The following is a 56,823-nucleotide window of genomic DNA, read 5'->3' on the forward strand; positions in this document are numbered from 1 at the left end:
CGGCGCCCGGACGGTCAGGTCGCGGTGGGCTCGGGACGGCGCGGCGCCGCGCCGCCCGGCGCGTCCGTCCCGGCCGGGGCGGGCGCGAAGCCCTTCGCGGTCGCGAACACGACCAGCACCAGGAGCGTCGGGACGGCGAACGCGAGCCGCAGGCCGTGGTCCGCGCTCAGCGGCTCCACGGCCCCGACCACGGCGGCGCCCAGGACGAACCCGACGTAGTTGAAGATGTTGACGCGCGCCACGGCGACGCCGAGGCCCGTCGGGTCGACCCGTCCGGCGGCCGTGAACGACACCGGCGCGATCACGCTGAGGCCCAGCCCGGCGACGGCGAACGCCGCGATCGCGACCGGCGCGTTCGGCGCCGCGACCACGCCCGCCATCCCGACGAGGCCCACCACGCCGCCCAGGCGCACCACCGGAACCGCCCCGGAGCGGCGCACCGCCAGGTCGGCGACCGCCCGGCTGACCACCATCGCGACCTGGTAGGCGACGTAGCCGAGCGGCGCCACCCAGTCCGACCCGCCCAGCTCGTCGTCGAGGTACTTCGCGCCGTAGTTGGAGATCGCCGAGTCGGCCAGGTACGCCACCGCCATCGCCGCGCCCACCACCAGGATCGGCCGCCACGGCACCCGCCGTCCGGCGGCCTTCAGCTCCGCGGCGGACGGCCCGTCGCCCTCCTCCGCGCGCCGGTACAGCCCGTGCCCGGTGGCCAGCGACCCCGCGATCCCGACGGCGGCGGCGATGCCGAACCCCGCGGACAGCGGCAGGTCGACGCCGTTGGCCAGCGACGCCCACAGCCCCCCGAGGATCCCCGCGACGCTCCACACCGCGTAGAACCCGGTGATCAGGCTCATCCCGTACCGGCGCTCCACCGCGACGGCCTGCGCGTTCATCGACGCGTCCACCGCGCCGACGAACAGGCCGAACAGCGCGACCGCCGCGTACAGCGCGAGATCGTTGTCGCCGGTCAGGCCGATCAGCACGATCGTCAGGGCCACCGCCGGCTGCGACACCCGCAGCACGGGCCCGCTGCCGACCCGGCGGAACAGCGCGCCGGACGCGACGCTGCCCACGCCCGCGACCAGCGGCACCATCAGCAGCACCAGCGACAGCGTCGCGTCGCTCAGCCGGTGCGCGTCCTGGATCCGCGGGACCTGCGTCACCAGCGACGCGAAGCACAGCCCCTGGACGGCGAACGCGGTGTAGGCCGACGCGCGCGCCCGGCGATCCCTGGTGTCCATGCGGCCCCGCTAACGTGAGGAAGATTCGCGTCAGCGTAGAGAGCGGGGAACCCGTCAGTCAATGAGGCGGCGGCGCATCCCCCGCACCGCGATCGTCCACATCAGCGCCGCGAACGCCGCCAGCACCGCCAGATGCCCGAGGTCCGCCAGCGGCCGGATCCCGAACACCATGTGCCGGACCAACTGCACGCAGTGGTACAGCGGGTTCAGCTTCGACGCCGTCTCCGCCCACGCCGGCAGCGCGTCCACCGGGAAGAACGTCCCCGCGATCAGGAACAGCGGCGTCACCACCCCCGTGATCACGTAGTCGAACGAGTTGATCGACGGCACCACCGACGACGTCCACATCCCGAACAGGCCGAAACCGAGGGCCGTGAAGAACGTCGCGACCGGCACCAGCAGCATCCCGAACGACGGGTCCAGGCCGAAGAACAGCGCCACGATCAGCGGCGTGCACGAGTACACCGCCGACTTCGCCGCGATCCACGACGCCTCCGCGGTGACCAGTTCGTGCACGTCCACCGGCGCCGCCAGCATCGCGTCGTAGGTGTGCTGGAACACCCGCCGGATGTAGCCGTTGAACATCCCCGGGAACACCGACGTGAACAGCGCCGCCGTCCCCACCACGCCCGTCGCCACGAAGTCCAGGTACCGGTAGTCGCCGATCACCGCGACCATCGACCCGAACCCGTAGCCGAAGCACAGCAGGAAGAACGTCGGCTCCACCATCGACGCGAACGACTGCGACGTCCAGTACCGCTTGAACAGCGCCAGCTCGTGCCGCCACACACCCCGGACCGGCGCCATCTCGAACCGGCGCAGCCGCTCCGCCTGCGCGCCGCTCATTCCACGCTCTCCCCGGTCAGCACCACGAACACGTCCTCCAGGTTGGCCGCACGGCGGACGCCGTCCGCGCCCAGCTCGTCCGCCAGCGACGGCGCGATCGTCTCGGCCTTCAGCACCGACACCGACGGCCCCGTCCGCCGCGTCGGCAGCCCCGCGCCCCGCGCGAGCCGCTCCACCTCCGCCAGCCGGTCCGGCGGCCCGTAGTGCTCCACCACCCGCTCGCCCGCGTACTCGCCGACCAGCTCCGCCGGCGTCCCCCGCGCGATCACCCGGCCGTGCGACATCAGCGCGCACTCGTCCGCCAGCCGCTCGGCCTCCTCGATGTAGTGCGTCGACATCAGCACCGTCGTGCCCTGCGCCCGCAACCCGTCGATCAGCCCCCACAGCTCCGCCCGCACCTGCGGGTCGAGCCCCACCGTCGGCTCGTCCAGCAGCACCAGCCGCGGCCGGTGCACCAGCCCCCGCGCGATCAGCAGCCGCCGCCGCATCCCGCCCGACAGATCGTCCACCTTCGTCCCCTGGCGCTCCGTCAGGTGCGCGATCGCCAGCGCGTCGTCGACCGCCCCGCGCCGCTCCTTGCGCGGCACCCGGTACAGGTGCGCGAACACCTCCAGGTTCTCCCGGGCCGTCAGCTCCTCGTCGAGGTTGTCCTGCTGCGGGACGACCCCCATCGCGGCCCGCGCGCGCTTGGACTCCCGCGGCACCGGGAACCCCAGCACCTCGATCGTCCCCTCCGTCGGCACCGCCTGCGCCGTGAGCATCTTCATCGTCGTCGACTTCCCGGCCCCGTTCGGGCCGAGCAGCCCCAGGCAAATGCCGGACGGCACCTCCAGATCGAGCCCGTCCACGGCGGTGAAGCCCCCGAACCGCTTCACGACCCCCCGCAGGCTGATCGCCGCCGCCGACCCGGCGCCGACCTCCTCCGGTGCACGTTGCAAGGTCATAGAGCAACCCTAAGTAGTGACGCGGACAAATCCCCACCCGTTTTCCGCGGCCCCCGCCGCTCCGCCCGTTAACCTCTAGGGGTGGACATCCCCTCCCGCCCGGCCGCCGAACAGGCGACGCGCGTCCGCGACCTGCGCGCGTCCGACGCCGACCGGGAACGCGTCGCCGCCGTCCTCGGCGAGGCCCTCGCGGACGGCCGCCTCACCATGGCCGAGCACTCCGAACGCACCGCCGCCGCCTACGCCGCCCGCACCCTCGGCGAACTCACCGGCCTCACGGGCGACCTCTCCCCCGAGGAGGCCCAGCCGATCCTCGTGGACGACCGCCCCGTCTCCGTCGTGTTCGGCCGCACCCGCCGCGAAGGCCGCTGGGTCGTCCCCGTCAAACTCCCGCTCGTCGCGCTCTTCGGCACCGTCGAACTCGATCTCCGCGAAGCCGTCCTGCAGCGCCGCCACATCGTCCTCGACTCGCTCGTCCTTGCGGGCCGCGTCCGCCTGCTCGTCCCCGACGGCGTCCGCGTCGACGTCACCGGCCGCACGATCCTCAGCCCCCGCGAGGTCCGCACCCGCCCCGCCCCCGACGGCCCCACCATCGAGGTAGCGGGCACGATGCTGTTCGGCTCCGTCCGCGCCCGCGCCCCCAAGCGCACGCTCCGCCAACGCGTCCGAGCCCGCCTAACCCGCGACTGACCCCCCACCCCACCCCGTCCGTCGACCGCCCGGCCCGCCCGCGCGCCGCCCGGCCCCGCGACCGCCCGGCCCCGCCCGCGCGCACCGTGCCGCGCACATCCGGCCCCCGCGCGTTCCCACCGCGAGTGCAGGGCCGTGCCGTGCGTGTGCCGGGCCGTGCGCGTCCGGTCACACGTGTCCCTGCCCGGCCGTGCCGTCCGCGTGTGCCTGGCCCCTCTGGTGTGCCTGGCCCCTGTGTGTCCGGGCTCCCCGTGCGGGCGGTGAAAAAGCGGCCCGGCCTGCGAGCCGTTGGGCGAGCAGGCCGGGCCTTGTGCCTCAGACCGCAGAGTCGAAGTTGATCGCGCTGTAGGCCCGCAGCTTCGACAGCTTGTGCTCGCTCGAGACGGTGCGGATCGTGCCGCTGCGGGAGCGCATCACGAGGGAGTGCGTGATCGCGGTGCCCTTGTCGTAGCGGACGCCGTCGACGAGCTCGCCGTCGGTGATGCCCGTGGCGGCGAAGAAGACGTCGTCGGACGTGACGAGGTCGTCGGTGGTCAGGACGCGGCGGAGGTCGTGGCCCGCGTCGATCGCCTTCTGGCGCTCCTCGTCGTCCTTCGGCCACAGGCGGCCCTGGATCACGCCGCCGAGCGCCTTGATCGCGCAGGCGGCGATGATGCCCTCGGGGGTGCCGCCGATGCCGAGGAGGAGGTCGACGCCGGTGCCGGGGCGGGACGCCATGATCGCACCGGCCACGTCGCCGTCCATGATGAACTTGATGCGCGCGCCCGCCTCGCGGACCTCCTTGACGATGCCCTCGTGCCGCGGACGGTCCAGGATGCAGACGGTCACGTCGTTCGGCGCCGAGCCCTTCGCGCGGGCGATCGCGCGGATGTTGTCGCCGATCGGGCGCTCGATGTCGACGACGTCGGCGGCCTCGGGCCCGGTGACGAGCTTCTCCATGTAGAACACGGCGGACGGGTCGAACATCGACCCGCGCGGCGCGACGGAGAGGACGGCGATCGCGTTGCTCATGCCGAGGGCGGTGAGGCGGGTGCCGTCGACCGGGTCCACCGCGACGTCGCACTCGGCGCCGCCGCCGTCCCCGACCTCCTCGCCGTTGTAGAGCATCGGGGCGTTGTCCTTCTCGCCCTCGCCGATCACGACGACGCCCTTCATGGACACGGTGTTGATCAGCTGGCGCATGGCGTTGACGGCGGCGCCGTCGGCACCGTTCTTGTCCCCGCGCCCCACCCAGCGGGCGGCGGCCATGGCGGCGGCCTCGGTCACCCGGACCAGTTCCATCGCCAGGTTGCGGTCGGGCGCCGCCGGATCGGTCGTCAGCGGGGAGGAGACGGTGGTTTCATCGGACATGTCGCGGCGGCCCTTTCGGTCGATGGTCACTCGGATTCTCCGTTGGCCGACGCCGGGCCACAAATTGGACCAGACCAGCCGGAGTCCGGAGCGAACCGGCACCGGGAATCGGACGGTCCTCCGGGCAAGGGATCGTTTCCCACCGGGAGAGGGCGTAATCTCAGGGCTCATGAGCAGCGACATCGACGTTCCCTCCGGCGAGGTGACACAGAACGGCGCCGCCGGGACGCCCGCGCGGACGTCCGACCGGGGGGCCGCGACGCGCGGGGCCCTGCTGGCCGCGGCGCGGGACGTCTTCTGCGAGTCAGGGTTCGCGCAGGCCGCGGTGACCGACATCGTCGCGAAGGCCGGGGCCAGCGTCGGCAGCCTGTACCACCACTTCAACGGCAAGGCCGACCTGTACCTGACGCTGTTCGAGGAGTTCCAGGTCAGGCAGCAGGAGCGCACCCGCAAGGCGATCAACGCGGTGCGGGAGGCCGGGGAGACCGACCCGATGCGGCAGTTCATCGCCGGCGCGGGCGCCTACCTCGACGGCTGCCTGGAGGAGCGGGACGTCTCGCGGCTGTTCATCTCCGGGGACGGCCCGCCCGGGTTCGACCGCGCGATGCGGCAGCGGCTCGGCAAGTGGGCCCGCCGGAACGCGGCGCTGTTCCACACCGCGGACGGCGGCGTGGACGAGGCGCTGGTGATGGTGCTGACGGGCGCGATGGCGGGCGCGGTGTCCGACATCTCACTGATGGAGGACGAGGACGCCGCGCGGCGGCTCGCCGCCGAGATCATGGGGATCGTCGGCACGATCCGGAACCCGCGTACCGCACCCCCTGTCTAGAGCAGCCGGAACCGTAGGGGATCCTGAAAGGGTGACCGACAAGACCCCTGACACCGTTACCGAGGCGGCTCCTTCCGGACAGGAGCCGATCCCGGTCAGCCCGGGCGTGCACAAGCGGCTGACCACCGGGATCGGCGGTTTCTCGCTGGCGATGGGCGCGTCGCTGATCCTGGCGCTGATGATCTACGTCGTCACGCCCCGGGCGGACGAGCAGATCCTGCCGACCGTCGACTACGGCTCGCAGCTGTGGGTGATGCGCAACGACGCCCCGTTCACCGTGCGGGCCCCCGAGGGACTGCCCGCGGGGTGGCGCCCGACGAGCTCGCGGGTCCACGGCCTGGACGGCGGGGGCGGCGAGCCGGTCGCGTGGCACCTGGGGTTCGTGACGCCGAACGACCATTACGCGGCGCTCGAGCAGAGCAACGAGAAGGCGTCCGAGTACGTCCCGCGGATGACCAACAGCAGCAAGCCGCTGGGGACGATGCAGGTCGCCGGGCACACGTGGCAGAAGTACCACCGGGCGGACAAGGAGGCGAACTCGCTGGCGCGGACGCTGCCGGGCGGGGTGAGCCTCGTGGTGACCGGGACCGCGCCCTACGAGGAGCTGGCGGTGCTGGCCGGGTCGCTGAAGGAGCAGCCGAAGGGCGGCGGGCTGAACGCGTCGAGCCCCGCCTCGCCGAGCGCGTCCGCCGGCACCCCCTGACGTCAGAACGGCGCGCCGGTGTCGCCGTCCTCGGGCTGCGCCATCGCGGCGGCGAGCCGGGCGCGGGCGCCCTCCAGCCACTCCTCGCAGAGCGCGGCGAGCTTCTCGCCGCGCTCCCACAGCGCGAGCGACTCCTCCAGGGTGAGCCCGCCGGCCTCCAGCCGCTTCACCACGTCGGCCAGCTCGTCGCGGGCCTGCTCGTACGAGGGCCTGGGCGCCCTCTCCTCGTGCTCCGACACCCGCCCCACCCTAGTCGTCGAGGGGACCCGCGGCGGTCACCCCGAGCCGTCCGGACGCGACGCGCACCGTGAGGTCCTCGCCGGCCCGCACGGACGCGGCGTCCCGCACGACGGCGCCGTCCTCCCGCTGGACGATCGCGTACCCGCGGTCCAGCGTCGCGGCGGGGGAGAGGGCGAGGAGGCGGGCCCGGGTGTGCGACAGCTCGTCGCCGGACCGGTCGAGCGCGCCGGACAGGCACCGCCGGGCCCGGTCGCGCAGGGCGGTGACCTGCTCGGACTGCCGTTCGATCTCCCGCACCGGGTCGGCCAGCGCGGGCCGCGACCGGACGGACTTCAGCCACGCGAGCTCGCGTTCCACGCCGCCCGCGAGGCACCGGCGCCCCCGGTCGCGGAGCTGCCGGACGAGCTGGAGCTGCTCGCGGACGTCCGGGACGGTCTTCTTCGCCGCGTCGGTCGGGGTGGAGGCGCGGACGTCGGCGACGAGGTCGAGCAGCGGCGTGTCCTGCTCGTGGCCGATGGCGCTGACGACCGGGGTGCGGGCCGCCGAGACCGCGCGGACCAGGGCCTCGTCGGAGAACGGCAGCAGGTCTTCCATGGCGCCCCCGCCGCGCGCGATGATGATCACATCGATCTCGGGATCGGCGTCCAGCGCGCGCAGCGCCGCCATCACCTCGCCGACCGCGTAGGAGCCCTGCACGGCGGTGTTCTCCACGCGGAACGCGACCGCGGGCCAGCGGCGCCGCGCGTTCTGCAGGACGTCGTGCTCGGCGTCGGATTCGCGCCCGCAGATGAGCCCGATCCGGCCGGGCAGGAACGGCAGCGGCCGCTTGCGCTCGGGGCGGAACAGCCCCTCGGCGGCCAGGGTCTTCTTGAGGCGTTCCAGCCGGGCCAGCAGCTCGCCGACGCCGACGGGCCGGATCTCCAGCACGCTGAGCGAGAAGGTGCCCCGGTTGATCCAGAAGTCCGGTTTGGCGTGGACGACGACGCGCGCGCCGTCGGTGACCGCGGGGCCCGCCGCCTCGACGACGCCGCGCTGCCCGACGAGCCGCACCGACATGTTCGCCACCGGGTCGCGCAGCGTCATGTAGACGGTGCCGCCGCGGGCGTTCAGGTCGGTGATCTGCCCTTCGACCCAGATGCGGCCCAGCTTGCCGATCCAGCCGCCGACCGCCTGCAGGACCGTCCGCACCGGAACCGGGGATTCGGCCGTCGTCTCCATCGCCATGCCCGGCAGCCTATTGCGTGTGACGCGGGGGACACGCTCCGTCCCTTCAAAAGTTAGCCCAGCTAACTTAGTCTGGCTAAGTATTATCGAGGAGAGACCGTGACCGTTCCCGAACGCGAGCTCGCCGAGCAGCTGAACCTGCGGCTCCGGCACGTCGTGCTGATGCTGCGCCGCGCGACCGCCGACCAGCCGGTCACCGCCCAGCAGCTGTCCGTGCTCGGCTCCCTGGAGCACGGGCCGCGGCGGATGACCGAGCTGGCCGCCGAGCACGGCGTCCGGCTGCCGACGATGACCGCGCAGATCAACCGGCTGGAACGCGACGGGCTCGTGGAGCGCGGCCGGGACGGCTCGGACGCCCGCGTCGTCACCGCCCGGCTCACCCCGACCGGACGGGACGTCCTCACGGACGGGCGCGAGCGCCGGATCGGCTACCTGGCGGAACGGTTCGCGGACCTGACCGGCGAGGAGCGCGCGGCCGTCGCCGCGGCCCTGCCCGCCCTCGACAAGCTCTTCTCGGCCGGTTGACCTTCGCCCCCGCCTAAGGGCGGGGGATTCCACGGGTCGCCCCGTGGGTTTCCTGCTTCGTCGCCGACCGCCCCGTCCGGGAGGACTCCCGTTGAGGTCTTACACCAGCTCCACAGGCCGACACCGCCAGCCCGGCGGCCACAATGTTGCGCGCGGCGTTGACGTCCCGATCGTGCCGGGCACCACACCCACCGCACTTCCACTCCCTCACATCGAGGGGCATGTCCTTCTGGAGGGTCCCACATGCCGAGCATGTCTTGGACGAGGGGAACCACCGGTCGATCACCACGAGTTCACGGCCGTACCAGTCGGCCTTGTACTCCAGCATCGCCCGCAGCTCCCGCCAGCCCGCGTCCGAGATCGCACGCGCCAGCGAGTGGTTCTTGACCATGTTGCGGACGTTCAGGTCCTCGATCACGACCACTTGGTTCTCGTGGACGAGCCGGGACGACAGCTTGTGCAGGAAATCGTGCCGGCGGTCGGCGATCCGCGCGTGGACGCGGGCGACCTTCCGCTTGGCCTTCTCCCGGTTGGCCGACCCCTTCTGCTTGCGCGCCAGATTCTTCTGCGCGCTGGCGAGGCGTTCACGGTCGTGGCGCTCGTGCCGGGGGTTGGCGACCTTCTCCCCGGTCGACAGCGTGACCAGCGAGGTCACCCCGGCGTCCACACCGACGGCCGTGTCGACGGGATCGAGGCGGGTGATCGTGTCTTCGCACAGGATGGAGACGAACCATCGCCCGGCCGCGTCTCTGGATACCGTCACCGTGGACGGCTCGGCGCCCTCCGGTAGCGGACGCGACCACACGATCGTCAGGGGGCCGCTCATCTTCGCGAGCGTGAGTTCGCCGTCGCGCCACTTGAACGCCGACCGGGTGTACTCCGCCGACGCCCTGGACTTCTTCTTGGCCTTGAAACGCGGGTACTTCGCGCGCTTGTCGAAGAACGCTGCGAACGCGGCCTGCAGGTGTCGCAGTGCCTGCTGCAGCGGGACCGACGACACCTCGTTCAGGAACGCCAGCTCGTCGGTCTTCTTCCACGCCGTGAGCGCCGCCGAGGTGTCGACGTAGGTCATGCGGCGCTGCTGCGTGTACCAGGCGCGGGTGCGTTCCTCCAGTGCCCGGTTGTAGACCAGCCGCGCGCAACCGAACGTGCGGGCGAGCTCGGCCGCTTGCCCGTCGATGGGGTAGAAGCGGTACTTGAACGCCCGCTTCACCGTGCACGCCATGCCTTGCAATTTAACGATGCCGATGTGGGGGCGCAGGCGGTTTGGCGGAATCGGCAGGAGGAGAACGGCCCGGGAGGCTCGCCTCCCGGGCCGTTCTCGCTACGGCGTCAGCCTTGGCCGTTCAGCTTGGCGATGCGGCGCTCGTACATCTTGATGACGTCCTCACGGCCCGCGTGGTTCCGCTCGTACTCGCGCAGGAGCTTCACCTGCTCCACCGACAGCCCGCGTAGGCGCGCGCGCAGCTGCGGCAGGGTCGCCTCGTCGTAGTTCGGCACCGGCAGGCTCTCGGCGACGTGCTCGGCCTCGCTCTGCGCGGCCGGGCGCGACTCGGGACGCGGCGCGAACTCGTCCGCGGGCTTCGCCTTCGGCTCGGCGGCCTTGGGCTCGGCGGCCTTGGGCTCGGTGGCCTTGGGCTCGGCGGGCTCGGGCGCCGGAGCGTCGGGCGCCGCGGTCTCGGCGAGCTTCGGCGCCGGCCCGTCCGCGGGGACGGGCGGGGCCGCGGGCTCGGCCTGCGGCGCGGGCTCCGGGCGCGGCTCCGACGGCCGCGGCGACGGCGCCGGCTTCGCCACCGGCCCGTCCGACGCGCCCGGCTTGCCGACCGAGATCTCCTTGTCCGGCCCGCGCCGCGCGGCGGCGCCGTCCTCGCGCGCCGCCGACGGGCGCGACGGCCGCGCCGGACGGGTGCGCCGGGGCCGGACGGGCTCCGGCTCGGGCTCGGGCTCGGCCTGCTCGCCGCCGCGGACGCGCTCCACCACGGTGCCGACGACCTTCTCCGCGGTGTGCTGGACGTCGTGGCGGAGCCGCCCGATCACCGGCTTCACGCCGCCGCCCTCGGTGATCTCCTTGTAGTCGCGGGTCACGCGGTCGCCGAGCAGCAGCGCCCGGCCGACACCGAACATGGCCAGCCGGACGGCGTGCAGCGGGAGGTCGCGGACCTGCTCGCCCACCGTGTCCTGAACCTGCTGCTTGAGGCGGCGCGGCGATCTCGTCATGGTCTTTTCCTCTTCCTGCCGTCCTTATCAGGGAACTCGGGAGCACACGTACGGTCGTCGAATCTCACTCTGCCCCATGGGTGCGATCACGGTCACCCCGGGTTAATGTCTTTCTGTCCAAAAACGGCGTGCCGTCGGTCACAACCTGACCGGAACCCTTGCGCCCCGGGGCCTCCGCCGTCCTCGCGGGGCCTCTCCCCGCCGGGCGCGGGGCCCGGGCGGCGACTCGTACGATGGGGGCATGACCGCCAACACCCAGCCCGCGGGAACCCGGGGCCGCGTCCTGCTCGCCAAGCCGCGTGGATACTGCGCCGGCGTCGACCGGGCCGTGCAGACGGTCGAGATCGCCCTCGAGCAGTACGGGGCCCCGATCTACGTCCGCAAGCAGATCGTCCACAACGTCCACGTGGTGAAGACGCTGGAGGAACGCGGCGCGATCTTCGTGGACGAGACCGAGGAGGTCCCCGAGGGGTCGATCGTGGTCTTCTCCGCGCACGGCGTCGCGCCGGTCGTCCACGAGGAGGCCCGCAAGCTGGACCTGCGTACCATCGACGCCACGTGCCCGCTGGTCACGAAGGTGCACAAGGAGGCCGTCCGGTTCGCCGCGCAGGACTACGACATCCTCCTCATCGGCCACGAGGGGCACGAGGAGGTCATCGGCACCTCCGGCGAGGCGCCCGACCACATCCACCTGGTCGACGGGCCCGAGGACGTCGCGAACGTGCGGGTCCGCGACCCCGAGCGGGTCGCGTGGCTGTCGCAGACCACCCTCTCGGTCGACGAGACCGTCGCCACCGTCGAGAAGCTCCGCGAGCGGTTCCCCAAGCTGATGGACCCGCCGTCCGACGACATCTGCTACGCCACCCAGAACCGGCAGACCGCCGTGAAGGAGATGGCCGCGCAGTCTCAGCTCGTCATCGTGGTCGGCTCCACCAACTCCTCGAACTCCGTGCGGCTCGTCGAGGTCGCCAAGGAGCACGGCGCGGACGACGCCCACCTCGTCGACTACGCCGAGCAGATCGACCCCGCGTGGCTCGACGGCGTCACCACCGTCGGCGTGACGAGCGGCGCGTCCGTCCCGGACGAGCTCGTCCAGGGCGTCCTGGCCTGGCTCGCCGAGCGCGGCTACGGCGAGGCCGAGGAGATCGAGTCCGTCGAGGAGCACATGCGCTTCTCCCTGCCGAAGGAACTCCGCAAGGACCTGCGCATCACGCCCGTCTGACGCCACGGGTCAGTCCGCGTCTCCATGCCGCGGCGCGCGTGCGGCGGGGGAGGACGGGGACTCGTCCCACCGGACCGGGTTCTCGTTCTCCTCCTCCTCGAACAGCCGGACGCCCGCGAGCTTGTCGCGCAGCTCCCGCACGTTCGTCAGGAGCCCGCGCGGCAGCGTGATCAGCAGCACCAGCAGCGTGCCGAGGAACAGCCACGGCGCGGTCCCCGCCAGGGCGGTCAGCACCCCGACGGCGACGCCGCGCAGCAGCGACCCCTGCCCGATCGTGGTGACGAACACCGCGATCAGGGTGGCCAGGAAGAACACCACCGGCGGGCTGACCGCCAGCGCCAGCAGGTCCGCCGGACGGGTGGCTAGCGCGGCGAGGACGCAGCCCACCGTGAAGCCGCCCCCGGCGAGCAGCGGCATGTCGAGCCAGCGCGACAGCAACCCGCACAGCACGGCCGTCCCGAACACCACGACGATGCCGCCGCGTCCGGTCAGCGTCACCGGGCCGGTCGGCGCCGCCGCACGGGACCCGGACGAGCGGGCGCCGGACGCGCGCGACCGCCGCTGCGGGCCGCCGCGGCCCCGCCGCCGTCCCGTCCCGCGGTGCGTCGGCGGCGTGTCCTCGGGAGCGTCGCGTGCCGTCGATGTGCTCATTGCCACCTCTCTCGCCGATCGCTCTGCTCGGGGACGGCCCAGGTGCCGTACGGCGGGGAGCCCCCGCGCGTAGCGTCGTCCTCGTCCCGCGCGTCCTGCTCCTGTGGGGCTTCGGCCCGGGGAACATCGGCCCGGGGGACATCGTCGCGCGAATCGCCGCCGTACGGGGCCTCGCCGTTCGGAACCCCGGTGTTCGTACCCCCGCCGTACGGTTCGTCGTGCCCGTTGAGTTCCGCCGCCGAAAGCGCGCGCGGGCTCTCCTCCACCGGCCGGGGGCCGTCCAGGGAACCGTCGACGACGCCAAGGTCGTTCAGACGCCGCGCGCTGACGAGCACCCGTGTCTCCAGCGACCCGACCGTCCGGTTGTAGGACTTCACCGCGCCGGTGAGCGCGCGGCCCAGTTCGTCTACGTGCTGCCCCATCGTGCTCAGCCGTTCGTACAGTTCTTTGCCGAGATCGAACACCGCCCGCGCGTTGCGGGAAAGCGCGGCCTGCTGCCACGCGTACGACGCCGTCCGCAGCATCGTGATGAGGGTCGTGGGGGTGGCGATGTGGACGCGGCGCCGCATCGCGTACTCCAGCAGTTCGGGATCGCGGTCCAGCGCGGGCGCCAGGAACGCCTCGCCCGGGATGAACAGGACCACGAACTCCGGTGCCGGGCTGAACGCCTGCCAGTACGATTTCGCGGCCAGCCGGTCGACGTGGTCGCGCAGGTGGCGGGCGTGCGCGTCGAGCCGCACCGGGTCGCCGCTCTCGGCGGCCTGCAGGTACGCGGCCAGCGACACCTTCGAGTCGACGACGATGTTCTTGCCGCCGGCGAGCCGCACGACCAGGTCGGGCCGCACCGTCCCGTCCCGTGTCACCGCGCTCGCCTGCTCGTCGAAGTCGCAGTGGTGCGTCATGCCCGCGAGCTCCACGACCCGCCGCAGCTGCAGCTCGCCCCAGCGTCCCCGCGCCTCCGGCCGCTGCAGCGCCCGCACCAGCGTCCGCGTCTCGCGGCCGAGCTGCTCGGAGCTCTGCCGCACGAAGTCGACCTGCTTGGCGAGCATCGCGTGCGACTCGCGGCGGCCCGTCTCCACCTCGCGGAGCTGCTCCTCGACCTTGGCGAGCGTCTCCCGCAGCGGCCCGACCAGGTGCTCGACCGCCTGCTGCCGCCGCTCCAGCTCGCCCGCCGCCTCGGCCCCCGCCGCCTTCAGCCGCGCGTCGGCCAGTTCCAGGAAGCGGGCGTTGCTGGCGTCCAGCGCGCGCGCCGACAGGTTCTCGAAATGCTCGGCCATCCGCTCCTCGGCGTAGGCGAGCTTCTCCTCCGCCGCGCGCGCCCGGGCGATCAGCGCGCCCTGCCGTCCCATGGCCAGGGCCCATCCGGCGACGGCGCCGAAGGCGGCCCCGACGACGAGGCCGGCGAGCAGCGCGAGGTCCATCCGTTCATCGTGACAGCGCGGCCGCGAACCGCGACCGCGACGCGCCGGTAAGGGCGGCACGGCGGACAATCGGCGCACTGCCGACGATCGCCGGGCCGGCGCGCGCGGACGGACGCGCGGGCGGGCGCACGGACGGGTCCGTCCGGGCTCGTAAACTTGACGGCCGTGAGCCTCTCCATCGGAATCGTCGGGCTGCCCAACGTCGGCAAGTCCACCCTGTTCAACGCGCTGACCAAGAACGACGCGCTGGCCGCCAACTACCCGTTCGCGACCATCGAGCCCAACGTCGGCGTGGTCGGGGTGCCCGATCCGCGGCTGGCCGCGCTCGCCGAGATGTTCGGTTCGGCGAAGACCATCCCCGCGACGATGGAGTTCGTCGACATCGCGGGCATCGTCAAGGGCGCGTCCGAGGGCCAGGGCCTCGGCAACAAGTTCCTCGCCAACATCCGCGAGACGAACGCGATCTGCCAGGTCATCCGTGCCTTCGAGGACCCCGACGTCACGCACGTGGACGGCGAGGTCGCCCCGTCCCGCGACATCGACACGATCAACACCGAGCTGATCCTGGCCGACCTGCAGACCATCGAGAAGGCCCTGCCGCGCCTCGAGAAGGAGGCCCGGACCAAGAAGGACAAGAACCAGCTCGCCGTCGTCGACGCCGTCACCGCCGCGCAGAAGCTCCTCAACGAAGGCGTCACGCTCTTCGCCGGCGCCGACAAGGCGGGGATCGACCTAGCGCTGCTGCGCGAGCTGCACCTCCTCACCGCCAAGCCGTTCCTCTACGTCTTCAACCTGGACGAGGGCGAGCTGACGGACGAGTCCCTGCGCACCCGCCTGCGCGACCTCGTCGCCCCCGCCGAGGCGATCTTCCTCGACGCCAAGATCGAGGCCGAGCTGATCGAGCTGCCCGACGACGAGGCCCTCGAACTGCTGCAGGGCATGGGGCAGGAGGAGTCGGGCCTGTCCCAGCTCGTCCGCATCGGGTTCGCCACGCTCGGCCTGCAGACCTACCTCACCGCGGGCCCGAAGGAGTCGCGCGCGTGGACGATCCGCACGGGCGCCACCGCGCCCGAGGCCGCGGGCGTCATCCACACCGACTTCCAGCGCGGCTTCATCAAGGCCGAGATCGTCTCCTTCGACGACCTGACCGCCGCGGGCTCCATGGCCGCCGCCCGGACCGCCGGCAAGGTCCGCATGGAGGGCAAGGAGTACGTCATGCAGGACGGCGACGTGGTGGAGTTCCGCTTCAACGTCTGAGCCGGCCGTCAGGAAGCCCCGGACGGCCGACAGGGCGGCGACGACGCGCGGCGGACCCGGACGTCCACCGAGGACGTCGGCAAAACGTGTGACTCACGACGCTTGTCCTGTTGTGCCCCCGACGCACCGATCGGAGGTCGGGATAGGGGATCGTCACCGTTTGGCAATCCTTCCCGTTCCTGCTGAGGTGGATCGCATTATCCACAACCGCGTGCCGGGGCTGTGCTTCGCTCGGATGCGCTGGAACAATTGACGCTCGTGGTTACGCTGGGCCCGGGGTGGGTTCGGAAAGGACCACCGCGCAACATCTGGACCAGGCAATCAGAGCGCGCCGACCTTGGGGCGAGGCGCGAGCGGAGGCAGGATGGCTCGCAGGTCGGCCGTGAAACGCGGCCGTGACACCGCCGTGGTCGACGAGACCGCGGCGCCGGGTCTGTCCGTCGACCCGTGGGAGGTTCCCGACGACCGGGGCCGCGGCGGCCCGCGCGGCGGCCGCTGGTCCGGATCCGGCGGCCGCTGGTGGGTCTGGACGGGCCGCGCCGTCCTCTGGGCGCTGATCATCGTCATCCTCGTCAACGGCGTCCGCGCCCCCTTCGAGCGCTTCACCGCCGCGGAGGACCCCGCGACGACCGCCGAGCCCAAGCCGTCCCCCGAACGCGCCCAGTTCCCGACCAGCGCCGCCGGGGCATTCGCCCTGCAGTTCGCCAACGTCTATCTGAATTACAACCAGGAGAACGCCGCGGACCGCCAGGCCCAATTGCGGACGTTCCTGCCCGAGGGCGCCGACCCGCAATTCGGCTGGAACGGCACCGGAACGCTGCAGGTCCAGTCCGTGCAGGTCGCGGGCGTGCAGGCGCGCGACGCGCGCAACGCCACCGTCACCCTGCTCGCCCGCACCGGCGACAAGTGGCTGCGCCTCGCCGTCCCCGTCTACGCGAACGACTCCGGCGCGCTCGTCGTCGCCGCTCGTCCCGCACTGCTCCCCCCGCCCGCCAAGGCCGCACTGCCGCAGCAGGAGCCCGCGCCGCGCGACACCCCCCTCGAGGGCGAACTCCAGCCCATCCTCCTGACGTTCTTCCAGGCGTACGCGCGCAGCGACACCACCGCCCTCTCCCGGTTCGCCGCGGGCAGCCCCATCAGCGGACTCGCCGGCTCGGTCGAGTTCCTCCGCGTCGCCGAGGTCGTCGCGCCGCAGGGCGCCGCCGGCGCCCGCACCGTCACCGCGAGCGTCGTCTGGCGCGTCGCCGGCGGCGAACTCGAGCAGGCCTACGAACTCGACATGGTGCGCAAGGACGCGACCTGGTACGTCAAGGACATCCGCGGCACCACCGACCCCGACCCGTCATGAGAGGCCGCGAGATGAACACGCACCCGTCCCCCCACGCCGAACCAGGAAGGTAAGTCGATGCTGCACCACCTCATGGCGTCGATTCCGCCCGAGATCCTGGCGGCGCCCGACGACTCCTTCGATCCGGACGGGCTCGCCAGCTGGCTCCGGGGATTCTTCGGCCCGCTCTTCCTCGTCACCGTCTCCATCGTGGCGATCTTCTTCCTGTTCACCCGTGAGATCACCCGGTTCGCGCAGTTCATCGTGCTGGCGATCGGCATCGCCATCGTCTTCTACGTGCCCCAGATCATCGAGACCGCTGCCAAGGCGATCGCCACCGCACTGGGAGTGGACGGCAGCTGACCCGGAGACCGTGCTCGCATCCGTAGGGGAGTAGGGGCGTGGATCTACCCACGTACACGAACATCTGGCGCATCGAGAAGCGGTTGTACAAGCTGTACGACCTGCGGCTCCCCATGCCGCTGCCGCTCGTCCAGATCGGCGTGTTCCTCGGCGTGTTCGTGCCCTGGATCGTCATGCTGCAACTCGTCGGCGTCCCCTTCGAGTCCCCGTGGCACGTCATCTACATCGTCCCGCCCGGCGTCCTCACCTGGCTCGCGACCCGCCCCGTCATCGAGGGCAAGCGCCTCACCGAGCTGCTCCTCTCGCAGGGCCGCTACCTCGCCGAACCCCGCACCTGGTGCCGCCTCACCCCCATCCGCGAACCCCGCGAAGTCGTCATCGTCGCCCGCGTCTGGCGCCGTCCCGGCGCCCCCGCCCCGGCCCCCGAACGCGTCGCCGTCAAGTCCCGCCGCAGGCCCGCCCCGGCCGCCGAGGCCCCCGCGACCCCCGAGGTCCCGGCGCCCCGCCTCGAGGTGCCCCCCGCGACGCCCCGCTTGGAGGGCGCGCCCGGCAACGGCAAGCGCGGCCTCGTGTCCGGCGTCCGCCGCCCGGGCGCCCCCGGCTTCGCCACCGCGATGGCCCCCGCCGAAGAGCCGCGGCCCTCCCCGCCCCAGGCCCCCGCGGCCGCCCAGGCCGGGCCCGCGCCGGGCGAGACGTCGGCCGCCGCGCCCGGCGGCGAACCCGGGGACAAGAAGGTCGCCGGCCCCGTCCCGACGCGCCCCGACATCCCCATGGTCCCCGGCGCGTTCGGCGCCCCCGAACCCCTCGTCAACGAGGCCCAGCCGCGCCACCCCGGCACCCCCGCCCCCCAGCCCCCCGACCGCCGCGTGGCACCGGCACCGGAGCGCCCCCGGCCGCCGCAGGGCGAGCGTCCCGATACGGCGGACACCATGCCCGTCCGCTCGCCCCAGGCCCGTCCGCCCGCACCCGCCGCCCCGCAGGCCCAGCCACCCGCGCCCGTCCGCCCGTCGGCGCCGCCGCAGACGCACCCGTCCGACCCGGCCTGGCCGACCGAGCCCGCGCGCCCGGCCGCAGCGGAGCAGCGGGTCGCACCGGGTACCCAAGCACCCGAGAGCGAGCGCCCCACCGCGCAGCCACCGCAGGAGGGCGTGCCCGCCGCTGGCCGCTCCCGTCCCGCAGAGGCCGCGCCCGGCCCTGCCGCGCCCGTCCGTCCGGCCGTCCCGCCGCAGAGCGAGCGCGCCGCCACGGGGCAGCATCCGACGGCGCCGCAGGAGCAGGCTCCGGCCCCCGGCCGGCCGGCTGCCCCGCAGGCGTCCAGCGCGCCGTCGGACGAGCCGCCGTCGCAGAGCGGCCCGCCCGAGCCTGTTCGTCCGGCCGCCGCGGAGCAGCGGGTTGCACCAGGCGCTCAAGTGCCGCAACCCGCGCGTCCCGCCGCGCAGGCGCAGACTCCGCAGGAGGACGCGCCCGTCGCCGGGCGCCCCGCAGAGGCCGCGCCCGAAACGCGTCCCGTCGCGCAGGCGGGTGGGCAGGCTCCGCAGGAGGACACGCCCGTCGCCGGACGCCCCGGTCTCGCAGAGACCGTGCCCGAGCATGCGTCGTCCGAGCAGCCGTCCGCGCCCGTCCCTCCAGCCGTTCCGCCGCAGGAGCAGGCTTCGGCCCCCGGCCGGTCGGCTGCCTCGCAGGCGTCCAGTGCGCCGTCGGACGAGCCGTCACCGCAGGGTCGCCCGCCCGAGCCTGTTCGTCCGGCTGCTTCGGAGCAGTGGGTCGCGCCGGGGGCTCAAGTGCCGGAGAGCGAGCGCCCCGCCGCGCAGGCTCCGCAGGATGATGCGCCCGACGTTGGCCGCTCTCGTCCGGCAGGCGCCGTGCCCGAGCGCGCGTCGTCCGAGCAGCCGTCCGCGCCCGTTCCGGCGCGGAGCGAGAGCCCTGACGCCGCGGGTGAGCATCGGCAGCCGGGGGCGTCTCAGGAGCAGTCGGCCGCGCCGACGCGGCCGGTGCCTCAAGCGGAGCCGGGTCAGCCGGCCGCCGCCTCGGCCGGCGAGTCGGCGCCTGTGCGGCCCGCGGCGTTCGGGGAGGCGCGGCGGACGCGTCCCGAGCCGGTGCCGGACGAGCGGGGCGGCGGGGTGCCGCCGGCGCCGCGGACGTTCGGGCGGGCTCCGGTCCCCGAGGACGTGCAGGACGGGGCCGGACGGGCGCCCGCGCCGGGGCACCAGGTGCCCGCGGCGTCGCAGCAGGGCTGGCCGCCCGCGCCGGAGCCGGAGGAGGCGGAGGCGCCGCGGCTCGAGGCGCCGCGGCCGTGGTCGAAGGGGCTGTCGAAGCCGGCGCGGCCGGCGGCGACGGACGCGCAGATGTGGCCGCCGGTGCCCGAGCCCGGAGTGCCGCAGGACGAGGAACCGCCGCCGCGGGACGTCCGGTCGGGGCCGCAGTCGCCGGTGCGGCCGAGGCCGCTGCCGCCGCCGCCCGCGCCGCCGCCGTCGGGTCCGGCGATCACGCCGCCGGGGCCGGAGCACGAGGTGAGCGCCGGCGGGCTGCGGCGGCTGTTCCAGGCCGTCGGCGGCGGGCACGGCGACGTGGACGCCGAGTACCAGCTGCGGCTCCAGCAGCCGTTCCGCGGGACGCGGCACGTGGTGGTGCTCGGGTGCACCGGGGGCGCCGGGCAGACGGTCACGGCGCTGATGCTCGGGCACACGTTCGCGCAGCACAACGCCGAGCCCGTCGTGGCGATCGACGTGAACCCGGGGCCGGGCGCGCTGGCGCGGCGGACGCGCAGCGAGACGAACGAGACGCTGACCGGGCTCATCACCCGCGCGGACCAGGTCGGCAGCCTGACGGCGATGCGGCGGTACACGTCGCAGGCGAAGTCGGGCCTCGACGTGATCGCGGCGGGCAAGAACCCGCTGCAGGCCCTCGACGACCGCGACTACGCGCTGGCGATCCGGACGATCGACCGGTTCTACTCCGTGACCCTGCTGGACACGGCGGCGGCGGTGGTGGCGCGGGTGCTGCCGTACGCCGACCAGCTGGTGCTGGTGGCGCCGGCGAGCGCGGACGCGCCGCGGGCGGTGGCGATGACGTACGAGTGGCTGGACGGCCACGGGTACGAGGAGCTGCGGTCGCGGGCCGTCACGGTGATCAATGGGGTGAGTCGCCGCAGCATGGACGACGTCGAGCAGGCGGAGGCCGTGGCGCGCGGCCGGTGCCGGGCCCTCGTGCGGATTCCGTGGGACGATCACCTCAGCATGGACCGCGCGCCGCGCAACGAGCTGAAGTCGTTGCGCGCCCCGACGCGGCGTGCCTATCTTGCCCTCGCCGGCGTGGTCGCCGGCGGGTTCGGCGTCGTGCCCGAGCGTTACCAGGAGCTTCACCAGGAGCAGGAGGCCACCCGATGAGCGCCCCGCGCGGGCATCGAGCGGAGACCGCCATGAGCCGGGCATTCCTGGCGGGGGCGACTGACGTTGCTGACCGCCCGGACCAAGAACACTCTCTCCGGCATCCCTCCGCGAGACGGCGCGGATCGGGAGAATCAGTCGGTGGGACCGAGGTCGGGAGGGCGGCATGAGCAAGTCCAGCCGGCTGGCCGTGCGGTACTTCGACGACCGGGTGCTGCTCACCGACAACGCGGCCTGGGCGTACTTCCGGTTGCCGACGGTGTCGTACGAGTTCACCACCGGGGAGGAGCGCGAGGCGCTCGCCACCAACATCACGATCGCGCTCGCGGGCATCCGGATGCAGGACGCGGAGATCCACCTGCGGATCGCGCACCGGACGTACCCCGCCGCGGAGTGGGCGCTCGCACTGGACCGGACGTCCGACGGCGGCCCCGGGTGGCGCGAGTACCTGGAGGAGACCTACGCCCACGTGTGGGCCAAGGACTTCTGGACCAAGGAGGTCTACCTCGGGGTGCGGCTGGGGCAGCGGGGGATGGGCGCGAACCTGTCCGGGGGAGTCCTGTCGCAGCTCCTCGGGTTCTACAAGCGCAGCGAGAACGTCCTCGGCGTGCACGACGACGCGGTCGACAAGAAGGAGATCGCGCGCTGGACGGAGCAGGCCGAACGGATCGGACGGGCGTTGGGCGGTTCGGCCCTCTACGCCCGGCACGCCACCTCGACCGAGGTGGCGTGGCTGTTCCAGCACGCGGTGACGGGGTCGCTCGCCGACCCGCCGCCGTCGGCGGTGCCGCGGCGCACGTGGGGCAAGGGCGAGATCGAGTCGCTGGTGGAGGGCGCGATCCACAACGGCCGCTCCTACCTGCGGGTGGAGCAGCCGAACCACGGCGCGGGCGGCGGCGCGACGGCCGCGTCGTACGTCGCGTACCTGTCGTTCGCGCGGTTCCCCGACCTGATGCCCTTCCCGGACGGCGAACCGTGGTTCCACTACGCGGACGCGCTGCCGTTCCCCGTCGAGATCAGCGCGCGGATGAAGCTGATCCCGCCGGCGAAGGCGTCCAAGGACGTCTCGCGCAAGCTCGCCCACGCCCGGGACATGGACCAGCACATCCGGGAGGCGGGCGCGGAGGCGCCGATCGCGCTGGCGGAGCAGATCGACGCGGCGCGGATGCTGGAGCACGGCATCACCAAGGAGCGGCTGCCGTTCGTGTACGGGTGGCACCGGCTGATCGTGTCGGCGCCCACGGAGGATCTGCTGGCGCAGCGGGTCGACGCGGTGGTGGAGCACTACCGCGACATCGGCATCGACGTCGTCAACTCGACCGGCGACCAGTTCTCCCTGTTCCTGGAGTCGCTGCCCGGCGACCGGATCCGGCTGAACGCGTACGCGCAGCGGCAGCCCCTCCGGACGATCGCGGGCGGCATGCCCGTCGCGACCGTCGACCTCGGCGACCGTCCGGACGACGCGCAGGAGGGCTGGATCGGCCCGTACGTCGGGGAGACGCTGGGACGGGCGCGGTCGATCGTGCACTTCGACCCGCTGGTCGCGGCGGCCCGGAACCGTCCGACGGCCGTCGCGATCACCGGTGAGCCCGGCGGCGGCAAGACGACGCTGGCGCTGCTGCTGATCTACCAGATGGCGCTGCGCGGGGTGACGATCGCGGCGATCGACCCGAAGGGCGACGCGGAGACGCTCGTCGAGCTGCTGAAGGCGCGGGGCCGCCGGGCGCGGATCCTGCCGCTGGGGTCGGCGGCGCCGGGCCTGCTCGACCCGTTCTCGTTCGGGGACGACCTCGCGGCGAAGAAGACGATGGCGACCGAGACGCTCCGGCTGCTGCTGCCGCGCATGTCGGAGGAGCGCGAGTCCGCGATGATCCAGGCGGTCGGCGCGGTCGCGAACGGGGAGCGGCCGTCCCTCGGCCGGGTCGTGGACCACCTGGAGGCGTCGGACGACCCCGCCTCGAAGAACCTCGGCGCGGTGCTGCGGTCGATGTCGGAGATGCGGCTGGCGCGGCTGTGCTTCGACCCGTCCGGCGGCGAGCGCATCGACACCGAGGGCTGGACGACGGTGTTCACCCTCGGCGGCCTCACGCTGCCGGACGTCACCATCGCGCGGGAGGACTACTCCTACGAGCAGCGGCTGTCGGTCGCGCTGATGTACCTGGTGTCGCAGTTCGCGCGGCGGCTCATGCACGGCCTGGACCGGCGGCTGCCGAAGGCGATCTTCCTGGACGAGGCGTGGGCCGTCACCTCGACGCCCGAGGGGGCCAAGCTGATCCCCGAGGTGTCGCGGATGGGCCGGTCCCGCAACACCGCCCTGATCCTGGTCTCCCAGAACGCGGGGGACCTGCTGAACGAGCAGGTGACGAACTGCCTGTCCTCGGTGTTCTCCTTCCGCTCCACCGAGCGGGTGGAGGTCGGCAACGTCATGGCGCTTCTCGGGGTGGAGGCGTCCGACGAGCACAAGGCCGTGCTCCGCAACCTCGGCAACGGCGAATGCATCTTCCGTGACCTCGACGGCCGTGCGGGACGCATCGGCGTCGACCTGATCTCCGAGGAACTGCAGCGTTGGCTGGACACCAACCCGACCCGGTCCAGGCCGCGGTCGTCCGAACTCACCGTCGCGGGGGCCGAGACCGAGGAGGTCGGTCGATGAACACGCCCCGCCACCGGACGTCCCGCCTGCAGCGTTCACCGGAGGCGGGGCTCGACCCGTCCGTCCTGGACGGCCGCCGGCGACGCCGCACGCGCCGCCGTCCGCGCACGCGCCGGTCCGCGGTGCTGCTGACGATCATGGCGCTGCTGATGCTCAGCCCCATGACGCCCACGGCCTCGGCGATTCCCGCGCCGCCGGGATCGGGCGTCAATGATGTGTGTGCGCCCGCCGACAACCCCGCGCCCGAGCAGTACGGGACGGGCGCGGACGGGCTCATCAAGCCGCCCGGCTACCCCAGCGAGCAGCTCCGGAAGACGTCCGGCGAGGACCTGACCTACTACGACCGGTACGGCACCGCGGGCCAGACCTGGTACGCGGTCGACATGGGCTGCTCGGACGCGATGGCGATGATGGGCAACGCCCTCGCCAACACGACGTTCACGCTGGTCCGGGCGATCGACCGGACGACGATCAGCGTGTACCAGTCGGCGGCGTCCGAGTCGCTGCTGAGCTGGCTGAAGGACACCGTGGACGGCGTCATCAGCGGCATCGGCGAGACGTTCAACGCCCGCTACTGGTCGTGGGTCGTCATCCTCGGCGCGATGTGGCTGGCGTGGTGGGGCCTGGTCCGGCGGCGCGCCAGCAAGGTGACCGAGGGCGTCGTGTGGATGGTCGCGGCGATGGTGGCGCTGATCTGGCTGGTCGCGCGGCCCGCGGACTTCACCACGCTCGGGACGAAGGTGTCGGAGGCGACCAGCGCGGCGTTCAACGCGGCGTTGCCGCAGAGCGATACGAGGGGCGGGGAGTGCATCCCGCGTCCGGAGGGGCAACCGGATCCGGCGGAATCGGCCGACCTGGACGCGACCACGCGCAACGCGAACAAGCTGTGGGTGGCGCTCGTCTGCAAGCCGTGGCTGCAGGGCGAGTTCGGCACGACGGACCCGGACGCCCAGATCGTCAAGGACAACGCCGACAAGCTGCTGTGGTCGCAGGCCGTCGACATGCCGGAGACGTACGGCTCCGAGGACGTCGACATGGAGGCGAAGGCCGACGCCTACAAGGAAGTCGCCTCCAACATCAAGGAAGAGCACCCCGAGACCTATTCGCTGTTCCAGGGGAAGAACTGGCAGAACCGGCTGGCGGTGGCGTTCGGGGCGCTGTTCGCGGCGCTCGTCGCGGGGCTGCTGATCCTGGTCATCGCGATCGCGCTGATCGTGGTGAAGATCGCGTTCCTCCTGCTGCTGGTGGCGGGGCCGATCTTCCTCGGGATCGGGATCCATCCGGGCATCGGGCGGGTGATCGCGGTCCGCTGGCTCGAGTTGCTGCTGTCGATGCTGCTGAAGCAGGCGGCCCTGATCGGGGTGCTGTCGCTGCTGCTGTGGGCGTACGGGCTGATCCTCGGCGAGACGCTGCCGTGGGGCCTTCAGGTGCTGCTCATCGCGCTGGTGACGGGCGCGGCGTTCGTGTACCGCAAACCGTTCCAGCATCTGTTCTCGGCTGTCGGCTATTCGGCGGTGGGCTCGCGGGACAAGAGCGAGGCGCACCTGGACAAGTCGGTCGCGGAGGCCCGCAAGAGCACGACGGCGGTCGCGGGCGCGGTGGTGCCGGGCGCCGCCGGGTACCGGGGGCTGGGCGGCCGCCGCGGCAAGGGCGACCCCGCCGCGGAGAGCGGCGCGGCGGCGCAGGGCGCCGACGGGCAGGCCGCCACCGGCACGCTGACCGATCGCCGCGCGGGCGGCACGGGCCCGGGCGCGGGCGAGGGCGCGTCGCCGGAGGAGGCGCCGGTGCTGGCGGCGAAGCCGCGCGGCGCCGGGACCGCGCAGGGACGGTCGCGGCGCGGCGCGCCGCCGCTGAACCTGCCGTCCCGCGCGGGACGCGACGCGCCCGCGGCGGGCGGGACCGACACGGGCGGCGGCGGATCGGGAGGCGGTGCGGGCGGCCTGATCGTGGCGCGCGGCGGCGGTGTCTCCGGGACGCGCGGACGCTCGGACGGCGGCGGCTCGGACGGTGGCGGAGGCGGGGCCGGGCGCGGCACGCCGCGTCCGACCTCGTGGACGGGCGGCGGCAACGGCTCCGGCAACGGCGGTGGATCCGGCGGCGGGTCCGGCGGCGGCGGTGGTGGCGGCTGGTTCGCCGGTGGCGGACGGTCGGGCGGTGCCCCGCAGCGCGGCGGCGGGGGCACGGGCGGCGGTTCCGCGCCGTCCCGCGCCTCCGGCGGGGCCGGTGGCGGGTCGGGCCGCTCCGGGCCGGGACGGTCCGGCGGCGATCCGGCGTCGAACGTGCCCCGGCCGCGCACCGGCGCGGGCGGCGGCGGCGCCGCCCCGGCGTCCGGCGGGGGCGGGGGCGGGCGCCAGGCGCCGCCGCCGCTCTGGGGCCGGCGCTCGCCCGGCGACGAGCCGCCGCTGCCGTTCTGGCTGCGTCCGGCCGACGGCCCGTCCGGTGAGCCGGGCCGGGACGAGTGATGAACCTCGACGATCGGCAACGCAAGATCGTCTTCGCGGGGCTGGTGGCGGTGCTCGCCGCGGTCGGCGTGTACCTGACGGTCGCCGGGCCCGAGCGGGTGACCGGCGAGCCGGACGACGCCCCGACGGCCGCGGCGACCGCGCCGTCCGGGCCCGCGTCGCCGCCGCCGGGGATCCGGACGGCGGTGAACCCGGAGGACTTCGACCTCTACCGGCTGCTGCCGTTCTCCCGGGCGGAGTTCGCGACGGCCGCCGAGGTGGCGCAGCAGTTCGTGGCCGCGTACGCGACGTACCGGTTCGACGAGGAGCCGCGGCGGTACGACGAGCGGCTGTCGCGGCTCGCCACCGATCAGCTGCGCGGTGAACTGGCGCGGGCGCACGCGTCGGCGGGTCTCGTCGCCAAGCGGCAGCAGGACCGGACGGTCGCGACCGGGACGGCGACGCTCGACCAGGTCCGCGACATCGGCGACAACTCGATCATCTTTCTGGTGACCGGCACCCAGACGGTCACCGCGGGGGGCAAGGAGACCAGCGAGAACAAGCGGTGGGCGGTGACGGTGGTGCGGGACGGCGGATCGCTGCGGGTCTACGCGTTCGAACCGGCGGACGCCGGGCAGGAGGGTGACACCGGATGACGGCGCGGCGGCTGCTGTTCGCGGGCGCGCTCGGCGCGGCGGGCCTGCTGTTCGTCGCGCTGATCTTCGTCCCGGTGCTGTTCGGCGCGAGCCAGTTCATGTTCGGCGGCGGCGCGGGGTCCCGGTGCACGGACACGTCGGGCGCCGGGGCGCAGCCCGCCGCGGCGGGCGACGCGGAGGCGATCCCGGGCGCGTTCCTCGAGCTGTACCAGCGGGCCGGCAAGGAGTACGGGATCCCGTGGAACGTCCTGGCGGGCGTCGGGAAGGTCGAGACCGACCACGGACGGTCGACGCTGCCGGGCGTCAGCAGCGGGGAGAACTACGCGGGCGCGGGCGGCCCGATGCAGTTCCTCGCCGCGACGTTCGAGTCGTACGGGGTCGACGGCAACGACGACGGGAAGAAGGACCGGTACGACCCGGTGGACGCGATCCCGTCGGCCGCCGCGTACCTGAAGGCCAGCGGCGCGCCGGAGCGGATGCGGGACGCGATCTTCGCCTACAACCACTCGTGGGACTACGTGGACCTCGTCCTCGACTGGGCCGGGAAGTACGCCGACGGGAACTTCGAGGTCGTGCAGAGCAACGGCGTGAACTGCGAGGACAACGAGCTGCCCGCCGGGGTCGACGGCGTCGTCAAGGAGATCATCGAGTTCGCGATGGCGCAGCGCGGCAAGCCGTACGTGTTCGGCGCGAACGGGCCGGACGCCTGGGACTGCTCCAGCCTGATCCAGGCGGCCTACCGCCAGGTGGGCCTGTCGATCCCGCGGACGACGTTCCAGCAGTGGCCGTTCGGCAAGAAGATCCAGAAGGGCGACGAGCAGCCGGGCGACCTGGTCTTCTTCAACTCGGGTCCGGGGACGTCCTCGAACAACCCGGGGCACGTGGGGATGGTGATCTCGGAGGGCAAGATGATCGTCGCGCGGTGCTCGACGTGCGTGCCCGCGATCGCCGTCCAGTCGTACGAGCGCTCGGACTGGATCGGCTCGACGCGCCCGCTGGCGAAGCCGGAACTGCAGCGGCAGCTCCAGGCGGCCGCGCAGGAGTAGGACGCCGGCCGGGCGGATATTCCGGACGGAAATGGGGGTGCCGCGTGGCATGCTGACCGCGTGGACGCCGAGATAACGATCCGAGTCGCCGACGATCTGCTGATGTTCCTGCCCGCCGCCCGGCGCGAGCCGGTCCGGCGCGTCCCGTACGACGGGACGTCGACGCTGGGGCACCTGGTGGAGTCGCTCGGCGTGCCGCTGCCCGAGGTCGGGCCCATGACCGTCGGCGGGGACCCGGTCGACGCCGCGTTCCGCCCCCGGGACGGCGACGAGGTGCTGGTCGGCGCCGTCCCGCGCCCGCAGCCCGTCCCGCTGGAGCCCGGCCAGGTCGCGCCGCGGTTCCTGCTGGACGTGCACCTCGGCACGCTGGCGCGTCGGATGCGGCTGCTGGGCCTCGACACCGCCTACCACAACGACATGGACGACCCCGCGCTCGTCGTGCAGGCCAACGAGGAGGGGCGCGTCCTGCTGACGCAGGACCGGGGGCTGCTGCGCCGCCGCGCGCTGTGGTTCGGCGCGTACGTTCGCGGGTCCCGGCCGGACGACCAGCTCCGCGACGTGCTCAAGCGGTTCGCGCCCGTGCTGCGGCCGTGGACGCGCTGCACCGCCTGCAACGGCGGGCTCGTCCCGGTCGACAAGACCGAGATCGAGCGTGACCTGGAGGCGGGCACGCGCCGCAGCTACGACGTCTACGGGCGGTGCGAGCGGTGCGGGCAGGTGTACTGGCGCGGCGCCCACGGCGACCACCTGGAGGAGATCGTCCGGGACGCGACGCGGCTGGTCGCGGACGTCCGCGGCGGCGCGGCCGCACCGGACGGCGCGGCGGGCGGAACCGACCGGGCCGAAGCGGCCGTCTCAGAGTGAAACGAGGAAGGAGCTGGTTCCCATCGACCTGATCGTGGTGGGTGCGGCGATCATCGCGGACGGGCGGCTGCTGGCCGCCCAGCGGGCCGAGCCGGCCCACATGGCGGGCGGCTGGGAGCTGCCCGGCGGCAAGGTCGACCCCGGCGAGTCCGACACCGACGCGCTCGTCCGGGAGTGCCACGAGGAGCTGGCGATCAAGATCCGGCCGGACCGGCGGGTCGGCGGCGACTGGCGGCTGAGCGACCGCGCCGTGCTGCGGGTGTGGACGGCGCGGATCGTCGAGGGGGAGCCGCGCGCGCTGGAGCATCTCGCGCTGCGCTGGCTCGGGCCGGACGAGCTGTACGAGGTGGAGTGGCTCCCGGGCGACCGGCCGATCATCGACGTGTTCGCCCGGGAGGGCCTCGGCTGACGGGCGGGGTCAGCCGATCCGGTTGGCGCCCGCGTAGTCGGAACGCTCCGACAGGCGGGAGATCTTCACCACATCTCCGGTCTGCGGCGCGTGCAGGTACTTGCCGTCGCTGAGGTAGATCCCCATGTGGTGCAGGTTGCTGCCGAAGTACACGAGGTCGCCGGAGCGCAGCTCGCTCCGCGACACCTTGGTCCCGAGCCCGTACAGCGACCCGGTGTAGTGCGGCAGGCCCGGCTTCCCGACCTGCGCGTACGCCCAGACGACGAGTCCGGAGCAGTCGAAGCTGCTCGGCCCGGCGGCGGCCCACACGTAGGGGGCGCCGAGCTTGGAGACGGCCTTGCGGGCCATCTCGGCGGGCAGCCCGGTGCCCTTCACGGCGGCCTTGAGGCCGGTGCGGGGGCTGTAGGCGTTGGTGGTGGTGAGCTTCTCGAGCCGCTTGAGGACCTCGTCGACCTTGGCCTTGGCGCGTCCGCGGGCCTCCTCGGACGTCTTGGCGGCCTTCTCGACCTCGACGGTCTTGTCGTGCGCGGCCTTCTCGGCGGCCTCGGCCTGCGCGACCTGCTTCTCCAGGGCCGCGACGGTGTCCACCTGCCGCTTCGCCAGGTAGGCGGACGCGGCGAGCCCGTCCGCGCTCCCGTCGATCATGAACAGGACGTCGGGGCGGCCGCCCTTGTAGTTGGCGGCGGCGATCTCGCCGAGCCGCTGCCGGGCCGGTTCGGCCTGCGCCCGCAGCGTCGCGGCCTTCCGCGCGGCGTCCTGCTCGGCCTTCTTCGCCGCCTTCAGCTCGACGCGGGTCTTGTTGTACTGCTCGGTGAGGATCTCCGCCTCTTCCTGCAGCTTGTCGAGTTCCTTCTTCAGCCCGTCCACCGTCGTCGGGAGAGGGCTCGGGGAGCCGGACGGCTGCGGGGACGGGTCGGCGTGCGCCGCGGGCGCGGTCGAACCGAGGGTGATCAGCAACATCGTCGCCGCGGCGGCGGACGCCACCCCGTGCCGGGGGGCGCGCCTGCGCCGGAGATGGTCCGGTGTCAAGCCGGGGTCTCCTCTCGTCGACGGCCGGTTCTCGACGGCCGGATCATCGGGAGAGTACAAACATTGGGCAAAGATGGCCAATCGAGGTTTAAGGGAAAGGTGGTGCGGATCACGCGGCCCGGCCCGGTACGCGGGGCACGGAGGTCGCCGCGAGGACGGCAGGAACCGGACAGCGGCAAGTAGAATGGGGTCGCCGCGCGTCTGCGGCGACTCCCGAACTCTCACGCAAGGCGAGACCGCATGCCCATCTCCACGCGCGACGACCTCCGGAACGTCGCGATCGTCGCCCACGTCGACCACGGCAAGACGACGCTGGTCGACGCCATGCTCTGGCAGTCCGGTGCCTTCCGCGAGAACCAGGACGTCGACGACCGCGTCATGGACTCCAACGACCTCGAACGCGAGAAGGGCATCACCATTCTCGCGAAGAACACCGCCGTCCGGCACGGCGGGATGACCATCAACATCATCGACACGCCCGGCCACGCCGACTTCGGCGGCGAGGTCGAGCGCGGCCTGTCCATGGTGGACGGCGTCGTCCTGCTGGTGGACGCCAGCGAGGGGCCGCTCCCGCAGACCCGCTTCGTGCTCCGCAAGGCGCTGGCGGCGCGGCTGCCGGTGATCCTGGTCGTCAACAAGACCGACCGGCCGGACGCCCGCATCGACGAGGTCGTCGACGAGACGTACGAGCTGTTCATGGACCTCGACGCCGACGAGGAGCAGATCGACTTCCCGATCGTGTACGCGTCGGGGCGGGCCGGCCGCGCCTCGCTGACCAAGCCCGGCGACGGCGAGCTGCCCGACAGCGAGGACCTCGAGCCGCTGTTCTCGGTGATCACCGAGACGATCCCGGCGCCGTCCTACGACCCGGACGCGCCGCTGCAGGCGCATGTGACGAACCTGGACGCGTCCAGCTACCTCGGCCGGATCGCGCTGTGCCGGGTCCACGCCGGGACGATCAAGAAGGGCCAGCAGGTCGCGTGGTGCCGCCGCGACGGCACCGTCGAGCGCGTCAAGATCACCGAGCTGCTGATGACCGAGGCGCTGACCCGCAAGCCCGCCGACGAGGCCGGGCCGGGCGACATCATCGCGCTCGCCGGCATCCCGGAGATCATGATCGGCGACACCATCGCCGACCCCGACGACCCGCGCCCGCTGCCGCTGATCACGGTGGACGAGCCGGCGATCTCCATGACGATCGGCACCAACACCGGCCCGATGGCGGGCCGCGAGAAGGGCACGAAGGTCACCGCCCGCCTCGTGAAGGACCGGCTGGACCGCGAGCTGGTCGGCAACGTGTCGATCAGGGTGGTGCCGACCGACCGCCCGGACGCCTGGGAGGTGCAGGGCCGCGGCGAGCTGGCCCTCGCCATCCTCGTGGAGAACATGCGCCGCGAGGGCTACGAGCTGACCGTCGGCAAGCCGCAGGTCGTCGCCAAGCAGATCGACGGGAAGAAGCACGAGCCGGTCGAGCGGCTCACCGTCGACATCCCCGAGGAGCACCTCGGCGCCGTCACGCAGCTCCTCGCCGTCCGCAAGGGCCGCATGGAGCAGATGACCAACCACGGCACCGGCTGGGTGCGGATGGAGTTCCTGGTCCCCGCGCGCGGCCTGATCGGGTTCCGCACCGAGTTCATGACCGAGACGCGCGGCACCGGCATGGCGCACCACGTCTTCGAGGGCTACGAGCCGTGGTTCGGGGAGCTGCGCACCCGTCCGTCCGGCTCGCTGGTCGCCGACCGCTCCGGCGCCGCCACCGCGTTCGCGATCACGAACCTGCAGGAGCGCGGCACGTTCTTCGTCGGGCCGACCACCGAGGTGTACGAGGGCATGATCGTCGGGGAGAACTCCCGCGCCGACGACATGGACGTGAACATCACCAAGGAGAAGAAGCTCACGAACATGCGCTCCTCGACGGGCGACGAGCTGGAGCGGCTCACGCCGCCGCGCGTCCTGTCCCTGGAGGAGGCGCTGGAGTTCTGCCGCGAGGACGAGTGCGTCGAGGTCACGCCGACCGCCGTCCGCATCCGCAAGGTCGTGCTGGACGCCAAGGAGCGCGAGCGCGCCCGCGCCCGCAGCAAGCGCTCCGGCTGATCCGAGAGCGGAAAGGGAACGGCCCCCGGTTCGATCGAACCGGGGGCCGTTTCCGTCGTCCGTGTCAGTTGAGCTGGACGTTGCCCGTCACGTCGGCGGCCAGGCGGAGCTGGTCGCCGTTCTTCAGCGGCGCCTCGACGCCGCGCGGGAGCCGCTCGCCGTTGACGAACGTCCCGTTCGTGGAGCCCTCGTCGCGCACCCACGCCGTCCCGGACGGGTCGAGCCACACGGTCGAGTGCCGCCGCGACACGTTGTCGTACTGCGTGAACGTCGACGCGACCGGCGACTGACCGGCGTCACGGCCCAGCACCAGGTGCTGGCCCACCGACACCTTCAGCTCGCCCGTCGGGAACAGCACCCGCAGGACGGGCGTGCCCTGCTGCCCGCCGCCGGGCAGCGGCCGCAGGCACTGGTCGCACTGCGCGGCGCCCGGGCTGGACAGCACCGCCTCGCAGTACGGGCACATCATCGCCGTGCTGTCGCTGCGCGGCGGACCCCCGTGCGGGCCGCCGTGCTGCTGCTCCGGCGGCAGGAGCGTCTGCTCCCGGCCGTGCGGCGGCGGCATCGGCGGCCGGTGGTCCGGCTGCGGCGGCGGACCGAACTGGTCCTGCTGCGGCGCCTGCGGCTGCGGCGCGCCCCACTGGTCCTGCGGCGGGCCGAACTGGTCCTGGGGCGGCCCGAACTGGTCCTGCGGGGGACCGAACTGGTCCTGGCCGGGCGGGCCCGGCTGCTGCGGCTGCGGCGCGCCCCACTGGTCCTGCTGCGGGGCCTGCGGCTGCGGCGCCCCCCACTGGTCCTGCGGCGCCTGGTGCTGCGGCGGCGCCTGCATCCCGCCCGGGCCGCCGCCCTGCGGGCCGGGCGGACCGAACTGGTCGTTCTGCGGCGCCTGCGGCTGGGGCGCGCCCCACTGGTCCTGGGGAGCCTGCGGTTGCGGCGGGCCCCACTGGTCCTGCTGCGGGGCCTGCGGTTGCGGTGCGCCCCACTGGTCGTTCTGCGGCGCCTGCGGCTGCGGCGGCCCCCACTGGTCCTGGGGGGCCTGGTGCTGCGGCGGCGCCTGCTGCGGGGGCGCCTGCTGGTACTGGTACTGGTCCTGCTGGTACTGGTCCTGGTACTGCGGGGCACCGTGCGGCGGCCCCCCGTGCTGGGGAGCGCCGTGCTGAGGGGCGCCGTGCTGAGGCGCACCGTGCTGAGGCGCACCGTGCTGGGGTCCCCCCTGCGGCGGAGCGCCGTGCTGGGGCGCCCCGTACTGCGACCCGCCCCCGGCACGCGCCAGGTTCGCGCCGCAGCTCATGCAGACCAGATCCCCGGGCTGGGACTGCTCACCGCAGACTGGACAGTTCAAGCTCGCCATGACACTTCCCCCGAGCGTACGCCGGCGCGTTCGAGCCTCGACGTGAGGTGCTCCATGTCGCCCCTTCGCGGGATCCCGATGTAGTACACCCGCCTTCCCTCCGGCCCTTCGTCCACGGACACCTGCACTCTGGGCCCAGCGCCTTCCTCGATCTTCCCGTCGTCGGCCAGTGCCCCGTACCGTTCTCGCCCGAGCGGCGACAGCGGCACGACGCGCTGGTTGGCCGACCCCCTCCAGAGTAGGGAGCCGCCCTCGGGGTGTCGCCCCCTCGGGTTGAGCCGGTCGACATATGGGCCCGTGATCACGGCGTCGCACATGTCCAGGATCTCCCGAGACTCGCGGGACCGCGCGAGCCGAGAGTAGACATATCCGCTGTAGACCAATATGTCGAACCTAATCGTCTCACGCGTGGGGGCGTCCCGCCATGCGCGGACCCCGCGCAGCAGTGCGGCCAGGGCGGCCGGCTGCTGGAACGGCTCCCCGCCGGAGATCGTCAGCCCGTCCACCGGTCCGGGCAGCGAGGCCAGCCAGCCGAGGATCGTCTCGACCGGCACGGCCCTGCCCGGATCGGCGTTCCAGGTGTCCCGGGACAGGCATCCGGGGCAGTGCAGCGTGCAGCCCTGCGTCCAGATGCCGGCGCGGGTCCCGGGGCCGAGCGCGGTCACCGGATGGTGCGCCTTGGCGAGCAGCAGCGAATGCGAGGCGCCGCCGCCCGTCACAGGAGGTCCAGATGCACGATACTGCCCTCTCGGCGTATCCCGGACACGGTGATGGGCTCGTCGGGGACGAGCTCGCGGTCGAACAGCGCGCGCGCCAGCGGGTTGACGAAGTAGGACTCCAGCGCCATCCCGATGCCGCGCCCGCCGTTGTCGAGCTCGGCGGTGCACCAGCCCCGCAGCGTCTCCAGCGCGTCGTCCTCCATCGTCAGGGCGAGCCGGTGCTCCTCCGACACGCGCTTGCAGATGTTCGCGAACTGCAGGTCGAAGATCTGGTGCGCGGCGTCGGCGGAGATGAAGTCGAACACGACGATGTTGTCGCCGAACCGGTTCAGCAGCTCCGGCCGGTTCAGCACCTCGGTGAAGTGCTCGGCGACCGCCGCCTTGATGCGCTGCGCGACCTCGTCGTACGACATCCCCGGAGTGATGTTCTGCACACGGTTGGGCGTCGCGTACGCCGCGCCGCCGGGCGTCGTCAGATCCCGGCCCGGCACGTACATGCCGAGGTTCGAGGTGAAGATCAGGATCGACTCGGAGAAGTGGACGGTGTTGCCGCGGCCGTCGGTGAGCCGCCCGTCCTCCAGGATCTGCAGGAACTTGTCGAGGATCCGCGGGTGCGCCTTCTCGATCTCGTCGAACAGCATCACCCGGAACGGGTCCTCGCGGACCGCGTTCGTCAGCTCGCCGCCCGCCTCGTGGCCCACGTAGCCCGGCGGTGCCCCGATCAGCCGGTCGCCCGACCCCTCCCCGGAGAACTCGCTCATGTCGAACCGCAGGTAGGCCGACTCGTCCCCGAAGATTAGCTCGGTGACCGCCTTCGCCAGCTCCGTCTTGCCGGTGCCGGTCGGGCCCGCGAAGAACAGCACGCCGCGCGGACGGCTGCCCGAGCGCGTCGCCTGCGCCCCCGACAGGCCCAGCACCGCGCGCTTGAGGATGTCGAGCGTCTTCGTCACCGCCTGCGGCTGCCCGATCACCCGCTCGGGCACCCGCTTCTCGCCCTCCAGGACCCGGCGCCGCAGGTGCCCGCGGCTCCACGGGTTGTCGAGCACCCCGAGCTTGTAGGTGCGGACGGCGTCCGGCAGGTCCGCCAGGCTGACGTTGCGCTCCTTCGCCAGCCGCGTCACCTCGATCATCGACTGCAGGGTGAGCCCGTCGGCCTGCTCGGCGAACGCGTCGCACGCGTCCGCGGCGGCCTGGTCCGCGCCGACGTCGCTGACCCCGAACGCGCGCGCCAGCAGCCGCGCCGTCTCCTGCCGGTCGCCCAGGTGCGGGCGCGGGATCGTGATCTCCCGGATCGTCTCGTTGTCGGCGGTCATCCACGGCGGCAGGTCGCCCGGCCGCTCCACCAGCCACACCACCGGGTTGTACAGCGGCTTCGGCCGCGCCCCGACCACCCGCACCGGACGGGCCGTCCGCGACAGCTTCGCGCAGAACCGGAAGAAGTCGCGCTCGGCGGGCTCCAGGTCGGTCGGCGTCCGCGCGATCCGGGACGCCGAGTCGATCACGAACGCGGCGCGGACGTTGTCCTGCGGCCGCGCCACCGCCGCCATGTGCCGGGTCAGCGCCTCCAGGGACGGCTTGTCGTCGGCCTTCAGCCGCCCCATCAGCCGCTCGGCGGCCCGCTTCGCCTCGTCCGACAGCTCGTCGCCGTCGTCCGGGCAGATCTGCAGCCCGTCCACCGGGTCGTACACGGCCATGAACGACGCGCCGCTCGCCCGCAGCGTCTCCCACAGCAGGTCGCGCAGCGGCAGCAGCCGCGCCGGGCTCCCGACCTGCGCGGGCGGCGCGAGGAAGCTGTCGTAGAGGTTCCCCGACAGGACGTACTGCGAGTGCACCGACAGCGTCGCGTCCAGCTCCCGGATGAACGGCGGCCAGCCCTGCAGCCGTCCGCCCAGGGTCGGCGAATCAATGCTCATCAGGCCCGCTCCACTCCGCTTCCGTACCGGTCACTCGGCGCCGCGCGCCGTCACTGGCCGTGCGAGCGGCGGCGTTCCCGCCGCTCGGCACGCCCCCTAGTGTGCCGTGACTCGGCCGCCACCGGCAGTTCGCGGACCCCCGGGTCGAGCCGCCAGCCCACGTCGGACCGGATCCCGGCCTCCGCCAGCCGGGCCCGCGCCGCCTCGAACGCCGCGCACCACTCGGCCTCCCGCTCGGCGTCGACCCGCCGGTCGTCCTCGCTCTCCGCGGGCCGCTCCCGCATCATCGACGCCCGCACCTGCGCGTCGTCCACCCGCATCCGGACGCTGTGGTCCGGCCAGGCGCCCTTCGTCAGGACCATCGTGCCGTCGGACGCCGTGAGCGTCTCGAACCCGCCGTCCACCTCGTACCCGAGGTCCTCGAACGCCGCGGTGATCGAGTCGAGCACGTACCGGCGCTCGGCCTCCGCCTGCGCGGCGGCGTCCGCCTCCGCCGCCCGCCGCCGCTCCGCCTCCCGCAGCTCCCGGGTGCGGCGGTTGGCGTCCTGGATCCGCAGCCGCACCTCCTGCAGGACGGCCTCGGCGTCCGCGCCGGTCGCGGCGGTCGCGAGCAGCCGCGCGGCCTCCGCGACGGCCTCCCGCTCGGCCGGCCCCGCGTCGGGCAGCAGCCGCGCCATCACCCGGGCGAGCGTGCGCCGGACCTCGGCGGCGTCGTCCTCCGGGACGGCCTCCCGCGGCTCGGCGTCACCGGCGAGGGGCTCGGGGGGCGCGGCGAAGATCTGCGCGGTGACCTCGGCGGCCAGCCGGTCCGACAGCGCCCGCTCGGCGTCGTCCAGGGCCCGGTCGGTCGCCGCGCACCACGCCGTCAGCTCCGCCGCGGGACGCTCGTCCAGGGCCAGCGGCGCCGGCAGTTCGAGCGTCGCGCCGAGCCGGTCGCGGGTCTCGGCGAGCGCGGCGATGCGCGCGTTGCGCTCGACCACCTCCCGCAGCGCCCGCTCCTGCGTCTCCACCTCGGCGAGCGCCGCCGCCCGCGCCTCCGCGCGCCCCTCCGCCAGCGCGGCCAGCGCCTCCGCGCCGCGCCCGGCCAGGCCCGCGCCCCGGCCCAGCACCCGGTTCAGCCCCAGGCTCAGCACGACCGCCGCGTCCAGCGCGATGTCGGCCTCGACTCCGCTGCTCATGCCCCTCCCGTCACCGTGTCCCGCGCCTGCCGCCAGCGGTGCAGCCGGACGCCCGCCGCGACGCCGTGCGCGACCGGCGCGACGATCAGCACGAGCGTCCACAGCAGCCCCGCGACCGGCGTCACGGCCGCCAGCAGCAGGAAGATCAGCAGCAGCGGGACCGTCCCGGCCAGCAGCACGAGCCCGCAGCCCCGCCGTCCCGTCCGCCGCGCCGCGCCCGACACCGTCTGCGAAGCCTTCGACAGCCCGCGTCCGCCCGCGCCCAGCGCCTTGGAGAACATCGCCCACGGCCCGTGCGGGAGGTAGTCCGCGCCCTGCGCGCGCGCGAGCACGACCTCGGCGCCGCACTGCACACCCCACACCACGACCGACAGCACAGCCAGGAAACCGAACGGGACACCGGACGAACGCTGGAACCCGCCCACCGAACTCGCCCCGTCGTCCGACCCGCCGCCGAACAGCGCGCCCACGATCCACGAGCCGGCGAGCCACAGGGCCAGCAGCGGCAGCGTCCAGAGGACGGCCCGCCGGACGGCGGCGCCGCGCCCCGCGAGGCGCGCACGCTCGCGCTCGTCCCGCTGCGTCCGCAGCGCCTCCGACCGCTCCGCCGCGGCGCGCCGCGCGCGTTTCGCCGCCTCGATCTCGACGACCGCCTCCGGCGCCGCCAGCAGCACCGCCAGCGTCCGCAGCGGGTCGTCGCCCGCCCCGTCGGCCAGCCACGCGAACCACGGCACCGGCTCGCCGCCCGCCGTCCGGGCGCGGGCCCGCGCCAGGCTCTCCGCGAGCCTCCGGCGGACGTCCGCCGGATGCGCCGCGAGGGCCAGCAGCGTCGCGAGCACGAGCGGCGGGTCGTCCGCCCCCGCGTCGGGCAGGCGCGCCGCCAGCGTCGGCGGCGGCGCGTCCTGCGCCCGGATCCACCGCGCCAGCTCGTTCCACGCCGCCGCGTGCGCACGCCACTGCTCGTCCACCCCGGCCAGGTCGGCCCCGCCCGCGAAGCCCGCCAGTTCCCGCAGCAACCCGTGCCGCCACAGCTCCCGCACGAGCCGGCACGCCTCCCGGTGCTCGGGCCCCGGGTTCTCGACGTACGCGGGCAGCATGCGCAGGTCATCGGCGGTCACCCGGCGGCCGAGGTAGTGCGGGGGCAGCTCCGGATCGAGCCACCGCACCAGGTGCAGCAGCTTCACGTCCGGGCCGACGTCCGCCGTCAGGGGACCGTCGACCAGCTCGATGCTGCTGTCGTCGGGCAGCTCGGCGAGCCAGGCGCGCAGGCTCCGCCACGCCTCGCCGTTCTCACCGCGCCCGAAGAAGTACTGCGCGGCGTCCGCCCACTCCGCGACCAGCGCGCGCGCCAGTTCGTCCCGCCGCGCGTACCGGCGGCCCTTGAACGGGAGCCCGGTGCCCGCCTCGGGTCCCGCGGCCTCCTCGGCGACCGGGGGAGACCCGCCGTCCAGCCACGCCGCGACCTGCTCGCCCGTCCAGCGCCGCCGCGGATCGCGGGCCAGCAGCCCCCGGCACAGCAGCCGCAGCCGCGGGTCCGCGACATCGTCCGCGCCGACCGGCCGCGTCGCGAGATGGTCGACGACCACGGTCTCGCTCAGCCCCCGGAACGGCGCCCGCCCCGTCGCCAGCTCCCGGACGATCATGCCGAGCGACCACCAGTCGCGCGCGGGCGACACCTGCCCCGACAGCGACTCCGGCGCGGCGTACGCCAGCGTCCGCGACGACGAGGCGAACACCACGCTCTGCTCCAGCACCTTGCTGAGGCCGAAGTCGGCGATCGCCAGCCGCAGCGGATCCGTGCCCAGCACCAGCACGTTCTCGGGCTTGAGGTCGCGATGCACGATCCCCGCCCGGTGCAGCGCCGTGAGACCGTCCGCGAGCTGCGCGGCGACGTCCGCGACCGCGTCCGGCGGCAGCGGGCCGTCCATCAGCGCCCGCAGGTTGCCGCCCGGCGCGTACGCCGTCACCTCGTAGTCGCGCCCGTCCGCGTGCCCCGTCTCGAGGATCCGCAGCACGTGCGGCGAACCGAGCTCCGGGAGCTTCGCCCACACGTCGCGGTCCGCCCGGTAGCCCCGCCGGAAGATCTTCACGACGTGCTCGGCGCCCCGCGCGTCCCGCACCAGCAGCAGGTCCGACTCCGCACCCTGCACCGGCAGCTCCGCGACGGCCTCGTACCGTGCGGCGAGCTCCGCCGGGAGCCGCATCAGCGACCCGCCCGCCGTCCCCTCGGGCCCGTCCCGGCGCGTCTCCGCCGCACCCCGCGGCCCCGGCACCCGGGCCTCGTCGCGCCGCGTCGTTCCCGCGTCCCGCCGCGTCCAGGCCGCCTCGTCCGTCCCGTCCGTCCCGTCGACCTCGCCCACGACAGCCCCGGCTAGCTCTTGTCCTTGATGACCCGCAGGTACTCGCTGATCTTGAACTGGTTGATGAGGAACTCGTGGGCCATCCGGCAGAGGATCATCAGCCACAGCCACAGGAACGGCGTCGCGAGGAGGCCCAGCATTCCGAGGGTCGGATCCCATTGGATGGAGTACGCCGCCCACCACGCGAAGATGAGGCACCCGAACGAGATGAAGGCCATCGCGAGCACGTAGAAGGCCTTGATCCACTTGATGGTGACCATATGGTCGAAGTCGAGATCGAATAGTGAGCCCAGCAGGCCCCTGCTGCGCGGGGGTTGAGTCCAACCCGGTGGCGGCACCTGAGGGTATGGGCCGGTCGTGTACGGGCCCGGGCCCGTCTGGTTCGGGTTCGGCTGGCCCTGGCCGGGCGGCGCGGCCGGGGGACGCGGGTTGGGGACCGGGATCGGGCCGGTGCCGTGATGATGCTGCTGCGGCTGTTGGTGTTGCTGTTGCTGGGGATGCGGCGGGGGCGGCGGACCGTACGGGCCGCCCGGGGGCTGCCCGCCCGCGGGCGGGCGCGCTGGCTGGCCGGGGTCCGAGGGGTGCGTCATCGCCGTCGTCTCCAGTGTTGAGCCGCCTACAGGGAGACTCTAAGGCCTGCGCGCCTCCCCGCGCCGTGACCGACCCGCACCGTCCGGCGAAGCCGCAGGCCCGTCCGTACAGGGTCGGTGCGGGTCGGCGCTGACCGGGTGGCCGCCGGGACGACACGTTCGTGCGTCAACGGGTCAGTACTGTCACCGAGTGGTGAGGCCCGGGGCCGTTCGGGCGTCGTTTCGGAACGTCGGACGGCGCGCGCGTCGGCGGCGGCGTGCGTGAACACGCCTCGCCCGTCCGATCCGTTCGGTTATCGTTCCGGGGGCTTCACTCGGCGGATCGGGGCGAGGGTCGATGATCGCGTTGGCGTTGGTTCCGCTGGGGTTCGTCGCCGGCCGGCTCCTCGCGCCGCTCGCGGAACCGTACGTCGGGGACGTGCCCGCCGGGGACCGGACGGCCGTCGGCGCGGTCACGGCCCTGGTGTTCGGCGTGCTGGGGTTCGCCGTCGGGCTCGAACCCGTCCTGCCCGCCCTCCTCTACATCGCGCTGGTCGGGACGCTGCTGGCGTTCGTCGACGTGCACGTCAAGCGGCTGCCGGACGGCTTCACGCTCCCGTCGTACGCGATCGTCCCGACCCTGCTCGCCGCCGCCGCGCCGTTCACCGAGGACGGGACGCGCCACTTCGTGCAGGCGCTCGCCGGGATGGCGGGCCTGTTCCTGCTGTACGCGGTGCCGGCGTTCGTGAAGCCGTCCTGGCTGGGGCTCGGCGACGTCAAGCTCGCCGGGGTCCTCGGCCTGTGCCTCGGCTGGTTCGGGCTGGAGACCTGGCTCGCGGCCGTCCTGCTGACGTACCTGCTCAGCGGCGTGCTGAACATCGGCATCATGATCGTCCGCCGCAGCCTGCGGCGCGAGTTCGCATACGGCCCGTACATGCTGGCCGGGGCGCTCGGCGCCGCGGTCCTCGCCTAGCGGCTATTCGCAGAGCTTCTTCCCGGACTCCGCCTTCTCCCCGATGTTCTGGATGGCGGGCGGCGCCAGCTTCAGGCCCTTCGTCCCGATCACGAGCCGCACGCCGTCCTTCGGCGCGGCGCCGTCCGGGGTGAGCAGCGCGTCGGGGGCGTCCCGTGCGAGGACGGACGCCTGCGCCTCGGCGGCCGGCGCGAAGACGATGCGGCTGTCCGGCGCGTCCGGTGCGTCCTGGACGTCGTCGGCCACCTTGAACCCGCGCCGCTCCAGCTGCTTCACCACGTTGTCGACGGCCTTGTCCTTCGCCCCGGCGGACACGACGGTGACCTCGACGTCCTTCGGCTTCGGCGCGGGCTTCGCGTCCACCGGCGCGGCGGGCGCGGCGGGGAGCTTGTCGTCGTGCCGGATCGCCTCGAACATCGGGTCGGCCAGTTCGTCGTTCCACTGCACCCGGTTCGGGTCGGGCTTGTACCCCTCGACCGGAACCGTGACGAACCGGACCTGCCCGGCGCTCATACCGCGCAGGCCCTCCGCGAGCTTGCGCATGTCCGACAGGCCGAACTCGTCGTCGGTGGTGATGGAGTCCGTGGCCGCCTTGAGGAAGTCGTAGGTCTGGGCCGGGTCCGTCAGGACGTCGGAGCTGAGCGCCTTGTCCACGACGGCCGCCATGAACTTCTGCTGGCGCTCGATCCGGCCGAGGTCCGAGCCGTTGCCCAGCGAGTAGCGGGCCCGGACGTACCCGAGCGCCTTCTCGCCCTTGACGGTCTGCTTCCCCGCGTCCAGGTACAGCTCCGCGCGCGGATCGTTCACGGGCTTCTCGACGCAGATCTCCACGCCGCCCAGCGCGTCCACCATCCGCTTGAACCCGGAGAAGTCGATCTGGACGAAGTGGTCGATGTGGACGCCCGTGAGCGACTCGAGCGTCTTCCACGTGCACGTCGGCCCCGCGTAGGAGAACGCGCTGTTCAGCATCCCGAACCGCGCGGAGACCTTGTCGCCGTTCTCCTTCTCGCACTCGGGGATCTTCACCATCGAGTCGCGCGGGAAGCTCACCGCGACGGCCTGGTCCCGGTTCGGCGACAGGTGCAGCAGGATCGTCGTGTCCGACCGCGCGCCCGCCATCCCGGGCACCGCGTACTCGGCGTTGTCGCCCTCGCGGGTGTCCGAGCCGAGCAGCAGGATGTTGAGCGATTCGTTGAGCTTCTGCGGACGGTCCGTCCCCAGCTGCGACCCGACGTCCTTCTGCTCGATGCCGCCCATCAGATCGCGGTACAGCCAGTACGCGCCCCCGGACCCGGCCACGAGCGCGGCCACCAGGCCGATGGCCGTGCGGCGCAGGATCTTGCGCCGCCGGGCCCGCCGCGCGTCGTGCCGATCCGGGAACGACACCACCTTCCGAGCGTCGTCGTCCGGACCGTCCCCCGACTCCGAACCGACCTCGCCGTCCGCCTGGCCGTCTCCGCCGTCCCCGTTGGCACGGTCCCGCGGCTCACCGCCGCCCGTCCCGCCGCTCGCGACCGCGCGCTCGTCCGCGTCGTCTTCGCTTGCGTCCGTGTCCTCGAGTTCGTCGGCGTCTTGCTCGGTTTTGTCCGCGTCGCCCGCGAGCTTGTCCCCGTTGCCTTCGCGTGCGGCCGTGTCTTCGCGTTCGTTGGCGTCTTGCGAGTCGGTCGTGTCGACTCCACGCTCGTCGTCCTCGCCGACCTCGCGCTCGGGCTCGTCCGCGGCGTCCTCCGGACGGCCTTGGACGGTGGGGGCTTCGTCCTTCGAGACCTCTGCGGGGTTCTCGTGGTGCGGTTCGGGGCCCGTCGGCGGTTCGGTGCTCATGGGTGGGCGCAGCCGTTCGTGAAACGGTGTGTGTCGCTCATCGGTCCCGTCTCGGCAAGCCCTGTCGGGGCGTGGTCGGTGCGGCTCGTCAGTTTACGAACTGGGCGGGATCGCGGGTGATCGCATGACTCCCCTTATTAGATGCGCAGATGTCGCGATCTGTTGACAAGTTCGTCCGAATCGAGGCGCACGGCGGGGTTCCGTACGATCGCTGCGTGAGCACGGGGTGGGTGATCGGCGGCCGGTTCACGATGCTGGACCGGATCGGGACGGGCGGGACGAGCCGCGTGTGGCGGGCGTTCGACCACGCGGAGGGACGGTACTGCGCGGCGAAGCTCGTCCGGCGGCGCGGGCCGACGACGGTGCTGCGGGCCGTCCGGGAGCAGGCGCTGCGGCTCGCGCACCCGCACGTGGTGACGCCGTACGCGTCCTGTGCGGCCGACGACGACGTGCTGCTCGCGATGGAGCTGGTGCGCGGCGGGTCGCTGCAGACGCTCCTCGGCGACTACGGGCGGCTGCCGCCCGAGTACGCCGCCGAGGTGCTGGACCAGTTGCTGGCCGCGCTGAGCCACATCCACGCGGCCGGGGTGGTGCACCGCGACGTGAAGCCGGCGAACCTGCTGCTGGAGCCGAGCGCGGTGGGCGCGCCGCTCGTGCGGCTCGCCGACTTCGGGATCGCGCTGGAGGACGACGGGGTGCGGGTCACCACGACCGGGTTCACCGTCGGCACCCCGGGTTACCTGGCGCCCGAGGTGCTCGACTGGAACCGGCCGGGGCCGCGCCAGGACCTCTACGCGGCCGGGATGGTCGGGTGGCGGATGCTGACGGGCGCGGGCGATCCGGAGCCGCGGCAGCGGGTCGGCCAGCCGCCCGCGGGGACGCCGCCCGGGCTGTGGTCGGTGGTCGCGTGCCTGTGCGATCCCGACCCGGAGCGGCGCCCGCCGGACGCGGCCGCGGCGCGCCGCGCCCTCGCCATGTGCGGGCTGGTGCTGCGGCTGCCGGCGCGCACGCTGGACGGCGAGGCGCTGCAGATCTTCGACCACCTCGGCCCGCCGCCGGAACCGTCCGGCGCCTGAGTCACCGGATCGGGACGTTCGGGATCCGGCCGAACGGGCCCGCGTCGAACGTGACGGACCGGACGTCCGGCGGCGGCGCGGGCACGTAGACGAACCCGCGGTTGCTCGTGCCGGGTTCCGTGCGGAAGACGGCCCAGCCGGGGTCGACGAACGCGAGGTTGACGTTCACCGGGTCCTGCGGGCCCATCCGGACGGCCCGGTAGGCGGTCCCGGACGCGGGGTCGAGGACGGAGAACGCGCCGAACCTGCCGTAGGAGCCGTGGTCGCCCTGGTAGTCGGCCGTGGAGGCGGGGCCGGCGGCCGGGCCGAGGTTGGCGATGTCGAACACGGCGACGAGGTAGGCGCCGTCCCGGTAGAAGGGCTTCACGTCGATCCGCCGCCGGTCGCCGGCGCCGAACGACGCGGTGCGGCTCGCGACCGTCGCGCCGTCGCGGGGACGGAACGGCGCGGGGGCTCCGGCGCCCGTGGCGCGTTCGTCCCGCGGGGCGCGGGAGGTCGTGGCGGCGGTCGCGGCCGTCCGCTGCTTGATCTTGTAGGAGATCTCGACGCGGCGGTTCCGGCCGCGCGCCTCGGCGTCGTTCGCGCCGCCCTCCCGCGCGATCGGTTCGGTTTCGCCCTTCCCGGCCGCCTCGTACCGGTAGCCGGGGCCGAGGCGTGCCCGCAGCGCCTCCAGGACGGCGTCCGCACGGCGCCGCGACAGGTCGACGTTGTAGTCGTCCGCGCCCTTGCTGTCGGTATGTCCGGTGATGCGGATCGGTGGTTTCGCCGGGTCGGCCTTGGCGCGGGTCTCGCGCGCCACCTCGTCCAGGACGGCCTTCGCCCGTGCGGACAGCGCGGCCTGGTCGAACGCGAACAGCACGTCGGTGCGCAGCCCGATCGTCTCCTCGGTCGAGCTGCTCGTCGTCGACTTCGCCTCGCCCTCGGTGAGCGAGTAGAGGTCGTGCGTCCCGCCGGAGGTCTCCCCGGTGGGGTTCCGCATCGGGAACGACACCGTGGTCCCGGCCCCCGGAGCCGTGAGCCCGTCGGGGACGGCGGGGGCGGCGGGGAGCTTCGGGCCGCCCGTCACCACGGGCACGCCGGTGAACTCCCCGGCCGTCGTCGGGCTGATCACCGTGATCCGGCGGACCGATTCGGGCAGCGGCGGGAACGCCAGCACCGTCTCGTACCGCACGCCCGGGTGGACGGACGTCCAGCGGGTCTCGCTGCCGACCGTCAGGCCGCCGCCGTCGTAGAGAGGGGTGTACGCCTTGTGCCCGACGGGATCGACCAGGGTGAAGTGCAGGTTGCCGAACGCGGAGCCCGCCACGGACGTCCCGAACGAGAAGAAGGTCGCTTCCTTGCCGGGGTTGGTCAGATAGAAGCGCAGGAGGGAGCGGTCCGGCAGGCGGCCGACCTCCTTGACCTCGATGCGCGACCGGCCGCCGCCGAGCGCCGACCACGCCTCCTTGACCATGGGCCCGGTGTACGCCGGCGTCTTCTCGGTGCCCGCCGTCGCGGCGGGGCCGCCGCCGTCCCCGCCGTCGCACGCCGCGACCAGGGCCAGGGGCAGGACGAGGGCGGCGGCGAGGGCTCCTTGCACGCGCATGGCTCCTCCAAGGGGGCCTCAGGGACGGGACGTCACCGGTCGATCGGCACGCCGCGGAACGCGGGCCACGAGCCGACCTGGACGTCGATCTTCCGCACGTTCTCCGGCGGCGCGGCGAACGTGAACTGGAGCGCCGCGGGCTGCTCGTCGTCGCTGCTGGTGTAGGTGAGGTCGCTCTGCAGCGCCGAGTCGGACGAGTCCCGGACGACGACGTACCGCTTGAGGTTCGTCCCGTCGAGCAGCGTGACGGGCGGCTCGACCCCGTGGAGCTGTGAGAGGGACGCCGAGGTCGAGGCGGATCCCTCGGGGAGGTTCGGGGTGAACTGCAGGTCGAGGACGGCCAGCTTCCCCGACACCGACAGGCCCATGATCGCGATGTCGACGGTCGCGCCCTTGGTGAGCGGGCTGGTGAAGGTCTGCTTCGCGACGGGCGCGCCGCGCCCGGCGGACGGGGCGCGGCCGCCGACGGCGCCGCGGGAGGCCCCGCGCTCGGACGCGCCGGACGCCTCGGGGTCGTCCAGCACCGAGCACGCAGGTGTCGCGCAGGCGGTGAGCAGTGCGGCGGCGAGCACGGCCGCCGTCCGTGCCGTCGTCCGGGGTGAGCGGCGCATCGGGTTCCCTCTCGTCGATGTGGGCGGACGGACGTTCTCTCCGGCGTTCACCGTCATCGGGCTCACGACTCGCTGAAGGTGATCTCGACGCGCCGGTTCTGCGCGCGTCCTTCGGGGTTGTCCTCGCCGTTCTTCTCGTTGGGCGCGACGGGATCGGTCTCGCCGCGGCCCTCGGCGGTGATCTCGACGCCGGCGCCGGACAGGTGGCGCGCGAGCTCGGCCTTGACGGCGTCGGCGCGCTGCCGGGACAGTTCGCGGTTGTACCCGGTCTCGCCGCGCGAGTCGGTGTGCCCGGAGACCTCGACGGTGCCGCCGGCGCCGCGGATGCGGCCGGCGAGCGCGGCGATGTGGCGGCGCGCCTCGGCGGTGAGCGCCGCCTTGTCGAACTCGAACAGGACGTCGGACGAGATCTGCACGGTCACCCGTCCGTCGGCGCTCTCCTCGCGCTCCAGGTCCACGACCGCGCGCGACAGGTCGATGTCGCGGACGGCGGAGGCCGCGTCGATGCCCCGGACGGACGCGGCGACCGCGGCGTCCGGCACGTCCGGTTCGGCCGCGGCGACCGACGGGATTACGAGGGTGACGGCGAGCACCCCCGCGATCACGGTTCTGCGGCGCATGCGATCACCTCTCCACCGGGATGTCGCGGAACATCGGCCAGCCGCCGAACTGCAGGTCGACGGCCTTCACGTTCTCCGGCGGGGCGGCGAAGGTGAACTGCAGCGCGCCCGCCTTGCCGTTGTCGAGGTCGGTGGTGATGTCGTCGGTGGCCATCTCCTGGCCGCGCGAGTCCTCGACGACGACGTAGCGCTTCAGGTCGACCGTGTCGATCAGCGCGGGATCGATGCCCTCGCCGCCGTTCAGCTCGTACGGGCTCGCGTCGTCCGGCCCGCCGGGCGGGATCCGCGGGGTCATCCGGACGGTCAGCGTCGCCAGCCTCCCCCGCACCCGCAGGCCCATGACGGCGATCTCGACCTCGGCCGACGGCGCCTGCGGCGGCGCCCCGAGCGTGGCCTTGACGATCGCGTCGCCCGCGGTGTCGATGGACGGGGCGCCGCCCTCGACCGCGGTCCCGGACGCGCCCGAAGCCGAGTCGCGGGACGGACCCGCGTCGTCGAGCATCGCGCAGCCGGCCGGTCCGCCGGCCGGCAGCAGGACCGCGGCCGCGGCGGCCGCGGCACGGTGGAACGGACGCATGGGACGGGCCGCCTCTCCTGGTCGTCGCATGTGCAAACGATGGTTTTCGTGGAACCATGACGTCGTCACAGACGTTGGGCGTGCGAACGAGAATCTAATGTTTGCACTTGCGAACGGTCAAGGGGGTTTCGCATTGAGCGCCGCCGAGGACACCGTCGTCCGGAACCGGGCCCTGCAGGCCGAGTGGTACGGCGAGCCGCTGGGGGAGCGGGTGCGCCGGCTCCTCGACCGGCTCGGGCTGTCGCAGTCGGGCCTGGCGGGCGTGCTCGGCCTGTCCGCGCCGATGCTGTCGCAGCTCATGTCGGGCCAGCGCGCGAAGATCAGCAACCCGGCCGTGCTGCACCGCCTGACGGCCGTCGAGGAACTGGCCGCCGACCCCGGCTTCGCCGACCTCCCGGCCGCCCGGATCAAGGACCGGCTGGCGGAGATCCGCGCCGAGTCCGCGCCGACCACCTCCGGGCTCCGCGTGCCGGCCGGCCCCCGCGCCGCCGAGGACGCCCCCGCCCCCGACCCCACGCCGGACGGACGCGGGCGCACGCGGGCCGAGGCGGGCGCGCGGGACGTCCAGGCGCTGCTGCGGGAGGTCGCGTCGGCCGGCGAGATCGAGGCGGCCGCCGCGCTGCTCGCCGACCGCTACCCCGACCTCGCCGAGGCGCTCCGGGTGTACGGGACGGGCCGGACGAGCGAGGCCGAGGCGCACTTCGCCCGGACGGTGCTGCGGGCGGGGCTCCTCTAGCACGAAATGGGAACGTTCCGGCCGCCCGCGGATGAGCGGGCGGTCATGCCTTCTCGTGCTCGTCTCGATTCCCCTTCGCCATAACGACTGCTTATGGATCTCCGGCGCGTCCGCGGACCGTTCGGACGGCTAAAGTCTGTGGTCAGGGTCACATGCGGGTCCGCCTGTTATGTATGTCACAGGTCCGCACCGGTGGCGTAGGGTCGCTTCGCTGGAAGCGCGTACGGGGCGTCACCGCCCGCATGCGGCAGGGCCACGGCCGAGGCGCGACGGCCGCATGGCGCGCGCAGACCGTGGTACGGGGATCACACGACCCGAGGCTCAGGAGAGCGATCGATGAGCACACTGGAGGCGCCGGCCAAATCCCGCGCCCAGATCAAGGAACGCACGCTCCGCAAGGACAACTGGCGGCTCTATCCGATCACCACCTTCGTGATCTTCACGGCGTGGGTGGTGTACGCGACGATCCGGGCCTTCTGGGGCGCGGCCTTCTTCGTCCCGGAGTTCCACTACCTGTCGCCGTTCTTCTCGCCGTGCTTCAACGAGATCTGCAACAACGTGACGGTGAACGGGCACACCGGCGACGCGGCGGAGTTCGGGACGTTCCTCCCGGCCGGCACCCGCGGCTGGATCCCGTTCGCGGTGATCTCCCTGCCGTTCCTGCTGCTGTTCCGGCTGACCTGCTACTACTACCGCAAGGCCTACTACCGGTCGTTCTGGGCGGCCCCGCAGGCGTGCGCCGTCCGCGAGCCGCACGGCAAGTACACCGGGGAGCGGCGCTTCCCGCTGATCGGGCAGAACCTGCACCGCTACTTCTGGATGGCCGCGGTGCTCATCTCCCTCATCAACACCTGGGACGCGATCCGCGCCTTCCACGGCGAGGGCGGCGGGTTCGGCATCGGCCTCGGCACCGTCATCCTCTGGGCGAACGTGATCCTGCTCTGGCTGTACACGCTGTCGTGCCACTCGTGCCGGCACATCGTGGGCGGGCGGCTGAAGAACTTCTCCAAGCACCCGGTGCGGTACCGGATGTGGGGCTGGATCTCCAAGATCAACGAGCGGCACGGGATGTACGCGCTGATCACGCTGGGCTCCCTGGTCGTCGCCGACGTCTACGTGATGCTCGTGGCCAGCGAGACCATCTCCGACCTGCGCATCATCAACTGAAGGCCAAAGGAATCATGACTGAGATCGAGAGGCACTCGTACGACGTCGTGGTGATCGGTGCCGGCGGCGCCGGGCTGCGCGCGGCGATCGAGGCTCGCCTCCAGGGCAAGAAGACGGCGATCATCTCCAAGTCGCTGTTCGGCAAGGCGCACACCGTCATGGCGGAGGGCGGTGCCGCCGCCGCGATGGGCAACGTCAACGCCAACGACAACTGGCAGGTGCACTTCCGCGACACGATGCGCGGCGGGAAGTTCCTGAACAGCTGGCGGATGGCGGAGCTGCACGCCAAGGAGGCCCCGGACCGCATCTGGGAGCTCGAGCTGTGGGGCGCGCTGTTCGACCGCACCAAGGACGGCAAGATCAGCCAGCGGAACTTCGGCGGGCACGAGTACCCGCGGCTGGCGCACGTCGGCGACCGGACGGGCCTGGAGCTGATCCGCACGGCCCAGCAGAAGATCGTCGCGCTCCAGCAGGAGGACCGCGCCGAGCACGGCGACTACGAGGCCCGCCTCAAGGTGTGGGCCGAGACGACGATCACGCGGCTGCTCAAGGACGGCGACCGGATCTGCGGCGCGTTCGGGTACGTCCGCGAGACGGGCAAGTTCGTCGTGTTCGAGGCACCGGCCGTCGTCCTCGCCACCGGCGGCATCGGCAAGGCGTTCAAGGTCACGTCGAACTCGTGGGAGTACACGGGGGACGGCCACGCGCTCGCCCTGCAGGCTGGCGCGACGCTGCTGAACATGGAGTTCGTCCAGTTCCACCCCACCGGGATGGTCTGGCCGCCGTCCGTGAAGGGGATCCTCGTCACCGAGTCGGTGCGCGGCGACCGCGGCGTCCTGAAGAACTCCGAGGGCGAGCGGTTCATGTTCAACTACATCCCCGAGGTCTTCAAGGACAAGTACGCCACCTCCCCGGAGGAGGGCGACCGCTGGTACGACGACCCCGACAACAACCGGCGGCCCCCCGAGCTGCTGCCCCGCGACGAGGTCGCCCGCGCGATCAACTCCGAGGTGAAGGCGGGCCGCGGCTCCCCGCACGGCGGCGTGTTCCTCACGGTGGTCGACCGGATGCCGGGCGGCGCCGCGGAGATCGTCCGGCGGCTCCCCTCGATGCACCACCAGTTCAAGGAGCTGGCGGACGTCGACATCACCAAGGAGCCGATGGAGGTCGGACCGACCTGCCACTACGTGATGGGCGGCGTCGAGGTCGACCCCGACACCGCGGCCGCGAAGGTCCCCGGCCTGTTCGCCGCCGGCGAGGTCGCGGGCGGCATGCACGGCTCGAACCGGCTCGGCGGCAACTCGCTGTCGGACCTGCTGGTGTTCGGGCGCCGCGCCGGGCTCGGCGCGTCCGAGTACGTCGACGCGCTCGACGCCCGTCCGGCCGTCTCCGACGAGATCGTGGACGCCGCCACCGCCGAGGCCCTCGCCCCGTTCGAGCGCGAGGGCGGCGAGAACCCGTACACGGTCCACGCCGAGCTGCAGACCACGATGAACGAGCTGGTCGGCATCATCCGCAAGGAGGAGGAGCTGCAGCAGGCCCTCGAAGCCCTGCAGAAGCTCCGCGAGCGCGTCGCCCGCGTGTCCGTCGAGCCGGTCGCCGTGCACGACGGCCGCGGCTACCACCCCGGCTGGCACCTCGCGCTCGACCTGCGCAACATGCTGCTGGTCTCCGAGGCCGTCGCGAAGGCGGCCCTGGAACGCCAGGAGAGCCGCGGCGGCCACACCCGCGACGACTACCCGCAGATGTCGGCGGAATGGCGGAAGGTCAACCTCGTCTGCCGCCTGGCGGGCGACCCGGCCGACCCGCACGTCGAGCTGACCCGGCAGCCGATGCCGCCGATGCGCGCGGACCTGCTCGGCCTGTTCGAGACCGACGAGCTGAAGAAGTACCTGACCGCCGAGGAACTGCCCGCCGACGTCGCCGCGCCGGGCGCGGCCGGCCCGGACGCGGCCAAGGCGGACGGCAAGGCCGACCACAAGGCGGACGAGAAGGCCGACGGCGAGGAGGGCGACGGATGAGCTACGAGGCGAAGTTCCGCGTCTGGCGCGGCGACGAGGGCGAGGGCGAGCTCACCGACTACACGGTCGAGGTGAACGAGGGCGAGGTCGTCCTCGACATCATCCACCGCCTGCAGGCCACGCAGGCCCCGGACCTGGCCGTCCGGTGGAACTGCAAGGCCGGCAAGTGCGGCTCGTGCTCGGCCGAGATCAACGGCATGCCGCGGCTGCTGTGCATGACCCGCATGTCGACCTTCGAGCCGGACGAGACGATCACGGTCACGCCCGTCCGCACGTTCCCGGTCATCCGCGACCTGGTCACCGACGTCTCGTTCAACTACGAGAAGGCCCGCGAGATCCCGTCGTTCGATCCCGGCGACGCGAAGCCGGGCGAGCTGCGCATGCAGCAGGTGGACGTCGAGCGCTCGCAGGAGTTCCGCAAGTGCATCGAGTGCTTCCTGTGCCAGAACGTCTGCCACGTCATCCGCGACCACGAGGAGAACAAGCCCGACTTCGCCGGGCCGCGCTACCTCATGCGGATCGGTGAGCTCGAGATGCACCCGGCCGACCAGGCCGACCGCCGCGAGATCGCCCAGCAGGACCACGGCCTCGGCTTCTGCAACATCACCAAGTGCTGCACCGAGGTCTGCCCCGAGCACATCAAGATCACCGACAACGCGCTCATCCCGATGAAGGAACGGGTCGTCGGGCGCAAGTACGACCCGGTGGTCTGGCTCGGTACCAAGCTCGGGATCGTCAAGAAGGGCCAGGACACCCCCTCCGCCTGACCCGGCGAGCGGCCGGCGCCCTCACCCCTCCGGGTGCCGGCCGTCCCCGAGCCGCGCCCCGGCGGTACGCCGGCGGCGGCGTGGCGGGCGGCGTGCCCCCGCACCGCCGCCCGCCGATCGCCGTTCCCCGTGAACGTCGCCGCGCACACCGCGCACCACCCTGGCGCACCCGCAAGGGGGACGAATAGGGAGAAGTACACACAACGTGTGATGGATTCGTGATTCTTTCCCCGGGACCGGTCCCGGGGGGTTCGCCTTAGCGTGGTGGCATGAGCGCCCTCGAACCGGGTTCGTTCCTGGCCGAACTCACCCCGGCCGAACGGGCCGAGCTGGAAGACCACGGACACGTCCGGGACTTCGGGCGCGGGGAGGCGCTGTTCGTCGAGGGCGACCGGTCCGCGTGGGTGGCGGTCCTGCTGAAGGGACGGGTGAAGGCGTTCACCTACCGCGAGCAGGGCGGGGAGGCGCTGCTGGCGGTGCGGGAGCCGGGCGCGCTGCTCGGCGAGGTCGCGGCGATCGACGGGCTGCCGCGGTCGGCGACCGTCGAGGCGCTCGAGCCGGTGCGGGCGCTCGCCGTCCCGTCGGCGGCGTTCATGCGGTTCCTCGAGGACAACGGGCGCGTGTCGATCATCATCATGCGGATGCTGTGCCAGCGGTGGCGGGACGCCGACCGCAAGCGCGCGGAGTTCGGCATGTTCGACGCCACCGGCCGGGTCGCGCAGCGCCTCGTGGAGCTCGCCGAGCGGTTCGGCGTCCCGTACGGGTCCGGGCAGCCGGGCGGCGAGAGCGTCCGGATCACGCTGAACCTGTCGCAGGAGGAGCTGGCCGGCTGGGTCGGCGCGTCCCGCGAGGCGGTGAGCAAGGCGCTGCGCCACCTGCGCGGGCACGGGCTCATCGAGACGGGACGGCGCCGCCTGATCGTCCGCGACCTCCAGGCGCTGCGCGAGCACATCCGCTAGGCGCCTGCGGGCGCGCGGGGGGCGGCCCCGTACGCTGTGCAGGATGCAGTTGCAGCAGCTCGCCTATTTCGTCGCGGTCGCGGAGGTCCGGCACTTCACGCAGGCCGCGGAGCTCCTGCGCGTGGCGCAGCCGTCGCTGAGCAAGCAGATCCGCGCGCTGGAGGGCGAGCTGAACGTGTCGCTGTTCAGCCGGGCCCGGGGCAACATCACGCTGACGCCCGCCGGGGAGGCGCTGCTGCCGCTGGCCAAGCGCATCCTCGCCGACGTCGAGACGGCGCGGGTCGAGGTGCAGGAGCTCGCCGGGCTGCGGCGGGGTCGGGTGCGGCTGGGGGCGACGCCGTCGCTGTGCGCGGGGCTGCTCGCCGACGTGCTGCGCCGCTTCCACGACGCCTACCCGGGCATCCAGCTGATCGTCGAGGAGGGCGGCTCCCGCGACCTGGTGCGGCAGCTCACGCGGGGCGAACTGGACATGGCCCTGGTCATCCTCCCCCTCCACGGCGACCCGCCGCTGGACACCACCCCGATACTGCGCGAGTACCTGGTGGTGGCGTCCCCGGCGGAGCAGGCGGGACGGACGCCGCTGCCGCGCCGCTCGTTCCTGCGGATCGACGACCTGCGGAACCGTCCGCTCGTGATGTTCCGCCCCGGCTACGACCTGCGGGAGGCGACGATCGGCGCGTGCCGCGCGGCCGGGTTCGAGCCCCGGTTCGCGGTCGAGGGCGGGGAGATGGACGCGGTGCTGCGGTTCGTCGAGGTGGGGCTGGGCATCGCGGTCGTGCCGAGCATGGTGCTGGCCGGACGGCCGGGCCTGCGGGGCACGCCGCTCGTCCTGGACGAGGCGGCCCGCCGCGGCCACCACGGCGAGGGCCTGCTGCGGACGATCGCGCTCGCGCACCGCAAGGACGTCGAGTTGACGCACGCCGCCCGCGCCTTCCAGGACACCCTCGAAACGTTCCTCGTCGAGGCCGGCCTGGCCGGCAGCCTCCCCGAAGGCGTCGAAACCCTCGTCCACGACTGACGAGACCCCGTCCGGTTGCCGCGGCCGGACGGGGCCCTGTCAGGGGGGCGGCTACTTCTTCTTGCCGCCCGCGGACGCCTTCAGGTAGTCGCCGTTGAGGCGCCCGATGACGTCCAGGCCGATGCCCTTCGGGCAGGCGACGGTGCACTCGCCGGTGTTGGTGCAGCCGCCGAAGCCCTCGGAGTCGTGGGTGTCGAGCATGGAGACGGCCCGGTCCCAGCGCTCCGGCTGGCCCTGCGGCATGAGGCCCAGGTGGGTGATCTTCGCGCCGAGGAACAGCGCGGCCGAGCCGTTCGGGCAGGCCGCGACGCACGCGCCGCAGCCGATGCACTCGGCGGCCTCGAACGCGGCGTCGGCGTCCGGCTTCGGGACGGGCGTCGAGTGGGCCTCGGGCGCGGTGCCGGTCGGCGCGGTGATGTACCCGCCGGACTGGATGATCCGGTCGAACGCGGAGCGGTCGACGACCAGGTCCTTGACGACCGGGAACGCCTTGGCGCGCCACGGCTCGACGTCGATGACCTCGCCGTCCTTGAACTTGCGCATGTGCAGCTGGCACGTCGTGGTGTTCCGCTCGGGGCCGTGCGGCGTGCCGTTGATGACCAGCGAGCACATGCCGCAGATGCCCTCGCGGCAGTCGTGGTCGAACGCGACGGGCTCGGCCCCGTCGGCGATGAGCTTCTCGTTGAGGACGTCGAGCATCTCCAGGAACGAGGCGTCGGGGGAGATGTCGTCGAGCTTGTACTCGACCATCTTGCCCTTGTCCTGGGGGCCGCTCTGGCGCCAGACGCGCAGTGTGAGCTTCATGGTTACTTGTACGACCTCTGCGTCGGCTTGACGTATTCGAAGTTGAGGGTCTCCTTGTGCAGGACGGGCTTGGCGCCCTCGCCCTGCCACTCCCAGGCGGCGACGTAGCCGAAGTTGTCGTCGTCGCGCTTGGCCTCGCCCTCCTCGTCCTGGCTCTCGGCGCGGAAGTGGCCGCCGCAGGACTCGGTGCGGTGCAGGGCGTCGATCACCATCAGCTCGCCCAGTTCGAGGAAGTCGGCGACGCGGCCGGCCTTCTCGAGCTGCTGGTTGAGCTCCTCGCCCTTGCCGGTGACCTTGACGCGCGTCCAGAACTCCTCGCGCAGCGCCGGGATGAGCTCGAGCGCCTTGCGCAGGCCCTCCTCGGTGCGCTCCATGCCGCAGTACTCCCACATGATGTGGCCGAGCTCGCGGTGGAAGGAGTCGACGGAGCGGTCGCCGTCGATCGACAGCAGCTTGTCGATCTGGCTCTTGACGCGCTCCTCCGCCTCGGCGATCGCGGTGTCGGACGCCGGGGGCAGGGCGTTCTTGGCGATGTAGTCGTTGATCGTGGCCGGCAGCACGAAGTAGCCGTCGGCGAGGCCCTGCATGAGGGCGGACGCGCCGAGGCGGTTCGCGCCGTGGTCGGAGAAGTTCGCCTCGCCGATCACGAACAGGCCGGGGATCGTGGACTCGAGGTCGTAGTCGACCCACAGGCCGCCCATGGTGTAGTGCACGGCCGGGTAGATGCGCATCGGCGTCTCGTACGGGTTCTCGCCCGTGATCCGCTCGTACATCTCGAACAGGTTCCCGTACTTCGCCTCGACCTTGTCGCGGCCGAGCCGCTCGATCGCGTCGGCGAAGTCGAGGTAGACGCCGAGCCCGCCGGGGCCGACGCCGCGGCCCTCGTCGCAGACGTTCTTCGCGGCGCGGGACGCGATGTCGCGGGGGACCAGGTTCCCGAACGAGGGGTAGATGCGCTCGAGGTAGTAGTCGCGCTCGTCCTCGGGGATGTCGGCGGGACGGCGCTCGTCCTTCGCCTTCTTCGGCACCCAGACGCGGCCGTCGTTGCGCAGCGACTCCGACATCAGCGTCAGCTTCGACTGGTGGTCGCCGCTGACCGGGATGCAGGTCGGGTGGATCTGCGTGTAGCACGGGTTGGCGAACAGGGCGCCGTGCCGGTGCGCCCGCCACGACGCGGTGACGTTCGAGCCCATCGCGTTCGTGGACAGGAAGTACACGTTGCCGTAGCCGCCGGACGCCAGCACGACCGCGTCCGCGGTGTAGTGCTTGATCTCGCCGTTGATCAGGTTCCGGACGACGACGCCGCGGGCGCGCCCGTCCTCCATGATCAGGTCGAGCATCTCGTGGCGTGGGAACAGCTCGACGTTCCCGATCTCGACCTGCCGCATCAGCGCCTGGTAGGCGCCGAGGAGGAGCTGCTGCCCCGTCTGGCCGCGGGCGTAGAACGTCCGGGACACCTGGGTGCCGCCGAACGAGCGGTTGTCGAGCAGGCCGCCGTACTCGCGGGCGAACGGGACGCCCTGCGCGACGCACTGGTCGATGATGTTCCGGGAGATGTCGGCGAGCCGGTACACGTTCGACTCGCGGGACCGGAAGTCGCCGCCCTTGACCGTCTCGTAGAACAGCCGGTACACGCTGTCGCCGTCGTTGCGGTAGTTCTTGGCGGCGTTGATCCCGCCCTGCGCGGCGATGGAGTGGGCGCGGCGCGGGCTGTCCTGGAAGCAGAACTGCTGGACGTGGTAGCCGGCCTCGCCGAGCGTGGCGCCGGCGGACCCGCCGGCCAGCCCGGTGCCGATGATGATGATCTTCTTCTTGCGCTTGTTGGCCGGGTTGATCTGCTTGGCCTCGAACTTGCGCGTGGTCCAGCGGTCCTCGATCGGGCCGGCGGGCACCTTGCCGTCGACGATCGGGTCGCCGATCTCGTAAAGGTCGTCGCTCATGTTCAGCTCACCCATCCGAAGGTGATGGAGACGGGGACGGAGATGAAGCCGATCGTCACCACGGCGGAGACGGCGATGGCGAGGCCCCGCAGGAGGTTGTGGCTGCGCGGGGTGCGCAGGCCGAGGGTCTGGAACGCGCTCCAGATGCCGTGGTGCAGGTGCAGGCCGACCAGCAGGACCGCGAAGATGTACCAGACGGTGATGTACCAGCGGGACGGGTCGAAGTCCGCGATCATCCGGTCGTACGGGGTGTCGTCGGCGCCGAGCGGGTTCACGACGAAGAACGTCAGGTCCAGCAGGTGCCAGACGACGTAGATCGCGATGATGATCCCGCCGTAGCGCATCGTGTGGGTGGCGTAGCCCTGCGCGTGGCTCTTCTTCTTCGACTCGTACTTGACGGGACGGGCGGCGCGCGCGCGGCGGGCCAGCG

The 56,823-nt window shown here is 72.9% G+C and carries 49 protein-coding genes (1 of these 49 only partly in view); 24 read left to right on the forward strand and 25 right to left on the reverse strand.

Going from position 1 to position 56,823, the window contains the following annotated elements; genetic code table 11:
* Positions 1-14: 14 nt before the first annotated feature.
* Genes AB0L25_RS09460 through AB0L25_RS09470 form a run of 3 tightly spaced genes read right to left on the reverse strand, consistent with a single transcriptional unit; the run spans position 15 to position 3,031 of the window.
* On the reverse strand, positions 15-1,241 hold the full coding sequence (locus AB0L25_RS09460) for an MFS transporter (RefSeq protein ID WP_500170296.1): 1,227 nt from the start codon (positions 1,239-1,241) through the stop codon (positions 15-17).
* A gap of 54 nt (positions 1,242-1,295) precedes the next feature.
* Complete coding sequence (locus AB0L25_RS09465; protein WP_500170297.1) at positions 1,296-2,087, reverse strand: ABC transporter permease; 792 nt, start codon at positions 2,085-2,087, stop codon at positions 1,296-1,298.
* Entirely contained in the window at positions 2,084-3,031 is a 948-nt protein-coding gene (locus AB0L25_RS09470; protein ID WP_500170299.1) for an ABC transporter ATP-binding protein, read from the reverse strand. Before AB0L25_RS09470 ends, AB0L25_RS09465 begins: the two co-directional genes overlap by 4 nt.
* Before the next feature lie 81 nt (positions 3,032-3,112).
* Between AB0L25_RS09470 and AB0L25_RS09475 the strand changes: the two genes are divergently transcribed.
* Entirely contained in the window at positions 3,113-3,721 is a 609-nt protein-coding gene (locus AB0L25_RS09475) for a DUF1707 SHOCT-like domain-containing protein (RefSeq protein ID WP_500170300.1), read from the forward strand.
* A 315-nt stretch (positions 3,722-4,036) separates the two neighbouring features.
* Here AB0L25_RS09475 and glpX read toward each other — a convergent pair whose 3' ends face one another.
* On the reverse strand, positions 4,037-5,071 hold the full coding sequence (gene glpX, locus AB0L25_RS09480) for a class II fructose-bisphosphatase (protein ID WP_500170595.1): 1,035 nt from the start codon (positions 5,069-5,071) through the stop codon (positions 4,037-4,039).
* A gap of 169 nt (positions 5,072-5,240) precedes the next feature.
* Between glpX and AB0L25_RS09485 the strand changes: the two genes are divergently transcribed.
* Entirely contained in the window at positions 5,241-5,900 is a 660-nt protein-coding gene (locus AB0L25_RS09485; RefSeq protein WP_500170302.1) for a TetR/AcrR family transcriptional regulator, read from the forward strand.
* Positions 5,901-5,931: 31 nt separating this feature from the next.
* On the forward strand, positions 5,932-6,603 hold the full coding sequence (locus AB0L25_RS09490) for a DUF4245 domain-containing protein (RefSeq protein WP_500170303.1): 672 nt from the start codon (positions 5,932-5,934) through the stop codon (positions 6,601-6,603).
* A 2-nt stretch (positions 6,604-6,605) separates the two neighbouring features.
* Here the strand turns inward: AB0L25_RS09490 and AB0L25_RS09495 are convergent, their stop codons facing one another.
* The gene (locus AB0L25_RS09495; RefSeq protein WP_500170305.1) at positions 6,606-6,842 is read right to left on the reverse strand and encodes an exodeoxyribonuclease VII small subunit; all 237 of its coding nucleotides are present in this window, start codon (positions 6,840-6,842) and stop codon (positions 6,606-6,608) included.
* Positions 6,843-6,852: 10 nt separating this feature from the next.
* Positions 6,853-8,067, reverse strand: coding sequence for an exodeoxyribonuclease VII large subunit (xseA, locus tag AB0L25_RS09500; protein ID WP_500170307.1), 1,215 nt, complete (start codon positions 8,065-8,067; stop codon positions 6,853-6,855).
* 99 nt (positions 8,068-8,166) lie between these two features.
* On the opposite strand from xseA, the gene AB0L25_RS09505 reads away from it, so the two are divergent.
* Positions 8,167-8,592 carry a MarR family winged helix-turn-helix transcriptional regulator gene (locus tag AB0L25_RS09505; protein ID WP_500170309.1) on the forward strand — a complete coding sequence of 142 codons (426 nt, stop codon included), beginning with the start codon at positions 8,167-8,169 and terminating at the stop codon, positions 8,590-8,592.
* A 13-nt stretch (positions 8,593-8,605) separates the two neighbouring features.
* Here AB0L25_RS09505 and AB0L25_RS09510 read toward each other — a convergent pair whose 3' ends face one another.
* Positions 8,606-9,817, reverse strand: a complete 1,212-nt coding sequence (locus AB0L25_RS09510; protein ID WP_500170310.1) for an RNA-guided endonuclease InsQ/TnpB family protein — start codon at positions 9,815-9,817, stop codon at positions 8,606-8,608.
* Between the two features lie 107 nt (positions 9,818-9,924).
* Positions 9,925-10,809 carry a DUF8129 domain-containing protein gene (locus AB0L25_RS09515; protein WP_500170312.1) on the reverse strand — a complete coding sequence of 295 codons (885 nt, stop codon included), beginning with the start codon at positions 10,807-10,809 and terminating at the stop codon, positions 9,925-9,927.
* Positions 10,810-11,050: 241 nt separating this feature from the next.
* On the opposite strand from AB0L25_RS09515, the gene AB0L25_RS09520 reads away from it, so the two are divergent.
* Complete coding sequence (locus AB0L25_RS09520) at positions 11,051-12,031, forward strand: 4-hydroxy-3-methylbut-2-enyl diphosphate reductase (protein ID WP_500170313.1); 981 nt, start codon at positions 11,051-11,053, stop codon at positions 12,029-12,031.
* Positions 12,032-12,040: 9 nt separating this feature from the next.
* On the opposite strand, the gene AB0L25_RS09525 is transcribed toward AB0L25_RS09520, so the two are convergent.
* Entirely contained in the window at positions 12,041-12,682 is a 642-nt protein-coding gene (locus AB0L25_RS09525) for a DUF6542 domain-containing protein (protein ID WP_500170314.1), read from the reverse strand.
* On the reverse strand, positions 12,679-14,103 hold the full coding sequence (locus AB0L25_RS09530; protein ID WP_500170316.1) for a DNA recombination protein RmuC: 1,425 nt from the start codon (positions 14,101-14,103) through the stop codon (positions 12,679-12,681). Before AB0L25_RS09530 ends, AB0L25_RS09525 begins: the two co-directional genes overlap by 4 nt.
* A 165-nt stretch (positions 14,104-14,268) precedes the next feature.
* Between AB0L25_RS09530 and ychF the strand changes: the two genes are divergently transcribed.
* From ychF to AB0L25_RS09580, 10 genes are all read left to right on the forward strand, one after another.
* Complete coding sequence (gene ychF / locus AB0L25_RS09535; RefSeq protein ID WP_500170317.1) at positions 14,269-15,360, forward strand: redox-regulated ATPase YchF; 1,092 nt, start codon at positions 14,269-14,271, stop codon at positions 15,358-15,360.
* 364 nt (positions 15,361-15,724) lie between these two features.
* On the forward strand, positions 15,725-16,708 hold the full coding sequence (locus AB0L25_RS09540) for a conjugal transfer protein (RefSeq protein WP_500170319.1): 984 nt from the start codon (positions 15,725-15,727) through the stop codon (positions 16,706-16,708).
* 57 nt (positions 16,709-16,765) lie between these two features.
* Positions 16,766-17,050, forward strand: coding sequence for a hypothetical protein (locus AB0L25_RS09545; RefSeq protein ID WP_026402157.1), 285 nt, complete (start codon positions 16,766-16,768; stop codon positions 17,048-17,050).
* Positions 17,051-17,088: 38 nt separating this feature from the next.
* Positions 17,089-20,436: a TcpE family conjugal transfer membrane protein gene (locus AB0L25_RS09550; protein ID WP_500170321.1), complete on the forward strand. Its 3,348-nt coding sequence runs from the start codon at positions 17,089-17,091 to the stop codon at positions 20,434-20,436.
* Positions 20,437-20,602: 166 nt separating this feature from the next.
* Positions 20,603-23,089, forward strand: coding sequence for an ATP-binding protein (locus AB0L25_RS09555; protein ID WP_500170323.1), 2,487 nt, complete (start codon positions 20,603-20,605; stop codon positions 23,087-23,089).
* Positions 23,086-25,551 carry a type IV secretion system protein gene (locus AB0L25_RS09560; protein WP_500170324.1) on the forward strand — a complete coding sequence of 822 codons (2,466 nt, stop codon included), beginning with the start codon at positions 23,086-23,088 and terminating at the stop codon, positions 25,549-25,551. Before AB0L25_RS09555 ends, AB0L25_RS09560 begins: the two co-directional genes overlap by 4 nt.
* Positions 25,551-26,186, forward strand: coding sequence for a hypothetical protein (locus AB0L25_RS09565; RefSeq protein WP_500170326.1), 636 nt, complete (start codon positions 25,551-25,553; stop codon positions 26,184-26,186). Before AB0L25_RS09560 ends, AB0L25_RS09565 begins: the two co-directional genes overlap by 1 nt.
* Entirely contained in the window at positions 26,183-27,232 is a 1,050-nt protein-coding gene (locus tag AB0L25_RS09570) for a C40 family peptidase (RefSeq protein ID WP_500170327.1), read from the forward strand. The genes AB0L25_RS09565 and AB0L25_RS09570 overlap by 4 nt, the downstream gene beginning before the upstream one ends.
* Positions 27,233-27,292: 60 nt before the next feature.
* Positions 27,293-28,096 (forward strand): Mut7-C RNAse domain-containing protein, encoded by an 804-nt coding sequence (locus tag AB0L25_RS09575; RefSeq protein WP_500170329.1) that lies wholly within the window; start codon positions 27,293-27,295, stop codon positions 28,094-28,096.
* Positions 28,097-28,124: 28 nt separating this feature from the next.
* Complete coding sequence (locus tag AB0L25_RS09580; protein WP_500170597.1) at positions 28,125-28,505, forward strand: (deoxy)nucleoside triphosphate pyrophosphohydrolase; 381 nt, start codon at positions 28,125-28,127, stop codon at positions 28,503-28,505.
* Positions 28,506-28,514: 9 nt separating this feature from the next.
* Here AB0L25_RS09580 and AB0L25_RS09585 read toward each other — a convergent pair whose 3' ends face one another.
* Positions 28,515-29,534: a C40 family peptidase gene (locus tag AB0L25_RS09585; protein WP_500170330.1), complete on the reverse strand. Its 1,020-nt coding sequence runs from the start codon at positions 29,532-29,534 to the stop codon at positions 28,515-28,517.
* A gap of 240 nt (positions 29,535-29,774) precedes the next feature.
* On the opposite strand from AB0L25_RS09585, the gene typA reads away from it, so the two are divergent.
* A complete protein-coding gene (typA, locus tag AB0L25_RS09590; protein WP_500170332.1) occupies positions 29,775-31,628 on the forward strand; it encodes a translational GTPase TypA in 1,854 nt (617 codons plus the stop codon).
* A gap of 64 nt (positions 31,629-31,692) precedes the next feature.
* Here typA and AB0L25_RS09595 read toward each other — a convergent pair whose 3' ends face one another.
* Genes AB0L25_RS09595 through AB0L25_RS09620 form a run of 6 tightly spaced genes read right to left on the reverse strand, consistent with a single transcriptional unit; the run spans position 31,693 to position 39,739 of the window.
* Positions 31,693-32,919, reverse strand: coding sequence for an FHA domain-containing protein (locus tag AB0L25_RS09595; protein WP_500170333.1), 1,227 nt, complete (start codon positions 32,917-32,919; stop codon positions 31,693-31,695).
* Positions 32,920-32,966: 47 nt separating this feature from the next.
* Positions 32,967-33,698, reverse strand: coding sequence for a 4Fe-4S single cluster domain-containing protein (locus tag AB0L25_RS09600; RefSeq protein ID WP_500170335.1), 732 nt, complete (start codon positions 33,696-33,698; stop codon positions 32,967-32,969).
* Complete coding sequence (locus AB0L25_RS09605; RefSeq protein WP_500170336.1) at positions 33,695-35,611, reverse strand: AAA family ATPase; 1,917 nt, start codon at positions 35,609-35,611, stop codon at positions 33,695-33,697. The genes AB0L25_RS09600 and AB0L25_RS09605 overlap by 4 nt, the downstream gene beginning before the upstream one ends.
* A 50-nt stretch (positions 35,612-35,661) precedes the next feature.
* Positions 35,662-36,789: a response regulator receiver protein gene (locus tag AB0L25_RS09610; RefSeq protein ID WP_500170338.1), complete on the reverse strand. Its 1,128-nt coding sequence runs from the start codon at positions 36,787-36,789 to the stop codon at positions 35,662-35,664.
* A complete protein-coding gene (locus tag AB0L25_RS09615) occupies positions 36,786-39,149 on the reverse strand; it encodes a protein kinase domain-containing protein (protein WP_500170340.1) in 2,364 nt (787 codons plus the stop codon). The genes AB0L25_RS09610 and AB0L25_RS09615 overlap by 4 nt, the downstream gene beginning before the upstream one ends.
* A gap of 11 nt (positions 39,150-39,160) precedes the next feature.
* Positions 39,161-39,739, reverse strand: coding sequence for a DUF4282 domain-containing protein (locus AB0L25_RS09620; RefSeq protein WP_500170342.1), 579 nt, complete (start codon positions 39,737-39,739; stop codon positions 39,161-39,163).
* Between the two features lie 337 nt (positions 39,740-40,076).
* Between AB0L25_RS09620 and AB0L25_RS09625 the strand changes: the two genes are divergently transcribed.
* Positions 40,077-40,691: a prepilin peptidase gene (locus AB0L25_RS09625; protein ID WP_500170343.1), complete on the forward strand. Its 615-nt coding sequence runs from the start codon at positions 40,077-40,079 to the stop codon at positions 40,689-40,691.
* Between the two features lie 3 nt (positions 40,692-40,694).
* On the opposite strand, the gene AB0L25_RS09630 is transcribed toward AB0L25_RS09625, so the two are convergent.
* Positions 40,695-42,512 (reverse strand): LCP family protein, encoded by a 1,818-nt coding sequence (locus AB0L25_RS09630; RefSeq protein WP_500170345.1) that lies wholly within the window; start codon positions 42,510-42,512, stop codon positions 40,695-40,697.
* A gap of 215 nt (positions 42,513-42,727) precedes the next feature.
* Between AB0L25_RS09630 and AB0L25_RS09635 the strand changes: the two genes are divergently transcribed.
* Positions 42,728-43,588 carry a serine/threonine-protein kinase gene (locus AB0L25_RS09635; protein WP_500170346.1) on the forward strand — a complete coding sequence of 287 codons (861 nt, stop codon included), beginning with the start codon at positions 42,728-42,730 and terminating at the stop codon, positions 43,586-43,588.
* A gap of 1 nt (position 43,589) precedes the next feature.
* Here AB0L25_RS09635 and AB0L25_RS09640 read toward each other — a convergent pair whose 3' ends face one another.
* From AB0L25_RS09640 to AB0L25_RS09655, 4 genes are all read right to left on the reverse strand, one after another.
* Positions 43,590-45,173 carry an OmpA family protein gene (locus tag AB0L25_RS09640; protein ID WP_500170348.1) on the reverse strand — a complete coding sequence of 528 codons (1,584 nt, stop codon included), beginning with the start codon at positions 45,171-45,173 and terminating at the stop codon, positions 43,590-43,592.
* A gap of 32 nt (positions 45,174-45,205) precedes the next feature.
* Positions 45,206-45,784: a hypothetical protein gene (locus AB0L25_RS09645; RefSeq protein ID WP_500170349.1), complete on the reverse strand. Its 579-nt coding sequence runs from the start codon at positions 45,782-45,784 to the stop codon at positions 45,206-45,208.
* Between the two features lie 62 nt (positions 45,785-45,846).
* Positions 45,847-46,404 carry an OmpA family protein gene (locus AB0L25_RS09650; RefSeq protein ID WP_500170351.1) on the reverse strand — a complete coding sequence of 186 codons (558 nt, stop codon included), beginning with the start codon at positions 46,402-46,404 and terminating at the stop codon, positions 45,847-45,849.
* Positions 46,405-46,408: 4 nt separating this feature from the next.
* Positions 46,409-47,011: a hypothetical protein gene (locus AB0L25_RS09655; protein WP_500170352.1), complete on the reverse strand. Its 603-nt coding sequence runs from the start codon at positions 47,009-47,011 to the stop codon at positions 46,409-46,411.
* Positions 47,012-47,114: 103 nt separating this feature from the next.
* Between AB0L25_RS09655 and AB0L25_RS09660 the strand changes: the two genes are divergently transcribed.
* The 6 genes from AB0L25_RS09660 to AB0L25_RS09685 all read left to right on the forward strand — a co-directional run bounded on the left by AB0L25_RS09660 (position 47,115) and on the right by AB0L25_RS09685 (position 53,649).
* Entirely contained in the window at positions 47,115-47,717 is a 603-nt protein-coding gene (locus AB0L25_RS09660) for a helix-turn-helix domain-containing protein (RefSeq protein ID WP_500170353.1), read from the forward strand.
* Positions 47,718-48,053: 336 nt separating this feature from the next.
* A complete protein-coding gene (gene sdhC, locus AB0L25_RS09665) occupies positions 48,054-48,884 on the forward strand; it encodes a succinate dehydrogenase subunit SdhC (protein ID WP_500170355.1) in 831 nt (276 codons plus the stop codon).
* A 14-nt stretch (positions 48,885-48,898) separates the two neighbouring features.
* Positions 48,899-50,905, forward strand: coding sequence for a fumarate reductase/succinate dehydrogenase flavoprotein subunit (locus AB0L25_RS09670; RefSeq protein WP_500170357.1), 2,007 nt, complete (start codon positions 48,899-48,901; stop codon positions 50,903-50,905).
* Positions 50,902-51,672, forward strand: a complete 771-nt coding sequence (locus AB0L25_RS09675; RefSeq protein ID WP_500170358.1) for a succinate dehydrogenase/fumarate reductase iron-sulfur subunit — start codon at positions 50,902-50,904, stop codon at positions 51,670-51,672. The genes AB0L25_RS09670 and AB0L25_RS09675 overlap by 4 nt, the downstream gene beginning before the upstream one ends.
* 269 nt (positions 51,673-51,941) lie before the next feature.
* Positions 51,942-52,631 (forward strand): Crp/Fnr family transcriptional regulator, encoded by a 690-nt coding sequence (locus AB0L25_RS09680; protein WP_500170359.1) that lies wholly within the window; start codon positions 51,942-51,944, stop codon positions 52,629-52,631.
* A 43-nt stretch (positions 52,632-52,674) separates the two neighbouring features.
* Positions 52,675-53,649 carry a LysR family transcriptional regulator gene (locus tag AB0L25_RS09685; protein ID WP_500170361.1) on the forward strand — a complete coding sequence of 325 codons (975 nt, stop codon included), beginning with the start codon at positions 52,675-52,677 and terminating at the stop codon, positions 53,647-53,649.
* A gap of 51 nt (positions 53,650-53,700) precedes the next feature.
* Here AB0L25_RS09685 and AB0L25_RS09690 read toward each other — a convergent pair whose 3' ends face one another.
* The 3 genes in view from AB0L25_RS09690 to AB0L25_RS09700 are tightly spaced (at most 2 nt apart) and all read right to left on the reverse strand, a layout consistent with a single transcriptional unit that may run on beyond the window.
* Positions 53,701-54,453 (reverse strand): succinate dehydrogenase/fumarate reductase iron-sulfur subunit, encoded by a 753-nt coding sequence (locus AB0L25_RS09690; RefSeq protein ID WP_500170362.1) that lies wholly within the window; start codon positions 54,451-54,453, stop codon positions 53,701-53,703.
* A 2-nt stretch (positions 54,454-54,455) separates the two neighbouring features.
* On the reverse strand, positions 54,456-56,393 hold the full coding sequence (locus tag AB0L25_RS09695) for a fumarate reductase/succinate dehydrogenase flavoprotein subunit (RefSeq protein ID WP_500170363.1): 1,938 nt from the start codon (positions 56,391-56,393) through the stop codon (positions 54,456-54,458).
* Between the two features lie 2 nt (positions 56,394-56,395).
* Positions 56,396-56,823, reverse strand: the 3' portion of a protein-coding gene (locus AB0L25_RS09700) for a succinate dehydrogenase cytochrome b subunit (RefSeq protein WP_500170364.1). Its footprint extends 262 nt past the window's final position; only the last 428 of its 690 coding nucleotides appear in the window; the start codon falls outside the window, past its right edge; it ends in the stop codon at positions 56,396-56,398.

The organism is Spirillospora sp. NPDC052242 (genome assembly GCF_040679555.1).
Lineage (GTDB): Bacteria > Actinomycetota > Actinomycetes > Streptosporangiales > Streptosporangiaceae > Spirillospora.

Excerpts from the sequence above, each read along its gene's own strand:
- typA (WP_500170332.1), top strand. The coding sequence starts at position 29,775 with ATGCCCATCTCCACGCGCGACGACCTCCGGAACGTCGCGATCGTCGCC.
- glpX (WP_500170595.1), bottom strand. The coding sequence starts at position 5,071 with ATGTCCGATGAAACCACCGTCTCCTCCCCGCTGACGACCGATCCGGCG.
- xseA (WP_500170307.1), bottom strand. The coding sequence starts at position 8,067 with ATGGCGATGGAGACGACGGCCGAATCCCCGGTTCCGGTGCGGACGGTC.
- AB0L25_RS09485 (WP_500170302.1), top strand. The coding sequence starts at position 5,241 with ATGAGCAGCGACATCGACGTTCCCTCCGGCGAGGTGACACAGAACGGC.
- AB0L25_RS09570 (WP_500170327.1), top strand. The coding sequence starts at position 26,183 with ATGACGGCGCGGCGGCTGCTGTTCGCGGGCGCGCTCGGCGCGGCGGGC.
- AB0L25_RS09670 (WP_500170357.1), top strand. The coding sequence starts at position 48,899 with ATGACTGAGATCGAGAGGCACTCGTACGACGTCGTGGTGATCGGTGCC.
- AB0L25_RS09640 (WP_500170348.1), bottom strand. The coding sequence starts at position 45,173 with ATGCGCGTGCAAGGAGCCCTCGCCGCCGCCCTCGTCCTGCCCCTGGCC.
- AB0L25_RS09605 (WP_500170336.1), bottom strand. The coding sequence starts at position 35,611 with ATGAGCATTGATTCGCCGACCCTGGGCGGACGGCTGCAGGGCTGGCCG.
- AB0L25_RS09695 (WP_500170363.1), bottom strand. The coding sequence starts at position 56,393 with ATGAGCGACGACCTTTACGAGATCGGCGACCCGATCGTCGACGGCAAG.
- AB0L25_RS09625 (WP_500170343.1), top strand. The coding sequence starts at position 40,077 with ATGATCGCGTTGGCGTTGGTTCCGCTGGGGTTCGTCGCCGGCCGGCTC.
- AB0L25_RS09565 (WP_500170326.1), top strand. The coding sequence starts at position 25,551 with ATGAACCTCGACGATCGGCAACGCAAGATCGTCTTCGCGGGGCTGGTG.
- AB0L25_RS09685 (WP_500170361.1), top strand. The coding sequence starts at position 52,675 with ATGCAGTTGCAGCAGCTCGCCTATTTCGTCGCGGTCGCGGAGGTCCGG.
- AB0L25_RS09645 (WP_500170349.1), bottom strand. The coding sequence starts at position 45,784 with ATGCGCCGCTCACCCCGGACGACGGCACGGACGGCGGCCGTGCTCGCC.
- AB0L25_RS09675 (WP_500170358.1), top strand. The coding sequence starts at position 50,902 with ATGAGCTACGAGGCGAAGTTCCGCGTCTGGCGCGGCGACGAGGGCGAG.
- AB0L25_RS09690 (WP_500170362.1), bottom strand. The coding sequence starts at position 54,453 with ATGAAGCTCACACTGCGCGTCTGGCGCCAGAGCGGCCCCCAGGACAAG.
- AB0L25_RS09560 (WP_500170324.1), top strand. The coding sequence starts at position 23,086 with ATGAACACGCCCCGCCACCGGACGTCCCGCCTGCAGCGTTCACCGGAG.
- AB0L25_RS09620 (WP_500170342.1), bottom strand. The coding sequence starts at position 39,739 with ATGACGCACCCCTCGGACCCCGGCCAGCCAGCGCGCCCGCCCGCGGGC.
- AB0L25_RS09510 (WP_500170310.1), bottom strand. The coding sequence starts at position 9,817 with ATGGCGTGCACGGTGAAGCGGGCGTTCAAGTACCGCTTCTACCCCATC.
- sdhC (WP_500170355.1), top strand. The coding sequence starts at position 48,054 with ATGAGCACACTGGAGGCGCCGGCCAAATCCCGCGCCCAGATCAAGGAA.
- AB0L25_RS09655 (WP_500170352.1), bottom strand. The coding sequence starts at position 47,011 with ATGCGACGACCAGGAGAGGCGGCCCGTCCCATGCGTCCGTTCCACCGT.
- AB0L25_RS09470 (WP_500170299.1), bottom strand. The coding sequence starts at position 3,031 with ATGACCTTGCAACGTGCACCGGAGGAGGTCGGCGCCGGGTCGGCGGCG.
- AB0L25_RS09545 (WP_026402157.1), top strand. The coding sequence starts at position 16,766 with ATGCTGCACCACCTCATGGCGTCGATTCCGCCCGAGATCCTGGCGGCG.
- AB0L25_RS09650 (WP_500170351.1), bottom strand. The coding sequence starts at position 46,404 with ATGCGCCGCAGAACCGTGATCGCGGGGGTGCTCGCCGTCACCCTCGTA.
- AB0L25_RS09595 (WP_500170333.1), bottom strand. The coding sequence starts at position 32,919 with ATGAGCTGCGGCGCGAACCTGGCGCGTGCCGGGGGCGGGTCGCAGTAC.
- AB0L25_RS09515 (WP_500170312.1), bottom strand. The coding sequence starts at position 10,809 with ATGACGAGATCGCCGCGCCGCCTCAAGCAGCAGGTTCAGGACACGGTG.
- AB0L25_RS09530 (WP_500170316.1), bottom strand. The coding sequence starts at position 14,103 with ATGGACCTCGCGCTGCTCGCCGGCCTCGTCGTCGGGGCCGCCTTCGGC.
- AB0L25_RS09525 (WP_500170314.1), bottom strand. The coding sequence starts at position 12,682 with ATGAGCACATCGACGGCACGCGACGCTCCCGAGGACACGCCGCCGACG.
- AB0L25_RS09520 (WP_500170313.1), top strand. The coding sequence starts at position 11,051 with ATGACCGCCAACACCCAGCCCGCGGGAACCCGGGGCCGCGTCCTGCTC.
- AB0L25_RS09610 (WP_500170338.1), bottom strand. The coding sequence starts at position 36,789 with ATGAGCAGCGGAGTCGAGGCCGACATCGCGCTGGACGCGGCGGTCGTG.
- AB0L25_RS09680 (WP_500170359.1), top strand. The coding sequence starts at position 51,942 with ATGAGCGCCCTCGAACCGGGTTCGTTCCTGGCCGAACTCACCCCGGCC.
- AB0L25_RS09555 (WP_500170323.1), top strand. The coding sequence starts at position 20,603 with ATGAGCAAGTCCAGCCGGCTGGCCGTGCGGTACTTCGACGACCGGGTG.
- AB0L25_RS09465 (WP_500170297.1), bottom strand. The coding sequence starts at position 2,087 with ATGAGCGGCGCGCAGGCGGAGCGGCTGCGCCGGTTCGAGATGGCGCCG.
- AB0L25_RS09460 (WP_500170296.1), bottom strand. The coding sequence starts at position 1,241 with ATGGACACCAGGGATCGCCGGGCGCGCGCGTCGGCCTACACCGCGTTC.
- AB0L25_RS09630 (WP_500170345.1), bottom strand. The coding sequence starts at position 42,512 with ATGAGCACCGAACCGCCGACGGGCCCCGAACCGCACCACGAGAACCCC.
- AB0L25_RS09540 (WP_500170319.1), top strand. The coding sequence starts at position 15,725 with ATGGCTCGCAGGTCGGCCGTGAAACGCGGCCGTGACACCGCCGTGGTC.